This window comes from Erwinia sp. AK-PDG3-5 (assembly GCF_056821705.1).
Map to the genome: position 1 here is coordinate 115,343 of NZ_CM165967.1, position 57,671 is coordinate 173,013.

53 protein-coding genes, 1 tRNA gene and 2 pseudogenes (2 of these 56 running past the window's edge) are annotated in these 57,671 nt (G+C 53.8%); 39 read left to right on the forward strand and 17 right to left on the reverse strand.

Annotation, left to right across the window (positions count from 1 at the left end; translation table 11 throughout):
• The 16 genes and pseudogenes from AC1UKS_RS00505 to AC1UKS_RS00580 all read left to right on the forward strand — a co-directional run.
• Positions 1-368 carry the final stretch of a transporter substrate-binding domain-containing protein gene (locus AC1UKS_RS00505; protein WP_482435301.1) on the forward strand. The gene continues 517 nt to the left of window position 1, outside the view, so only the last 368 of its 885 coding nucleotides appear in the window; its start codon lies beyond the left edge, outside the window; its stop codon occupies positions 366-368.
• 87 nt (positions 369-455) lie between these two features.
• Positions 456-1,979 carry an amino acid ABC transporter permease/ATP-binding protein gene (locus tag AC1UKS_RS00510; protein WP_482435302.1) on the forward strand — a complete coding sequence of 508 codons (1,524 nt, stop codon included), beginning with the start codon at positions 456-458 and terminating at the stop codon, positions 1,977-1,979.
• The gene (locus AC1UKS_RS00515) at positions 1,972-3,036 is read left to right on the forward strand and encodes an alpha-hydroxy acid oxidase (protein WP_482435303.1); all 1,065 of its coding nucleotides are present in this window, start codon (positions 1,972-1,974) and stop codon (positions 3,034-3,036) included. Before AC1UKS_RS00510 ends, AC1UKS_RS00515 begins: the two co-directional genes overlap by 8 nt.
• Positions 3,036-3,974: an ABC transporter substrate-binding protein gene (locus AC1UKS_RS00520; protein ID WP_482435304.1), complete on the forward strand. Its 939-nt coding sequence runs from the start codon at positions 3,036-3,038 to the stop codon at positions 3,972-3,974. The genes AC1UKS_RS00515 and AC1UKS_RS00520 overlap by 1 nt, the downstream gene beginning before the upstream one ends.
• Before the next feature lie 13 nt (positions 3,975-3,987).
• A complete protein-coding gene (locus AC1UKS_RS00525; RefSeq protein ID WP_482435305.1) occupies positions 3,988-5,364 on the forward strand; it encodes a dihydroorotase in 1,377 nt (458 codons plus the stop codon).
• A gap of 14 nt (positions 5,365-5,378) precedes the next feature.
• Positions 5,379-6,152 (forward strand): GntR family transcriptional regulator, encoded by a 774-nt coding sequence (locus AC1UKS_RS00530; RefSeq protein WP_206404556.1) that lies wholly within the window; start codon positions 5,379-5,381, stop codon positions 6,150-6,152.
• Between the two features lie 43 nt (positions 6,153-6,195).
• Positions 6,196-7,311 carry a mandelate racemase/muconate lactonizing enzyme family protein gene (locus AC1UKS_RS00535; protein ID WP_482435306.1) on the forward strand — a complete coding sequence of 372 codons (1,116 nt, stop codon included), beginning with the start codon at positions 6,196-6,198 and terminating at the stop codon, positions 7,309-7,311.
• Between the two features lie 396 nt (positions 7,312-7,707).
• On the forward strand, positions 7,708-8,550 hold the full coding sequence (locus tag AC1UKS_RS00540) for a DUF3289 family protein (RefSeq protein WP_482435307.1): 843 nt from the start codon (positions 7,708-7,710) through the stop codon (positions 8,548-8,550).
• Positions 8,550-9,002 carry a DUF943 family protein gene (locus AC1UKS_RS00545; protein WP_482435309.1) on the forward strand — a complete coding sequence of 151 codons (453 nt, stop codon included), beginning with the start codon at positions 8,550-8,552 and terminating at the stop codon, positions 9,000-9,002. The genes AC1UKS_RS00540 and AC1UKS_RS00545 overlap by 1 nt, the downstream gene beginning before the upstream one ends.
• A gap of 6 nt (positions 9,003-9,008) precedes the next feature.
• A pseudogene (locus AC1UKS_RS00550) lies at positions 9,009-9,146 on the forward strand (DUF3289 family protein); the annotation flags it as partial.
• Positions 9,143-9,604 carry a DUF943 family protein gene (locus tag AC1UKS_RS00555; RefSeq protein WP_482435310.1) on the forward strand — a complete coding sequence of 154 codons (462 nt, stop codon included), beginning with the start codon at positions 9,143-9,145 and terminating at the stop codon, positions 9,602-9,604. The pseudogene AC1UKS_RS00550 and the gene AC1UKS_RS00555, both read left to right, overlap by 4 nt.
• Before the next feature lie 20 nt (positions 9,605-9,624).
• A complete protein-coding gene (locus tag AC1UKS_RS00560; protein ID WP_482435311.1) occupies positions 9,625-10,080 on the forward strand; it encodes an Hcp family type VI secretion system effector in 456 nt (151 codons plus the stop codon).
• A 507-nt stretch (positions 10,081-10,587) separates the two neighbouring features.
• Positions 10,588-11,088: an Abi family protein gene (locus tag AC1UKS_RS00565; RefSeq protein WP_482435313.1), complete on the forward strand. Its 501-nt coding sequence runs from the start codon at positions 10,588-10,590 to the stop codon at positions 11,086-11,088.
• A gap of 162 nt (positions 11,089-11,250) precedes the next feature.
• A complete protein-coding gene (locus AC1UKS_RS00570) occupies positions 11,251-11,613 on the forward strand; it encodes a hypothetical protein (protein WP_482435314.1) in 363 nt (120 codons plus the stop codon).
• Positions 11,614-11,874: 261 nt separating this feature from the next.
• Positions 11,875-12,759, forward strand: coding sequence for an RES family NAD+ phosphorylase (locus AC1UKS_RS00575; RefSeq protein WP_482435315.1), 885 nt, complete (start codon positions 11,875-11,877; stop codon positions 12,757-12,759).
• Positions 12,760-13,197: 438 nt separating this feature from the next.
• Complete coding sequence (locus tag AC1UKS_RS00580; protein ID WP_482436852.1) at positions 13,198-14,193, forward strand: acyltransferase; 996 nt, start codon at positions 13,198-13,200, stop codon at positions 14,191-14,193.
• Here AC1UKS_RS00580 and malT read toward each other — a convergent pair.
• Entirely contained in the window at positions 14,190-16,913 is a 2,724-nt protein-coding gene (gene malT, locus AC1UKS_RS00585; RefSeq protein ID WP_482435316.1) for an HTH-type transcriptional regulator MalT, read from the reverse strand. The two genes, AC1UKS_RS00580 and malT, sit on opposite strands and share 4 nt — an antisense overlap.
• Before the next feature lie 362 nt (positions 16,914-17,275).
• On the opposite strand from malT, the gene malP reads away from it, so the two are divergent.
• Positions 17,276-19,678: a maltodextrin phosphorylase gene (gene malP / locus AC1UKS_RS00590; protein ID WP_482435317.1), complete on the forward strand. Its 2,403-nt coding sequence runs from the start codon at positions 17,276-17,278 to the stop codon at positions 19,676-19,678.
• A gap of 9 nt (positions 19,679-19,687) precedes the next feature.
• Entirely contained in the window at positions 19,688-21,769 is a 2,082-nt protein-coding gene (malQ, locus tag AC1UKS_RS00595; RefSeq protein WP_482435318.1) for a 4-alpha-glucanotransferase, read from the forward strand.
• An 86-nt stretch (positions 21,770-21,855) separates the two neighbouring features.
• Here the strand turns inward: malQ and malG are convergent, their stop codons facing one another.
• From malG to malE, 3 genes are read right to left on the reverse strand one after another with little or no spacing between them, the layout of a single operon-like run.
• A complete protein-coding gene (malG, locus tag AC1UKS_RS00600) occupies positions 21,856-22,746 on the reverse strand; it encodes a maltose ABC transporter permease MalG (protein WP_013204471.1) in 891 nt (296 codons plus the stop codon).
• 9 nt (positions 22,747-22,755) lie between these two features.
• Positions 22,756-24,321 carry a maltose ABC transporter permease MalF gene (malF, locus tag AC1UKS_RS00605; protein ID WP_482435319.1) on the reverse strand — a complete coding sequence of 522 codons (1,566 nt, stop codon included), beginning with the start codon at positions 24,319-24,321 and terminating at the stop codon, positions 22,756-22,758.
• Positions 24,322-24,381: 60 nt separating this feature from the next.
• Positions 24,382-25,581 carry a maltose/maltodextrin ABC transporter substrate-binding protein MalE gene (malE, locus tag AC1UKS_RS00610; RefSeq protein WP_013204469.1) on the reverse strand — a complete coding sequence of 400 codons (1,200 nt, stop codon included), beginning with the start codon at positions 25,579-25,581 and terminating at the stop codon, positions 24,382-24,384.
• 355 nt (positions 25,582-25,936) lie between these two features.
• On the opposite strand from malE, the gene malK reads away from it, so the two are divergent.
• The 4 genes from malK (at position 25,937) to AC1UKS_RS00630 (ending at position 30,877) form a co-directional block, all read left to right on the forward strand.
• Positions 25,937-27,046 (forward strand): maltose/maltodextrin ABC transporter ATP-binding protein MalK, encoded by a 1,110-nt coding sequence (malK, locus tag AC1UKS_RS00615; protein ID WP_265909135.1) that lies wholly within the window; start codon positions 25,937-25,939, stop codon positions 27,044-27,046.
• Between the two features lie 26 nt (positions 27,047-27,072).
• Entirely contained in the window at positions 27,073-28,371 is a 1,299-nt protein-coding gene (locus tag AC1UKS_RS00620; RefSeq protein WP_173363020.1) for a maltoporin, read from the forward strand.
• Between the two features lie 301 nt (positions 28,372-28,672).
• Positions 28,673-29,569 (forward strand): maltose operon protein MalM, encoded by an 897-nt coding sequence (malM, locus tag AC1UKS_RS00625; protein ID WP_265909136.1) that lies wholly within the window; start codon positions 28,673-28,675, stop codon positions 29,567-29,569.
• Between the two features lie 147 nt (positions 29,570-29,716).
• Positions 29,717-30,877, forward strand: coding sequence for an epoxide hydrolase family protein (locus AC1UKS_RS00630; RefSeq protein ID WP_482435321.1), 1,161 nt, complete (start codon positions 29,717-29,719; stop codon positions 30,875-30,877).
• A gap of 3 nt (positions 30,878-30,880) precedes the next feature.
• Here AC1UKS_RS00630 and AC1UKS_RS00635 read toward each other — a convergent pair whose 3' ends face one another.
• The gene (locus tag AC1UKS_RS00635; RefSeq protein ID WP_482435322.1) at positions 30,881-31,801 is read right to left on the reverse strand and encodes a GlxA family transcriptional regulator; all 921 of its coding nucleotides are present in this window, start codon (positions 31,799-31,801) and stop codon (positions 30,881-30,883) included.
• A gap of 1 nt (position 31,802) precedes the next feature.
• Entirely contained in the window at positions 31,803-32,345 is a 543-nt protein-coding gene (locus AC1UKS_RS00640; protein WP_482435323.1) for an isochorismatase family protein, read from the reverse strand.
• Between the two features lie 178 nt (positions 32,346-32,523).
• Between AC1UKS_RS00640 and AC1UKS_RS00645 the strand changes: the two genes are divergently transcribed.
• From AC1UKS_RS00645 to AC1UKS_RS00665, 5 genes are all read left to right on the forward strand, one after another.
• The gene (locus AC1UKS_RS00645) at positions 32,524-32,847 is read left to right on the forward strand and encodes an antibiotic biosynthesis monooxygenase family protein (RefSeq protein ID WP_482435324.1); all 324 of its coding nucleotides are present in this window, start codon (positions 32,524-32,526) and stop codon (positions 32,845-32,847) included.
• Positions 32,840-33,232, forward strand: coding sequence for an amino acid-binding protein (locus tag AC1UKS_RS00650; protein ID WP_482435325.1), 393 nt, complete (start codon positions 32,840-32,842; stop codon positions 33,230-33,232). Before AC1UKS_RS00645 ends, AC1UKS_RS00650 begins: the two co-directional genes overlap by 8 nt.
• Positions 33,229-33,942: an ArsR/SmtB family transcription factor gene (locus tag AC1UKS_RS00655; protein ID WP_482436854.1), complete on the forward strand. Its 714-nt coding sequence runs from the start codon at positions 33,229-33,231 to the stop codon at positions 33,940-33,942. The genes AC1UKS_RS00650 and AC1UKS_RS00655 overlap by 4 nt, the downstream gene beginning before the upstream one ends.
• A gap of 111 nt (positions 33,943-34,053) precedes the next feature.
• Positions 34,054-34,148 (forward strand) — tRNA-Sec (locus tag AC1UKS_RS00660).
• Positions 34,149-34,445: 297 nt separating this feature from the next.
• A complete protein-coding gene (locus AC1UKS_RS00665; RefSeq protein WP_482435326.1) occupies positions 34,446-35,393 on the forward strand; it encodes an apurinic/apyrimidinic endonuclease family protein in 948 nt (315 codons plus the stop codon).
• Between the two features lie 161 nt (positions 35,394-35,554).
• On the opposite strand, the gene AC1UKS_RS00670 is transcribed toward AC1UKS_RS00665, so the two are convergent.
• The 3 genes from AC1UKS_RS00670 to AC1UKS_RS00680 form a co-directional block, all read right to left on the reverse strand.
• Positions 35,555-36,247: a DUF421 domain-containing protein gene (locus AC1UKS_RS00670; protein ID WP_265909140.1), complete on the reverse strand. Its 693-nt coding sequence runs from the start codon at positions 36,245-36,247 to the stop codon at positions 35,555-35,557.
• A 1,006-nt stretch (positions 36,248-37,253) separates the two neighbouring features.
• Positions 37,254-37,778: a phenolic acid decarboxylase gene (locus AC1UKS_RS00675; RefSeq protein ID WP_471720811.1), complete on the reverse strand. Its 525-nt coding sequence runs from the start codon at positions 37,776-37,778 to the stop codon at positions 37,254-37,256.
• Positions 37,779-38,042: 264 nt separating this feature from the next.
• Positions 38,043-38,921: a LysR family transcriptional regulator gene (locus AC1UKS_RS00680; protein ID WP_482435327.1), complete on the reverse strand. Its 879-nt coding sequence runs from the start codon at positions 38,919-38,921 to the stop codon at positions 38,043-38,045.
• Between the two features lie 106 nt (positions 38,922-39,027).
• Between AC1UKS_RS00680 and AC1UKS_RS00685 the strand changes: the two genes are divergently transcribed.
• The 4 genes from AC1UKS_RS00685 (at position 39,028) to AC1UKS_RS00700 (ending at position 43,993) form a co-directional block, all read left to right on the forward strand.
• Positions 39,028-40,002 carry a quinone oxidoreductase family protein gene (locus tag AC1UKS_RS00685; RefSeq protein WP_482435328.1) on the forward strand — a complete coding sequence of 325 codons (975 nt, stop codon included), beginning with the start codon at positions 39,028-39,030 and terminating at the stop codon, positions 40,000-40,002.
• 369 nt (positions 40,003-40,371) lie between these two features.
• Positions 40,372-40,584, forward strand: coding sequence for a transcription antiterminator/RNA stability regulator CspE (cspE, locus tag AC1UKS_RS00690; protein ID WP_265909144.1), 213 nt, complete (start codon positions 40,372-40,374; stop codon positions 40,582-40,584).
• A gap of 280 nt (positions 40,585-40,864) precedes the next feature.
• A complete protein-coding gene (locus tag AC1UKS_RS00695) occupies positions 40,865-41,356 on the forward strand; it encodes an Hsp20 family protein (RefSeq protein WP_482435329.1) in 492 nt (163 codons plus the stop codon).
• 864 nt (positions 41,357-42,220) lie between these two features.
• Positions 42,221-43,993 (forward strand): methyl-accepting chemotaxis protein, encoded by a 1,773-nt coding sequence (locus AC1UKS_RS00700; RefSeq protein ID WP_482435330.1) that lies wholly within the window; start codon positions 42,221-42,223, stop codon positions 43,991-43,993.
• Between the two features lie 84 nt (positions 43,994-44,077).
• Here the strand turns inward: AC1UKS_RS00700 and AC1UKS_RS00705 are convergent, their stop codons facing one another.
• From AC1UKS_RS00705 to AC1UKS_RS00715, 3 genes are read right to left on the reverse strand one after another with little or no spacing between them, the layout of a single operon-like run.
• A complete protein-coding gene (locus AC1UKS_RS00705; RefSeq protein WP_482435331.1) occupies positions 44,078-45,388 on the reverse strand; it encodes a c-type cytochrome in 1,311 nt (436 codons plus the stop codon).
• A gap of 1 nt (position 45,389) precedes the next feature.
• Entirely contained in the window at positions 45,390-47,162 is a 1,773-nt protein-coding gene (locus tag AC1UKS_RS00710; protein WP_265909148.1) for a GMC family oxidoreductase, read from the reverse strand.
• 37 nt (positions 47,163-47,199) lie between these two features.
• Positions 47,200-47,916 carry a gluconate 2-dehydrogenase subunit 3 family protein gene (locus AC1UKS_RS00715; protein WP_482435332.1) on the reverse strand — a complete coding sequence of 239 codons (717 nt, stop codon included), beginning with the start codon at positions 47,914-47,916 and terminating at the stop codon, positions 47,200-47,202.
• A gap of 388 nt (positions 47,917-48,304) precedes the next feature.
• Between AC1UKS_RS00715 and AC1UKS_RS00720 the strand changes: the two genes are divergently transcribed.
• The 3 genes from AC1UKS_RS00720 (at position 48,305) to AC1UKS_RS00730 (ending at position 50,439) form a co-directional block, all read left to right on the forward strand.
• Positions 48,305-49,324 carry a LacI family DNA-binding transcriptional regulator gene (locus AC1UKS_RS00720; RefSeq protein WP_013204437.1) on the forward strand — a complete coding sequence of 340 codons (1,020 nt, stop codon included), beginning with the start codon at positions 48,305-48,307 and terminating at the stop codon, positions 49,322-49,324.
• 216 nt (positions 49,325-49,540) lie between these two features.
• Complete coding sequence (locus AC1UKS_RS00725; protein ID WP_482435334.1) at positions 49,541-50,248, forward strand: hypothetical protein; 708 nt, start codon at positions 49,541-49,543, stop codon at positions 50,246-50,248.
• Positions 50,245-50,439 (forward strand): hypothetical protein, encoded by a 195-nt coding sequence (locus AC1UKS_RS00730; RefSeq protein ID WP_482435335.1) that lies wholly within the window; start codon positions 50,245-50,247, stop codon positions 50,437-50,439. The genes AC1UKS_RS00725 and AC1UKS_RS00730 overlap by 4 nt, the downstream gene beginning before the upstream one ends.
• Before the next feature lie 40 nt (positions 50,440-50,479).
• On the opposite strand, the gene AC1UKS_RS00735 is transcribed toward AC1UKS_RS00730, so the two are convergent.
• From AC1UKS_RS00735 to AC1UKS_RS00745, 3 genes are all read right to left on the reverse strand, one after another.
• Positions 50,480-50,932 (reverse strand): Hcp family type VI secretion system effector, encoded by a 453-nt coding sequence (locus AC1UKS_RS00735; RefSeq protein WP_482435336.1) that lies wholly within the window; start codon positions 50,930-50,932, stop codon positions 50,480-50,482.
• Positions 50,933-51,105: 173 nt separating this feature from the next.
• Complete coding sequence (locus AC1UKS_RS00740; protein ID WP_482435337.1) at positions 51,106-51,417, reverse strand: hypothetical protein; 312 nt, start codon at positions 51,415-51,417, stop codon at positions 51,106-51,108.
• Positions 51,418-51,432: 15 nt separating this feature from the next.
• A complete protein-coding gene (locus AC1UKS_RS00745; protein WP_482435338.1) occupies positions 51,433-51,921 on the reverse strand; it encodes a DinB family protein in 489 nt (162 codons plus the stop codon).
• A gap of 247 nt (positions 51,922-52,168) precedes the next feature.
• Between AC1UKS_RS00745 and AC1UKS_RS00750 the strand changes: the two are divergent.
• Positions 52,169-52,807 (forward strand): annotated as a pseudogene (locus tag AC1UKS_RS00750) (glutathione S-transferase family protein).
• A gap of 316 nt (positions 52,808-53,123) precedes the next feature.
• On the opposite strand, the gene AC1UKS_RS00755 reads toward AC1UKS_RS00750, so the two are convergent.
• A complete protein-coding gene (locus tag AC1UKS_RS00755; protein ID WP_482435339.1) occupies positions 53,124-53,732 on the reverse strand; it encodes a TetR/AcrR family transcriptional regulator in 609 nt (202 codons plus the stop codon).
• A 269-nt stretch (positions 53,733-54,001) separates the two neighbouring features.
• On the opposite strand from AC1UKS_RS00755, the gene AC1UKS_RS00760 reads away from it, so the two are divergent.
• From AC1UKS_RS00760 to AC1UKS_RS00775, 4 genes are all read left to right on the forward strand, one after another.
• The gene (locus tag AC1UKS_RS00760) at positions 54,002-54,403 is read left to right on the forward strand and encodes a VOC family protein (protein WP_482435340.1); all 402 of its coding nucleotides are present in this window, start codon (positions 54,002-54,004) and stop codon (positions 54,401-54,403) included.
• Between the two features lie 171 nt (positions 54,404-54,574).
• Positions 54,575-55,732, forward strand: coding sequence for an Abi family protein (locus AC1UKS_RS00765; RefSeq protein WP_482435341.1), 1,158 nt, complete (start codon positions 54,575-54,577; stop codon positions 55,730-55,732).
• 592 nt (positions 55,733-56,324) lie between these two features.
• Positions 56,325-56,669 carry a hypothetical protein gene (locus AC1UKS_RS00770; protein ID WP_265909161.1) on the forward strand — a complete coding sequence of 115 codons (345 nt, stop codon included), beginning with the start codon at positions 56,325-56,327 and terminating at the stop codon, positions 56,667-56,669.
• A 248-nt stretch (positions 56,670-56,917) separates the two neighbouring features.
• Complete coding sequence (locus AC1UKS_RS00775) at positions 56,918-57,439, forward strand: RcnB family protein (RefSeq protein WP_482435342.1); 522 nt, start codon at positions 56,918-56,920, stop codon at positions 57,437-57,439.
• A gap of 94 nt (positions 57,440-57,533) precedes the next feature.
• Here the strand turns inward: AC1UKS_RS00775 and AC1UKS_RS00780 are convergent, their stop codons facing one another.
• On the reverse strand, positions 57,534-57,671 hold the final stretch of the coding sequence (locus tag AC1UKS_RS00780) for a nucleoside deaminase (RefSeq protein WP_265909163.1). The gene runs 339 nt beyond the window's last position; the window shows 138 of its 477 coding nt (coding positions 340-477); its start codon lies beyond the right edge, outside the window — the gene reads right to left on this strand; its stop codon occupies positions 57,534-57,536.

The window sequence follows — 57,671 nt, forward strand, 5'->3', positions numbered from 1 at the left end:
AAGCCACCAAACTGGTGCCTGAGCAGACGGCAAAATGCACAGCGGCCGGTAAGCCGGAAGTGGGCATGCTGATGGTGCAAAACACCGATAACAGCATCCAGGCGATCAAAAGCGGTCGTGCGGATATCTATCTGACCGAAGCGGGCTCCGCGCGTGAAATCGCCAAGGCTGACCCAAGCTTCGACACCGCCTTCACCGTCGATCTGCCGATCATGGTCGGTTTCCCCATCGCCAAAGACAACACCGTGATGCGTCATGCGGTGCTGGATGCGATGAAAGTGATCCAGGAGAGCGGCGCGCAGAAAAAACTGCTGGATTACTGGGGCCAGGGCGCCAGCGCTCAGCGTATCGCCGTCGATAAAGGGTAAGCCGTCAGGTCAGTGAACGACCGGCCCTGCGGCGAATGCTGCTGTAGGGCCGGGGTAAGGTAAGCGTCCGACAGCGGGAGAAAGCGCGTGGATGATTTTCTGAAGTATTTAACCCTGCCGTATCTGTGGCAGGGTGCCGTTATCGCGCTGGAATTGCTGGTGGGTGCGCTGGCAGGTGGGGTGATTATTGGGTTCTTTCTGGCGCTGGCCAGCACCTCCCGCCACTGGATTATCCGTTTTCCTGTGCAGGTCTATATCTATATTCTGCGTGGCACGCCGGTCCTGTTACAGCTGATCCTGCTGTACAACGTGTTACCGCAGTTTGGCCTGCGCTTCAGTCCTTTCCTCAGTGCCTTACTGGCATTGATGATCAACGAAACCGCCTTCTGCGCGGAAATTATCCGTGGTGGCATTCTTGCCACCGATCGCAATCAGCGCACCGCCGCGCAGGCGTTTGGCTATTCGCGGACCAAAGAGATGATCCATGTGGTTATCCCGCAGGCGCTGCGAGCCATTCTGCCGACCATGGGCAACGAAGCGGTGGGCCTGTTGAAATCGACGTCACTGGCCTCGGTGGTCGGCGTGAACGAACTGACCATGCGTGGGCAGACCATCGTTTCACAAAACTTCCTGTTTATTCCGGTGCTGGTGGCGTCAGGCGGTATCTATATGATCCTCTCCTCGCTGCTGGCCGGTGGCCAGTGGTGGCTTGAACGTCACTACAATCTTGAAGACCGCGCCCGCCGTGCCCGTCTGCGTCTGGAGAAGTTGCCGATGCCGGTGGAGGCCGAGGTGGTCGCGCTGCCGAAACAGCGCTGGGACACCAACAAAGCCGCCACGGTGCTGGAAATCGATAACCTGTGCGTCGAGTACGGCAGCAAGCCGGTGCTGAAGGATCTGTCGCTGCATATTCGCCGTGGCGAAGTGGTGGTGCTGCTGGGCCGCTCCGGTTCCGGTAAAAGTACGCTGCTGAAATCGATCCTGGCGCTGACGCCACGCTCCAGCGGCAAAATTGCCACCGAAGGCCACATCATGGGCTACGACGAAAGCGGCCGCGCGCTGCCAGAGCGCCTGCTGCCGATGAACCGCGCCCGTTCCGGTATCGGCATTGTCTTCCAGCATTTTGCCCTGTTCGACCACCTGACCGCGCTGGATAACGCCATGAGCATTCCGCTGCGGGTGCAGGGCGTGCAGGAAGAGCTGGCGCGCGCTAAGGGCTTACGTGCCCTGCGGGCGGTAGGTCTGGGCGACTTCGTTGCCAACCTGCCGCACGAACTGTCCGGTGGCCAGCAGCAGCGCGTCGGCATCGCCCGCGCACTCGCCGCCGAGCCACGCATCCTGCTGTTTGATGAGCCAACCTCGGCACTGGATCCGGAGCTGGTGCGGGAAGTTAACCAGACCATCCGTAATCTGGCGCAAACCGGTATCACCATGATTATCAGCACCCATGACGTGGCCTTCGCCGCCAGCGTGGCGGATCGGGTGGTATTCCTGCAGGGCGGCCAGCTGATTGAGCAGGGGCCGCCATCAATCCTCAAGCAGCCGGAAACCGAGGCATTTGCCACCTTCCTTAAACATGAACAGGAACATCAGGAGAGTCACCATGCCTGAGTCAGCCAATGGGTTGCCCTTCCAGCTGGAGACCCGCCAGCGTTTAGGCGAGCCACTGTACCGCTATATGATGGGCCAACCGGCGGATGCGCTGCTGGACGCTTGTGACGTCAACAGTCAGGACCTGCAACGCTATCGCCTGCTGCCCCGCGTGATGCGCGCCAACAAAGGCATTGATACCCAGATGGCGTTTGCCGGACAGCGTTGGGCGGCCCCGCTTGGCGTCGGCGCGTTTGCCGGTGACGCGATTTTCCACCCGGAAGGCCTGCTGCCGATTGCCCGTGCCTGCAAGCGTCTGCAGCTGCCGCTGGCCATCTCGGAAGAGACGGTCACGCCGCTGAACGCCATTTGTGCGGTGTATGACGGCTGCTGGCTGCAACTGCGTGCGGCGGGCGATCTCTCCCGCATTGAGCGGTTGATCGCCCATGCCGCCGAATGCGGCGCAAAGGGCATTATTCTGACGCTGCTGGCACCGGTTCATCCGGTTCCGGGTCTGCAACCTGGCGGGTTTTCCATTGGGGAGGCGCTGCTGCAGCGCGGCATGAAAACCATCGGTTCCACCGGGCCTGGCGTGCAGGCATTACCGGCTTTCCCGTGCTGGGGCTGGGACGAACTGCGTCAGGCCGGTGAAATGGCGGCGAAGCATCAGCTGCCGCTGCTGGTGAAGGGCATTCTGCATCCTGACGATGCCGTTGCGGCACAGAATGTCGGCTGTCAGGGCATCATCGCCTCCAATATCGGCCTGCGCCAGAGTTCGCGCTGGGCCACGCCGGTGCAACAGCTTGGCGCATTACGCCAGCAGTATCAGGGCGATCTGGCGCTGGATGGCGGCGTGCGCAGCGGCACCGATGCGGTGGTTGCCGCCTGTCTGGGCGCCTCGTTATCGCTGGTGGTCCGTCCGGTGATCAGCGCGCTGGTGGCCGGGGGCGAAGAGGCGGTATTTGGCCTGCTGTCGGGCTGGGTGAATGAAATCACCGCCCTCAGCCACTGGTGCGGCGTCAGCGAAATCAGCGAGCTGAACCCGTCGTTTCTTACCTCTGCCGGAGAACCCGTCTGATGACCCTGCTTTTAACGCTTAACCAGGGCGACCGCAGCGAATCCCGCATTTATTACTGCGCGCAGTATCTGGCCGACAGCCTCGGCCTGTTTGCAAAGCATGGCCTTCGCGTCAACTTCACCACCGCAGAATCCGGCGGTCACACCGTGCAGGGTGGCCAGGTACCGGCGGTGATCGCGGGCGAGGCCGATCTGACGATTGGCGGTCCGATGGTGATGATGAAAAATCATCAGGAAAATGGCCCGGAACTGCTGTGCTTTGGCGCGGCGGTCTCAGCCAACCCGTGGTTCCTGGCAGCCGGTACAGCGCACTGCCGGTTTAGCCTGCAAAGCCTGCGCGGTAAGCGCGTCATTGATGTCGGCAACGTCGGCACGGCGACTTTGAGTTTCACCTGGCTGCTGCGTCAGCACCAGCTTGAAAACGAGGTTGAGCTGATTGCCGGCAGCGGCGACGAAGCGGCCGACATGGCTGCCGTCAGCCGGGGCGAAGCCGATTACGCATTGCATTCGATGCACGCGCTGGCACCTTATATTGCGCGTGGCGAGCTGCACAGCATCGCCAGCCTGGCACCGCTGTGCGGCGATATTCCGTGGAGCGCCTATATTGCCCGGCGTGACGTGCTGGCCGGCAAACATGCGGCATTCGTTGCTTTTACGGCGGCGATGAACGCCGCGCAGCAGTGGTTGCAGCAGCATAGCGCGCAGGCGCTGGCGGCGCAGGTTCAGCCCTGGTATCCCGATTACCCTGAAGCGGCGCTGGTCACCGGACTGGATGCCTATCTGCAGGCGAAGGTCTTTGCGGCGTCTCCGCTGATGATACAGGACGATTTCGACCGCTTTGCGCGGCTGCTGACCGACGCCGGCTGGCTGAGCCCGTCAATCCCGGTTCCTTTTGCCGCGCTGGTGGACGTGTCCCTCGCCGCCCGCGTGAAACCTTAACAGGAGAAACGGCATGAAGACGTTGATTATTAATGGCCTGGCGGTACTGGAAAGCGGCGAAGTGCAGGCCGATCTGCTGATTGAGCAGGGCAAGATTGCCGGTATCCTGGCGCGCGGCACCGCGTTGCCGCAGGCCGACGAGATTATTGATGCGACCGGGCTGGTGATCCTGCCGGGCGCGATTGATGTGCACACCCATTTCACCGGCTCGCACGACTTTCCTGAGCAGGAACTGCGGGAAGGGACGCGCGGTGCCGCCGCACACGGCGTGACCACCATTGTCGAAATGCCGCACTCGCTGCCGCCCGCCACCACAACCAAAAACTTTATTTCCAAGCGCGAGATGCTGGCCCGCAGCTGCTCGGTGGATTTCGCCATGTGGGCCGGGCTGGACGGCAACAACGTCAGCCAGCTGGCGGAGCTGGACGCGCTGGGTGCGGTCGCCTTTAAGGCCTTCCTGTGCAGCGGCGCGGTGAACGGTGAAGCGACGGATGAGAAAGGGCTGCCCCGTCTGAACGACGATGGCCTGCTGCGCGCGATGCGCGAACTGAAAACCTTTGATGGCCTGATTGGCGTCCATGCTGAGAACCACGACATTCTGATCGGCGCAGGCAGCGAACTGCGCCAGGCCGGACGCAAAGATACCCGCGCCCACGCGCTGGCCGGCCCGGAAATCGCCGAGATTGAAGCGGTTGGCCGCGTGTTGCAGATAGCGAGAGAAACCGGTGCCAGGGCGCATATCGTGCACGTCAGTTCGGCCAGGGCCGCGCAGCTGATAGCCGATGCCCGCCCGGCCGTCCGCGCCACCTTCGAAACCTGTCCCCACTATTTAATGCTGGATGAAGAAGATCTGGTGCGCATCGGTCCCAACGCCCGCTGCGGGCCGCCCATCCGCCCGCGTCCGGTGGTGGATGCGCTGTGGCAGGTGCTGCAAAGCGGCGAAATCGACGTGCTGGCCTCCGATCACTGTCCGTACACCCCGGAACAGAAGCAGGCCGGTCTGGAAACCATCTGGGACGCAGGCATGGGCCTGACCGGCGTGGAAACGCTGGGCCCGATGTTCTTTAGCGAAGGGCACATAAAACGCGGCGTGTCGTTGCAGGATATCGCCCGCATGACCGCCACCGGCCCGGCAAAAGCCTTCCATCTTTATCCGCAGAAGGGCGCTATCGCGCTGGGCTTTGACGCTGACCTGGCCTTTTACGATCCGGCTTCAAGCTGGACGGTGGCAGGGGCGAACTTCCAGGGGCTTGGCAAGTGGAGCGCGTTTGAAGGCATGACCTGTCAGGGCAAAGTGGTCCGCACGTTAATCCGTGGCGTGACGGTCTTCAGCGAGGGCGAAATGCAGGTGGAACCGGGCTTCGGCCAGTTCCAGACCCGTACCCATTAATTCAGGACAGTGCTATGGCCGCTAAATCCGCGACCCCCGCGCGTAAAACGGGAAAACAGGTCAACGCGCCTTTGCTCGACGAAGAGAATATTGACGACAGCTGGGCACCCGCCAGGCCACGTACCTTAGTGGATCACGCGGTGGATGCCATTCTTTCGGCCGCCTCGCGGGGATTATTACTGCCGGGCGACCGGGTGTCCGAGCCGGACCTGGTGACCCGTCTGGGCATGAGCCGGGTGCCGATCCGCGAGGCGCTGCGCATTCTGGAAAGCCAGGGGATTGTCTCCAGCGAGCCGTATAAAGGCATCCGCCTGATGGAGATTTCGCATCAGCGGCTGGAGCAGATTATCGACGTGCGCATTCCGCTGGAAACGCTGGCCTGCCGCCGGGCGATTGAAGCAGGGCGCAACGGCCCACGCGAGATCCGCATTCTGAATCAGAGCGTGGAAGAGCTGGTGCTGATGCAGCAGCGCGAGGACGTGTACGGCTTTGCCTCCGCCGATACCGCTTTTCACCGCACGCTGTGCAGCTTTGCGATGAACCCGGTGCTGAGCAATTTGTGGGAGTCCATCGCCCGTCAGCTGACGGTGATTTTCGGCCTGTCGACCATGGGTAAATCAATGGCGGCGATTATCGAGGAGCATCAGCGTCTGGTGGATGTGTTTGCCGAAGGCGATATCCGCAAAATGGCGGACGAAATTGAACAACATATTCGCGTGCAGTCGCTGGACGTGGATTACGAAAAAATAATCGCGGAACGCCGCAAATTGCTTTCTCAGGCAGAGTAACGCCGCCTTTGCTTCACTATTTTGCCACCAGGAAACCGACTTGATGAAAATTACCGACGTAGAAGCCTTTTACTTACGGCTGCCGAACATTGAAAAGCGCACCGACAGTTCGCAGGATGCGCTGCTGATCAAAATCTCCACCGATGCCGGTTATGTCGGCTGGGGTGAAGTGGACGGCAGCCCGTACGTGACCAAAGCGATTATTGATGCGCCGTATTCCCACACCATGGTCACCGGCCTGAAGTCGCTGCTGATTGGCGAGAACCCGCTGGACACCAAACGTCTGTGGACCAAAATGCACAAGGCGACCATCTATTACGGCCGCAATGGCGCGGTGATCCAGGCGATGGCGGGCATTGATATCGCGCTGTGGGATATCAAAGGCAAGGCGCTGGATAAACCGATTGTCGATCTGCTGGGCGGGGCGATGCGCGACAAAATGCGCGTCTACTCCTCCAATATGTTCCAGTACAGCATTGATGACACCGTGGCCCGCGCCCGTCATGCGGTGGATACCGGCCACACCGGCGTGAAGTTTGGCTGGGAACCCTTTGGCGAGAATGAAGCGCTGGATATGCGCTATCTCGACGCACTTCGCCATGCAATTGGCGGCGACGTCGACCTGATGCTCGACGTCGGCCACGCGTGGGATGCCAAAACCACCATTCGTCGTGCCGAACGTTTCGATCCGTTCAACCTGTTTTGGATTGAAGAGCCGCTGCATCCGGATAACTTTGCCGGTTACGGCCAGGTTTCCGCCGCCTGTACGCAGCATATTGCGGCCGGCGAGCAGGAGTGTTCGGTCAGCGGCTTCCAGCGTCTGATTGATGAAGGCGGCATTGATATCGTGCAGATCGACCTGACCCGCACCGGCTTTACCCAGGCGATTGAGATCGCCAACTATGCCCACAGCCGGGGCCGCAAGGTGTGCAACCATAACTTCACCACCGACATCAACACCGCCGCCTCGCTGCACTTCCTTTGCGCCATCGAGAATGCGCTGGTGATGGAATATTGCGTTGAGCCCGGTGAAATCAGCCGCTCGCTGGCGAAGAACCCGGTGCGTATTGAAGACGGTTACGCCTGGCTGTCGTCGGAGCCTGGCCTGGGCGTCGAGCCGCGCGAAGACATTATCGAGAAGTTTTTGGTGCGGGATTAACTCCGGGCCTGACGCCACCGGGCGGGGTTACTTGCAGGCAATTGGGCACGACCTTTTTTACCTCAAGCCGCTTGATCGCGGCTTTTTTATTTAAATAAAAACAAAATAAAGATTTAATAACAAAGACTATCCCGATGCTGGTTAATCGGATCGGTAATGGAGAGTGGTAACAGGGAGTCCACGGAAAACCGGAGTAACTTGATGATGAAGGGAATAACTTAAAAAAAGATTAGCGAATCTATTAACGCCTTCTGTCAACAGCCTAAAATAAAATTCCTGTTTTGTAGGTTTATCACTTTTCTGCATGATTAATCTGACGTAAAGTTTCGTTATTCTCCCCTGATAAAAAGCCTGTCTGAATAAAATAGGGATTTCCCGTTACAAGGAGTAACGCAGATGACGATGGCCCGTTTCCCGCAGACTATCTTCTCCACGCAGCGCCCGTTCGACGATTACGGCACCGATGATATGCGTTGCGGCGACATCACCGAATCACGGCTGAAAGACGAGTTTGCCCTCAGCACCATTTCTAATGTCGTTGACCCTTACACGCTGACACGACTGACGGCCTTCAATAACCCGCAATCGCGCTTTGCCGGCGTCTATGGCGATAAAAGGGCGGGGAAAGTCAGTGTCGAGGAGTGTGCCAGGCTGTTGTTTGATGAACTTCAGATCACATCGCTGCCTTTTTCCGTTTATGGCCCCTATAGAAATCTGATCAATCAAATGTTCAGCCATATGCAAACGGCGAACGGCGCACCGTTCCGAGATTTGCAGCTGGACAGGGGATATCGCGAGCAGATCCTTAATGATGATTCCGATGACAGTACCCGATTAGAAATAACAGCCGTAATAAACAAATATGTGAATTATGTTGATAAAGGATTCCCGCAGTCAAAGATAGCTTATCTCTCTGATCAGGTAGGCAAGAAGATATTACCTAAATTCAACTCATTGGTAATGGATAAAATTAATGGGTTAAGTATTACTGTGCATGATATCCATGCGACACGAATTGATATAAAAAGCCTCAAGGTCAACCGTGGTGAGTGGCGAGCACAACTCATCTATACTGCTCAGGACCATTTTGGTCTTGACGTTGAAGACATTCATAAACAGAAATTTCATCAATTCCATTTCTTCAGGATCTGGTTCGTTTTACAGAGATTTAACCGGTTTGGATTCAGTCCATTTATGACAAATATGGAAGCCACTATCGAAATACAAGGGAACAGGTAATGAAAAGACTGTTAATCATATTGGCCGTGTTGGTGTTTATGGCATCAGGAGTCTATTTTTATTTAAATAGCCGGGAAGTCAAGGTCATTGATGTCCATCTTACACCGTATTCGGCGGTGATAATTGTAAATCATCTACCCATATCCACTTCGACCAGTATTGAATGGTGGTTGAAAAATAAATCCGCTATTTACTCAAAGTATAAAATACTCCCCAGCAATGCCGGTGGGCCAGAATCTATAACATTCTTTGCTTTTGGTGAGGGGTATCAGGAATTAGGCCGAGAGGACCGGCTATGTTTCGCTGATATGGAGCCACCTAAAAACTGCATCGATAAAGGCATTCTCATGCAGGTCAGTCGCACCCGAGATGGCGACACGCAGTTCAGACGCCACGGAAATACTTATCTTATGACGCAAGATGGAAAAATCACCGAAGTCAGCAAGGATTAGCTTTTGGACATCAGTAAGCCAAAATTTCATCAGTTGCAGTTTTTGAGGATCGGGTTTGTCCTGCAACGTTTTAATCCATTTGGCTTTCGTCCTTTTCTTACAAACATGGAAGCGATAATAGATATTGAGGGGGGGAGGAAATGAAAAAATTACTGATTATATTCGTTTTAGTGTCTTTCATTACTGGTGGGTCATATTTGTATCTTAACTTTCGGGGCGTTAAGGTTATAGATGCACATCATGATCAATACACCGCACAAATTCTGGTTAATCATTTACCTTTATCAACATCAACCAGTATTGATTGGTGGGTGAAAAATCAAGCAGAAATATTATCAAAATATAAAATTTTGCCAAAAGACTCCGGAGGGCCTGCCTTTTTATCAGTTTTTTCTTTTGGTAAGGGTTATCAGGATGATGGCTACAAAGACAGGGAAGACAGGTTATGCTTCGCTGATATGAAACCCCCTAAAAACTGCATCGATAAAGATATTTTGATGCTTATTAATCGCACCCGATATGGCGACACGCAGTTCAGACGCCACGGGAATGCGTATCTTATGACGCAGGATGGAAAAATCATCGAAGTCAGCAAGGATTAGCTCAGAAGAGGGTTCAGGGAATGAGTAATTTGTTTATCAAGGTCGACAACATAAATGGCGAATCTCAGGACGCTGACCACAAGGGCTGGACCGATATCCACTCTTACAGCTGGGGCGTAAACCGGGTTCAGGCCGGTAAGGGAGGCGCCAACCATCTCAATCTGATTGCCCAGGCCTCAATGGATAAATCCACCCCGGCGATGTTTTTGCACGCCTCGAATGGCCATAAAATTAGCAAAGTACAGCTCTCGGCCTGCAAGGCTGGCGGTACCGCACTGGAATATTATCGCATCACGCTGGAGAACGTTTTTATTGCCGGCGTTTCATTCAGTGACGGCGGCGACGACGCCCGAATGCAATATGCTTTTCAGGCCGAGACGGTAAAAGTGCAGTACTGGGAACAGAGTGCCTCCGGCGGTAAAGGCGCCGAAGCCAGGTCGGGCTGGGATATCAAAAATAATACCTCGGCTTTCTGAACAAGAGGAGAAACCTTCCCGGCAGACGTGATGGAGGCCATGGCCAGTTCTCCACTCTTCGATCTGTTCCCAGACGGAGGGTGGGCAGTTGTGTTTGATGGCTACGTAAGAGGTGTTTATTGATGCGCAGGGGCCTTCAACGATGAAGGTCCGCTATGAGCGAGGAGCGGACATAGCCAGACTTAGTATCTGATAAACCCTCGCAACCTTTTTTACGAAAGTTAGTTAGATTCTGGTTAACTCCAAGTTTGCAGCCAATTATTATTTAAGCGAAGCGGTAGTGATCTAAATGGGGGGAGGTGGATGTGCGCTATCTATACGTATAAAGTTTGGAGAAGGGAGCAAAAGGCTAGATGCACAGAGGGCCACTCTATGTGAGTGGCCCTCTGTACTCTGAAATTATTCAGAAAATATGGCTCCATCTAGCCCCATAGACCCGCCGATTGTCGGATAAGTGAGTTAATGCTAGTGTGCTTACAGGGATAAGAATAAGGAAATGTGCATAGAATGCAAGTTATAAATTTACCTTCATACTTGGAGTGCCTTTCTGAAGCACGTATGCAGTCATACAGAGCGTTCTTTTTTACAGCGGGTTCGCCTCCCGCCGATGATCAGCTCGTGGCGCTGTATCACTGGAACAGTGAGCTAGCAGAGATGCTATGGAAACTGATCTCACTGATTGAAATAGCACTCAGAAACAAGGTTCATACTGTGCTGAGTAATGAACACTTTCAGACCGCCAAAAACATGGTGGCCAATGGTTCTGATAAGAAGCAGTTTACTACGAATAAAGTTTCGACGCAGACACATGGGAAAAAACAATCTTGCAACTGGTATCACGCAGTTAATTTTAGCGGAGAGCCACTATCGCTGATCACTTCAATCACGCATAAAAACATGCGCGGAAAATACGTCGCGCGCAAGCATCCAAAAAGCCCTGATGACGTAGTTTCTGGGTTAACATTTGGTTTCTGGCGGTATATTTTCTCAAATCTGGATAAGGCGTGAGAAGATCATAAGAATATCATTACAAAATCCTTTCCTTACGCCCCTTTCAGCAACACAGCGGTTACAACTCGGATTGAATTTAAACTGGATTGTCGACTTGATATGATCCACTCAATACGTAACCGGATATCTCATCATGAACCGTTATGGAAAATGGGGCATATGCTGGAGGAAGTCATTTCTCCACGCTCCGGATTTCCTAAAAACAGAAACATAGTAAAGACAAAGCCTAAAAACATAAAAGAATGCTGTGACCATCTTAAAGAATATCATAACCAAATGATTGATTTTTTATCATGGATTGATCGAGATTTGGCCGCAAGCTATAAATCGTCATGGTGGCATGACCGGATGGTATTCATCTGTTCGATGCAGGACGTAGGCAGCGTTATAAACTCATCTCCTGTAGCAACTGAGGTTTCATATAAAATGTTAAAGAGAAATATCCGCGCAATCGCCTTCCGGGATAAATCAAAAATTATCTCTAAAGGAAGCAAGCGTTCTCTTATTATACCGCTTAGATAATTTACCTGGAAATTAATAGTGATGTCAGATAATAAAACATGCGTGGCCTGTATAAAGAACATGGGGCTAAAGTGGATAGCCGAAGGGTTAGCCTCAGACCGTGAGCATAATTTTGAAGCATGTGGACATACAAGTAAATATCTGAATGCTAAAGGTGTGGAGGAGTTGGCTTATGCATTCTTTGTGGTAGGATCTATTCCCCCTTCCCTAGGTGGTAGGGCTCCTATATATAACATAAAAACAAATTGAATCAACGAGTTAATGTTTGAGTCAGAACTGGATTCAGACATAGTATTGCTGAGTCAGTATAAGCCCTTACGTCTTTATCATTACGGACCTCCATTACATAAAATCGGCGCAACTACACATTATCAAGATTTAGTATTTAATAATGTCACAGGTTCAGAACGTCAAAAAATATGGGCTGATGTAATCAGCGCCTGCGAAACGATATTTCTGGATGTCAATACACGGATTTTTAGAGCCAGAAATGGTGAGGAACTCCCGCCAGCACTGACAAAAGAGTTTGACTCAAATCCGATGCCAAAAGAAGGTCGATATAATCGGAATGGTGAGCATATCTTTTATGGATCGTTTGAGGTTGAAACGTGTCTGCATGAAGTACGTGTCAAACTCAGTGACTGGATTGCAGTGGCCACTTTCAAGGTAGGCATAGAGCTGAAACTACTCGACCTTACCCGTGTAACTGACCCGCCGGGAACAGAATTCGAAAGTATAAGTATCTTCATTAACAAGCTAGTTTTCAGCGATAAAAATGAATACCCCTTATGTCAGGAACTTTCTGATGAGATCCGGTCGCGAGGATATGATGGTTTCATCATTTCGAGCTATTTTAAGCAAGCTCATAAAAAAGACCTGAAAAATGTTGTTCTTTTTGATAAACCCGCGGAGGCCGGTAAGCTATACCTCGAATCAACTAATAAAGTTAACCTTGAGAGCATTGCATATGATTATTCATTCGGCCCTATGAAGGATAATAAACGGGTGGATATGGACGCTCTACGTCTATGGTCTGAGGAATTTAAGAGTCAGTGGAAGCTTCTTGAGGAAAACCAACTGGATTTTGATCAGTTTGGTAAGTTCATTGAAAATCACTGGAAAGGATTAGGTGACGTTCTTAAGTGAACAGGGCTGAAATAAACCGTATTTCATTGCCTGTTCATCCCGGAGAAACAGTGCCCTCTGTAACCGATCGGTCAGCAGGTTATTACAAATTTTTTCTGCGCCCTGCTGCGTGGCCGCCTTCTCTTTGATGCAGCGCAATCATAGATCCACATGGCCTTTGAGGATACTTTTAACCCGCTATATCCATTCCGGTATCTGTAGCTAAGCTGATCTACTCCTTGTTATTTCTCACAAAACACTTTTCAGCAATGTCTGCTTTTGGCACTTAGCTGCCATTCCCCTCAATAACTTTTCCGCCCACTCACGCTTTCCCCACCCACAAGCTGGCTCCATCCGGTCAGCGTCCTCCGATTTCTCACCGCAAAGGTTGTTGAACAATCGCCGTCCGGCTACCCTCTGGTACGCACTAACGCTGGAACTGAGGACGGCATGACGGACATGAAGGAAAAGATTGGCTGGATAGATAATTTGCGCGCGGTGGCCTGTCTGATGGTGATTATGATCCATACCACCACCTGGTATGTGACCAACAGTACGGCCATCGGCGAGCACACCTGGGATGTTTCCAACCTGCTGAATTCCGCCTCGCGCGTGTGCGTGCCGCTTTTCTTTATGATTTCGGGTTATCTGTTCTTCGGTGAACGCAGCGCACAGGGGCGGCATTTCCTGCGCATCGTGCTCTGTCTGGCCTTTTACAGCCTGGTGGCGCTGGCCTATATCACCTGGCTGACGCCAATCAATCAGGGGATTTCCATCAAGCACCTGCTGCAAAAGCCGGTGTTCTACCATCTGTGGTTCTTCTTCGCGATTATCCCGATCTACCTGCTTTCCCCGCTGATCCAGGTGAAAGCCGTGCGCGCGGGTTATCTGGCGATTGTGACGCTGGTGCTGGCGGTGCTGGCCAACCCGAATACCGTCGATCAGTCGGTCGGACCGTTCCACTGGCTGCCGCTCAATCTGTATCTCAGCGGGGACAGTTTTTACTACGTGCTGTACGCGCTGTTTGGCCGGGCGATTGGCATGATGGACACCAACCGACGCGGCGTCAGCTGGCTGGCGGGTGTGGTGTTTATTGCCAGCGTGGCAGGGATTGCGATGGGGACCAAAAAGCAGATGGCGATCAACGGTGCCTTTGCCGACACCTGGTATCTCTACTGCGGGCCGGTGGTGTTTATTGCGGCGGTGAGCCTGCTGGTGCTGTTTAAAAACTGCCTCAATCAGCGACCGCTGCCGTTTCTGGCGCTGATCTCGCGCCATTCACTGCCGATTTATGGCTTCCACGCGCTGTTTATCCATTTTATGCGCACCCATCATCTGGATCACACCAACCACCCCTTTATCGATATCCCGCTGGTGTTTAGCCTTACGCTGGTAGGCAGTTTGCTGCTGGCGATGGGCCTGCGACGTATCGATAAGACCCATCTGGTGAGTTAGTGGTAGCCCATCACTGACAGCAGATGCTGGGCCTGTTGCACCGCATCCTGACGATGCGCAATGCCCATTTTCTGGTACAGATTGCGGATATGGGTTTTGATGGTGGTGGCCGCCACCGCCAGTTCTCCGGCGATTTGCTCGTTGCTGTAGCCGGAGTAAATCAGCCCCAGCACCTGCCATTCGCGTTGGGTTAACGGGCTGGTGCGGATCAATTCCGGCACCTGCGGATGGGTCAGCAGCTTGTTAACGAAGCTTTCATCGAAGTGGGCGAACTTGTGACGATGGTGCTGATTCAGCTCGCGCAGAATTTGCTGCGCCCGCCGCTGTTCCAGTTCCGGCAGCAGGTTCAGCTGCAGCAGCTGCCTTAACTGTTGCGCCATCATCTCGCCTTCAATCACAAAGTGGCTGATAAAGCCGGTGCGGTTCGCCAGCCCCAATGCTTCAATCAGCACCCGCTGCGCTTCGCTTTTACGCCCGGTGTGCCAGTACAGCAGGTTACTTAACAGCAGGTTGCGGTTCAGATCGCTGAGCAGGCGCAGCTGGCGGGCGTTGCTGTTCAGCTCGTCCAGCACCACTTCAGCCTCGTTAAACTGTTCCAGCATAATCTGCACGCGGGCGATGGTGCGCCACTGGCCCTGCTGGAAATGGTTATCCGCCACGCCGGGTTTACGCGTCTGTTGCAACCACTGCCGCGCCGCCGGTTTATTGGCGGTGATCTGCCAGTAAATTACGCGGATTTTATCGGTGTTGGTCAGCCAGTCGATATGGTATTTGCCGTTTTTCAACAGGGTTTCGCAGCGTTGCAGATAGTGGTGGGCATTATCCAGCTGGCCGCGCGCCAGCGCGCATTTCGCCAGCATCGCCAGACACTGCAACTGCTGTTGCGGCTGGAAGTTGGTCAGCACCGTCAGCCCCTGACGGGCAGCGGCTTCGGCATCATCCACTCGCGACCACGACCACAGCACCTGGGAACGCAGGCGCAGCAGGAATTCGTGCATCGGCAGCTGCTCAAGATGCTGTTCGCGCACCAGCTCAAACGCGCGGTCCTGCATCTCAAAAGCGGCCTGCAAAAAGCCCTGTGCAATCAGGATTTCACTCTGTTGCAGCAGCGCCCACAGCGCGTAATGGTAGACCTGATAACGTCGGGCAATCTGCTCGGTCTGCTGCATCAGCGGCAGGGCGCGGGCCAGATCGCCTTTGCAGTGCTGAATTTCGCCGGTGACCGAGGTGGCGACAATCCGGCTGTAATAGCTGTCGTGCGGTAAAAAGCGCAGGGCTTCGGTCGCCAGCTGTCCGGCTTCTTCCTGACGACCGTCGTTAATCGCCACCTGCGCCCGCAGGGCATCGAATTCCGCAGTTAAATCGGGCGCCATCGCGATATCGCGCAGCTGCATTTCCCTTTCCGCGCGGGACAGCAGCGCCTCGACTTCCGCATAGCGGTGCTGGCTCTGGGCCAGCCAGGCCTGTAGCAGCACCAGCTTCGGATTGAGGATCATCTGGTCATACGGCAGCGCGTTCAGACACTCTTCCAGCAACGCCAGCTCGCTTTGATTAAACAGCGCCCAGGCATGTTGCAGCATGATATCGCGCAGCATGGTGGTGTCCTGCGCGCCCAGCGCGTGGTGGATAGCTTCGGCCGGGAAGCCCAGCGCCAGCCAGCCTTCCGCAGCGGCACGGTGGATGGCCGGGATCGCCGACGCCAGCTCCCACTGACAGCGCTGACGCAGAAAAGTGGCGAACAGCGGATGGAAGTTAAACCACTCGCCGGTGTCATCCATACGGTGAATAAACAGTCCCTGGCTTTCCAGCGCTTCCAGCCGTTGCTGACCGTTTTCTCCGCCCATCAGACGGACGATCAGCGCATCGTTCATCGACCGCAGCAACGAGCAGCGCAGCAGGAAATCGCGGGTCGGCGCATCGACGCGATCCAGCACTTCCTCCACCAGATAGTGCGACAGGTGGCTGGCGTTAACCCCGGCGAGTTTACGGGCCGATTGCTGCGTCGACTGCTGCGCCGGGGTGGTTGACTGGCGGGCAGACAGGGCGATCAGCTGCAACGCCGTGGCCCAGCCAGCAACGTCATCACACAGGCGGTTACTGTCGGCCTGCTCAATCGGTTCTTTCAGGCGGCAGTCGAAAAACTGCTGCGTTTCAGGATGGGTAAACGCCAGCTGGGTGGAATTGAGTTCCAGCAGCTGATCGCGCACGCGCAGGTTGGCAATGCCTAACGGCGGCAGGGTGCGTGAGAGGATCAGCAGCGAGACATTTTCCGGCTGATGGCGCAGGAAAAAGCGCATGCCTTCGTGGATCGCCGTGTTGGAAATCAGATGGTAGTCATCAATCACCAGCATCAGCGGCTGATCCCAGTCGGAAAGCTCGACAAACAGCTGCGCAAACAGCGCCGGCAGGCTGGCGTACTGATGCTTCTGGCTTAACGCTTCGCTCTTGGCGCAGTGGCCGCCCGTCGCATGTTGAATGGCGGCGATCAGGTAACTGACAAAGCGTTCAGGCTGATTATCGCTTTCATCCAGCGAGTACCAGCCGAGGGTATTTTTGCCGGACGCCCAGTGCGCCATCAGCGTGGTTTTGCCGTAACCCGCCGGGCTGGTCACCAGCGTCAGGCGGTAATTTTGTGCAGCGGAAAGTCTCGTCAATAAACGCTCGCGCACCACCGTATTTTGCAACCGCACCGGGCGGCTCAGTTTCGAAGGGATAAGCATAATGAGTATCTTTTGCCGGAGGTCAGAGGACAGTTTCCCCTTCTCTAACTGCGACAAAGCCGTGTTTGGGGGCTTCAGCGTAAGTTTTGTGGGGGGATTTAATTATTTTAGTGTGCGTAATTAATCAGTTTTCCTTAAGGTCTGCCTGGAACGTATTGATTGCAAGAACGTTACTGATTTTTGTTTCGTTTAGTCGCACTTCGTCACATTTTTAAAAATCAGATTTTCCACGCGCATCTCCTTGGCTGACTCCCGGCCGACTACGCCCCTTTTCTCCTCCCTCGCTAATCCCTGTCGGGAGGATGTTGTGCGGTGGGTGAACCTTCAGCATGGGAAAAATTTACCCGATGTGAGGAAAGGTGATGCAGGTTCAGTTTGATAAATCGGTGTTTCAGGCGGCGTTAACACGTCAGTGGCAGCGCTTTGGTTTACATCAGGCGCAGGAAATGACGCCCCACCAGTGGTGGCAGGCAACCAGCGCGGCGCTGTCGGAACAGCTGAATGCCAGCCCGCTGCCCCCGGCCACTAAACAGCCGCAGCGGCACGTGAACTATATCTCGATGGAGTTTCTGATTGGCCGCCTGACCGCCAACAACCTGATTAACCTCGGCTGGATGGAGGCGGTGCAGGAAGTGCTTAAAGAACAGGGCGTTGAGCTGGCGGACGTGCTGGAGCAGGAGGTCGATCCGGCGTTGGGCAACGGCGGTTTGGGGCGGCTGGCAGCCTGTTTCCTCGACTCGATGGCCAGCGTGGGCCAGCCTGCTACCGGCTACGGGCTGAACTACCAGTATGGCCTGTTTCGTCAGTCGTTCCGCGACGGCGAACAGCAGGAAGCGCCGGATAACTGGCACCGCGAAAGCTATCCGTGGTTCTGCCACAACAGCGCGCTGTCGGTGGATGTTGGCTTTGGCGGCATGCTGCTGAAACAGGATGACGGACGCGAACACTGGATGCCGGAATTCTCCCTGCGTGGGGAAGCCTGGGACCTGCCGGTGGTGGGTTATCAGAATGGCGTCACCCAGCCGTTGCGCCTGTGGCAAGCGGGTGCGGTGCAGCCTTTTGATCTGGGCCGGTTTAACGACGGGGAATTCCTCAAGGCAGAAAAACAGGGCGTTGAGGCAGAAAAGCTGACCAAAGTGCTGTATCCGAACGATCACCATCAGGCCGGTAAACGTCTGCGCCTGATGCAGCAATATTTCCAGTGCGCCTGTTCGGTGGCCGATATTCTGCGCCGCCACCATTTCCTCGGTCGCAAAATTGAGGATTTACCGCGCTTTGAGGTGATCCAGCTTAACGACACCCATCCGACCATCGCCATTCCGGAACTGCTGCGCATTCTGCTGGACGAGCACCAGCTTGAGTGGGACGCCGCGTGGACCATTGTCAGCCAGACGTTTGCCTATACCAACCATACGCTGATGCCGGAAGCGCTGGAGTGCTGGGATGAGAAGCTGGTCCGCAGCCTGCTGCCGCGCCACTTCTCGCTGATTAAGCAGATCAATGCCCGTTTTAAAAAGGTGGTAGAGCAGCACTGGCCGGGCGACAAACACGTGTGGGAAAAGCTCTCCATCCACCAGAACAAGCAGGTGCGCATGGCGAACCTGTGTGTGGTCAGCGGCTTTGCGGTCAACGGCGTCGCCGCGCTGCATTCCGATTTGGTGGTCAAGGATCTGTTCCCGGAATATCACCAGCTGTGGCCGCAGAAATTCCATAACGTCACCAACGGCATCACGCCGCGCCGCTGGCTGAAGCAGTGTAATCCGGCGCTGGCCGCGCTGATCGACAGCAAGCTGAACGTCGAATGGCTGACCGATCTCGATGCGCTGAAGGGGCTGGAAGCCTTTGCCGATGACCGCGCGTTCCAGCAGGCCTATCAGAACATTAAGCAGGAAAACAAACGCCGTCTTGCCCACTATGTTCAGCACACGATGGGCATCACCCTCAATCCGGAGGCGATTTTCGATGTGCAGATCAAACGTCTGCACGAGTACAAACGCCAGCACCTTAACCTGCTGCATATTCTGTCGCTGTATCGCCAGCTGCGGGATAACCCGGAAAGGGACTGCGTGCCGCGCGTGTTCCTGTTTGGCGCCAAGGCCGCGCCGGGCTATTACCTGGCGAAAAATATCATCCACGCCATCAATAAGGTGGCGGAAAAAATCAATAACGACCCGCTGGTTCGCGACCGTCTGAAGGTGGTGTTTATCCCGGACTACAAGGTGTCGGTGGCGGAATTGATGATCCCGGCGGCGGATGTCTCAGAGCAGATTTCGACCGCGGGTAAAGAGGCCTCCGGCACCGGCAATATGAAGCTGGCGCTGAACGGCGCGCTGACCGTTGGCACCCTCGACGGCGCCAACGTGGAGATTGCTGAACAGGTCGGCGATGAGCATATCTTTATCTTCGGCAAGACGGTTGATGAGGTGAAAGCGCTGCTGAGCGCGGGTTACGATCCGCTGAAGCTGCGTAGGCAGGATAAGCACCTGAACAGCCTGCTGAAAGAGCTGGAAAACGGCTTCTTTAGCGGCGGTGATAAAACCGCGTTTAAACCGCTGCTGGACAGCCTGCTGTCGGGCGGCGACCCGTACCTGGTGCTGGCGGACTTTGCCGATTACTGCGCCGCCCAGCAACGGGTGGAGGTGCTGTACCGCGACGCCACACAGTGGACGCGCAGTGCCATTCTGAACACCGCCCGCGTCGGGATGTTCAGTTCCGACCGATCGATCCGCGACTATCAACAGCGGATCTGGCAGGCGAAGCGCTGAGGAGCCCCGATGGAAAATAATGCACTTGAGCAGGCGGCCAGAGAGGCGGGCATTGCCTCCGGCTTTATTAACGCCCATGGCAAGCCTCAGGCGATTGCGGCTGAAACTAAACGCGACCTGCTGCAGGCGATGGGCTGGAACAACGATCGGCGGCCGCCGGCCAGGCCGGTGCCCACCGTCAGGGTGTTTACCGGAGGCGAGCGGTTTGCCCTGCCGGTTAACGGCGACGGCGATTTTAGCTGGCACTTCCGTCAGGAGAGCGGCAGCGAGCAGCAGGGCAGGGTTAACGGGCGCATGACGCTGGCGCTGCCGGAGCCGATCGCGGCGGGCTATCACCGCTTGACGCTCACCCAGGGCACGCAGAGCTGGGAGTGCCGGGTGATTGTCGCCCCGAAACGCTGCTTCGAACCGGAGCCGCTGCTGGCGGGGAAAAAGCTGTGGGGCGCCTGCGTGCAGCTGTATACGCTACGCTCGGAGAGCAACTGGGGCATCGGCGATTTTGGCGATCTTGGGACGCTGTTAAGTCAGGTCGCCTCACGCGGCGGTGCGTTTGTCGGCCTCAACCCGATCCACGCGCTCTGTCCCGGCGATCCGGAAGCGGCCAGCCCGTACAGTCCTTCGTCCCGCCGCTGGCTGAATATTATTTATATCGACGTCGCCGCGGTGCCCGATTTTCAGCACAGCGAGGCCGCGCAGCAGTGGTGGCAGGCGGCGGATACCCAGCATGCGCTGCAGGCGGTGCGCGCCACCGACTGGGTGGATTACAGCGCGGTGATGGCGCTTAAGCTGAAGGGGCTGCGTCTGGCCTACCCGCAATTTATGGCGCGCAGGGCGGATGATGCGCAGCGCCAGGCGTTTGCCCGCTTTGTGAAGCAGGGGGGCGAAAGCCTGTGGTTACAGGCGGCCTATGACGCGCTGTATGTCCATCTGGAGAAAGAAACCGGCAGGGCACAGGGCTGGAACGCCTGGCCGGACGCTTACCGCAACGCGCGCGGTCCGGTGGTGCGGGCGTTTTGCGAGCAGCAGGCGCCGGAGGTGGAGTTTTACCTGTGGCTACAGTGGCTGGCCGAAACGCAGATTGAACGCTGTTATCAGCTCAGCCAGCAGGCCGCGATGCCGATTGGCTTATACCGCGATCTGGCGGTAGGCGTGGTGGAAGGCGGCGCGGAAACCTGGGGCGACGGCGAGCTGTACTGCCTGAAAGCCTCGGTCGGCGCGCCGCCGGATATCCTCGGTCCGCAGGGGCAAAACTGGGATTTGCGGCCGATGGATCCCTGGGCGATGGTCAACCGGGGCTATCAGCCGTTTATCGATCTGCTGCGATCCAATATGATCCACTGTGGCGCGCTGCGGATCGATCATGTGATGGCGCTGCTGCGTTTGTGGTGGATCCCGGCGGGTGAAACCGCCGATAAGGGGGCCTACGTGCAGTACCCGGTTGACGATCTGCTGGCGATTCTGGCACTGGAAAGCCAGCGCCACCGCTGCATGGTGATTGGCGAAGACCTGGGCACGGTGCCGGTGGAGATTGTCAGCAAGCTGCGTGAAGGCGGCGTTTATTCCTATAAAGTGCTCTACTTTGAGCGTGATGCGGAGAACAGCTTCCGCGCGCCGCAGTCCTATCCGGTGCAGGCGATGGCGACGCTGACCACCCACGATTTACCGACGCTGCGCAGCTACTGGCAGGCGGACGACTTAACGCTGGGCAAAACGCTGGGGTTGTACACCGATGACGCGGTGCTGGAGACGCTGTACGCCGACCGGGCGAAGGCCCGTCAGGGCCTGCTGGATGGCCTGCATCACTATGGCTGCGTGCCGGTGAAAACCGCGCAGCGGGCCGCCCAGCTAACGCCCGCCATCCGCCGTGGCCTGCAACGCTATGTGGCAGACAGCGCCAGCGCGCTGTTGGGGCTGCAACCGGAAGACTGGCTGGATATGGCCGCGCCGGTTAACGTGCCGGGCACCAGCGATCAGTATCCGAACTGGCGACGTAAGCTGTCGCATACGCTGGAGGCGATGTTTGCCGATGCCGACGTGAACAGCCTGATTCAGGATCTGGATAAACGCCGCAGGAAAGTGTCGGTCATCTGACCGGCAACAGGCATAAAAAAGGGTGGCCTTGAAGGCCACCCAGGACACAGGACTAGCTGTAATAACCGTATTACAGGTAAAAAATCTTATCCCTTCACCCCTCCCGCCGTCAGCCCACCCACCAACCAGCGTTGCGCGATCAGGAACACCGCAGTGATCGGGATGGCCGATAAGATGGCCGCCGCTGCGAAATCACCCCACAGGTAGTTTTGCGGGTTCAGGTACTGCTGCATGCCCACCGCCAGCGTGTAGCTGTTGACGTCACGCAGCAGCAGCGACGCCACCGGCACTTCGGTAATGGCGGCAATAAACGACAGAATAAACACCACCGCCAGAATCGGCACCGACAGCGGCAGCAGCACCAGGCGGAACGCCTGCCACGGCGAGGCGCCGTCCAGCGACGCCGCTTCTTCCAGCGAGTTATCGATGGTTTCGAAGTAGCCTTTGATGGTCCAGACGTGTAGCGCGATGCCGCCCATATAGGCAAAAATCACCCCGCCGTGGGTGTTCAGCCCGAGGAAGGGCACGTACACGCCTAAGCGGTCAAACAAGGCGTACAGGGCGACCAGCGACAGCACCGCCGGGAACATCTGGAAAATCAGCATCCCCTTCAGCAGCGAACTTTTGCCGCGAAACTTCATGCGGGCAAAGGCGTAGGCGCAGGTGGTGGATAGCGTCACAATACCGGCGGCGGTGATCACCGCAATCTTGATCGAATTCCATAACCACAGCATCACCGGGAACGGCGGCGGGGTGACGCTGCCGTCGCTGTTGGTGACGGCGATCCCCAGCGCCAGCTTCCAGTGATCCCAGGAAACGGTCTCCGGGATCAGGCTGCCGGTAGCAAAGTTGCCGGGCCGCAGCGAGATGGCAAACACCATCAGCAGCGGAAACAGGATCAGCGCAACAAAGCTCAGTAATAACAGGTGCGTCACCAGCAGCCTGAGCCGCTGAGACTTTGGTTTAACCATGGCCATAACCGCTCCTTAATCGAATTTCATGCGTGATGCTTTCAGGTTGATGGCCGCCAGGCCGCCAACCAGCAGGAAGATCAGCGTGGCGATTGCCGCCGCCAGGCCAAAGTCCTGGCCGCCGCCGCCTTCAAAGGCGATGCGCCAGGTGTAGCTGACCAGCAGGTCGGTATGCCCGGCAGGTGTGGTGGTGCCCAGCCGGTCCGGGCCGCCGTTGGTCAGCAGCTGGATCAGCACAAAGTTATTAAAGTTAAAGGCAAAGCTGGCAATCATCAGCGGCGTCAGCGGCTTAATCAGCAGCGGCAGGGTGATGCGGAAGAAGTTTTGCACCGGGGTGGCGCCATCCATCGCCGAGGCCTCATACAGGTCGTCGGGAATGGCTTTCAGCAGGCCCATACACAGGATCATCATGTAGGGATAGCCGAGCCAGGTATTGACGATAATCAGCATGGTTTTGGCGGTCAGCGGGTCGCTAAACCACGCCGGTTTGATGCCGAACAGGGTGCTGAGCACCAGGTTGATCTCGCCGAAGCTCTGGTTGAATAATCCTTTGAAAATCAGGATGGAAATAAACGCCGGCACCGCATACGGCAGGATCAGCAGCAGGCGATAGGCCGCCTTGCCTTTCAGCTCATCCCACTGCACCACGCAAGCCAGCACCATGCCGACCGCCGTGGTCAGGACCACCGTCAGCAGCGAGAACACCACCGTCCAGACAAAAATCGACAGAAACGGCTTCTGGATGCCGTCATCCTGCACCACGCGCAGGAAGTTTTTCCAGCCGATGCCGACGGTAAAACCGGGGCTCAGCACCTCGGTTTCCCAGCCGCCTTTGGCATCAATCGCCTGATAAAAACCGGTCTCCATATTGGGACGGTAAACCTTGCCGCTCTGGCTGTCGGTCAGCAGGTTATCGGTCTTGCTGAGCTGATACAGCGGCTGGGTACCGGAGAATTGACGCAGCGAACTCATGCGCAGCTGGGTGCCGTCAGCCAGTCTGGCGGAGAGCTGGCTTAATGCCTGACGATTCTGGGTGATCACCCGCAGCCCGGCTTTCTCCGTCTCCGGCAGGGTTTGCGCCGCCATCTCCAGCGTTTGTGGCGTGGTGGCGTTAAAGGCGAACGGTTTGGAGACCATCACCGCGCCGTTTTCCGGCGAGTTCAGGGCCAGCTGCCACCGATCGCCATCCGGATACAGCGCGAAGTTCCACGCATTATCGGCGCTGAACTGGCGGTCCATCAGCACGCTCTGCGCCCGCTCGAAGGTCAGCTGGTGGACGCTGCTGTAGTTGGTAAAGGCGATGGCGATGGTGCACACCAGCGGGAACAGCACGAACAGGGCCATGCCCGCCAGGCCGGGATAGACGTAGCGCCAGGCGTACGCGCGGCGGTTGCCATAAATAAACAGGCCGAGGCTTGAGAGAAGGAGCGTCAGAATGGCGAACAGGTACTCTCCCTGCGCATACATCAGCACAATCAAATAACCGGCCAGCAGGGCAAAAAGCACGATCAGCGCCCTGGCGACCGCGGTTTTCAGCGGTCGTTTGGCAGGCGTTGTCAGGCTGGTCTGAGCGAAAGGCATAGCAGCAATCCTTGTGGAATCAGGGCTGCAAGCAGCCCTTTATTTCAGCTAACGCTACGGTTATTTCGTGACGCGGGTTTCAACATCTTTCAACGCCTGTGGCACGGTCTGACGGCCATTGACCGCGTTGATGATCGCGCTGCGCTCGGCGTACCAGAAGGCACTCATTTGCGGGATGTTCGGCATGATTTCGCCATTTTTGGAGTTGGCCATGGTGGCGGCAATGCGCGGGTCGCTTTCCAGCTTCTGCTGGTACGATTTCAGCGCCACTGCACCCAGCGGCTTATCCTTGTTGACGGCGGCCAGGCCCGCATCGGTGATCAGGTAGTTTTCGATAAACTCCTTCGCCAGTTCCTTATTCGGGCTGGCGGCGTTGATGCCGGCGGTCAGCACGCCAACGAACGGTTTTGACGGCTTGCCGTGGAAGGTTGGCAGCAGCGCGACGCCGTAGTTGATTTTGCTCTTATCGAGGTTTGACCAGGCCCACGGACCGTCGATGGTCAGCGCGGTTTGCCCTTTGTTAAAGGCGGCTTCGGAAATCGAGTAGTCGGTGTCGGCGCTGATATGCTTGTTTTTCACCAGATCGACGATGAACTGTAATCCGGCTTTCGAGCCTTCATTGTTGACGCCGGTGTTTTTGATGTCGTATTTGCCGTCAACATATTTGAAGGCATAGCCGCCATCGGCCGCGATAATCGGCCAGGTGAAGTAGGGTTCCTGCAGGTTCCACATGATGGCGCTTTTGCCCTGCGCCTTCAGCGTCTTGTCCAGCGCCGGGATCTCTTCCCAGGTTTTCGGCGGGGTTTTGACCAGGTCTTTGTTGTAAATCAGCGACAGCGACTCCACCGCCACCGGATAGCCAATCAGCTTGCCGTTAAAGGTGACCGCATCCCAGGTAAACGGGAACAGCTTGTCCTTAAAGGCTTTATCCGGGCTGACTTCGGCCACCAGGCCCGACTGGGCATAGCCACCAAAACGGTCATGGGCCCAGAAGATGATGTCCGGGCCGTCGCCGGTGGCCGCCACCTGCGGATACTTCTCTTCCAGTTTGTCAGGGTGTTCGACCGTGACCTTAATGCCGGTGTCCTTTTCAAACTGCTTACCGACCTCGGCCAGGCCGTTATAGCCTTTATCGCCGTTAATCCAGATCACCAGCTTGCCTTCTTCGATTTTGGCGAAGGCGGACGACGAGAGCACCAGCGTAGCCAGCGCGGAAACTGCAACAGTGTGTTTGATAACGTTCTTGATGCTGAGGGCCATAATCCAGTCCTTTCATTGCTGTGGGGCTTGGCCCCAGGTGGAGAAGCGAGGGTACGACGCCAGTGTGGCGTTAACCCCCTGGGGCTTCATCATCCCCCCGCCTACGCCCCCACCTCTCAGAGTGTGACGCCGCTAGCAATGCCTTCAGTAATCCCGCCTGCGCGCCGTTATTCGCCATCGTTTTTTGCAGCGCAGATCACGAAACGCGCTTTTGCCCTGCAGGTTCCGGCCTGCGCCGCGACTTCACATCCTCCCTGCTCCTCCCCCACAAAAATCCGGCCGCCGGAGGATTACGCCCGCCGGGGATGTCGTCATGCTGCGTGGCATTCAGTCGTCCACATTCACAGGAGTCCAGATGGCGAGCGTTTCCCTCAGCGGCGTATATAAAGCCTTCGGTGAGACCGTGATTTCCAGCGACATCAATCTGGAGATAGAAGAAGGCGAGTTCGTGGTCTTCGTCGGGCCATCGGGCTGCGGAAAATCCACCCTGCTGCGGATGATCGCCGGGCTGGAGGAGATCACCGCCGGTGAGCTGAAGATTGGCAATCAGCGCATGAATGAGGTGCCGCCTGCCGGCCGTGGGATCGGCATGGTGTTTCAGTCTTACGCCCTCTATCCGCACCTGTCGGTGGCCGAGAACATGTCGTTTGGCCTCAAGCTGTCGCGCACCAAAAAAGCCGAAATTGATCGGCGGGTGAATCAGGTCTCCGAAGTGTTGCAGCTGGCGCACCTGCTCGACCGTCGGCCGAAAGCGCTGTCCGGCGGACAACGTCAGCGCGTGGCGATTGGCCGCACGCTGGTGGCGGAACCGACGGTATTTTTGCTGGATGAACCGCTCTCTAACCTCGATGCGGCGCTGCGGGTGCAGATGCGCATTGAGATCTCCCGACTGCATAAGCGCCTGCAGCGCACCATGATTTACGTCACCCACGATCAGGTTGAAGCGATGACGCTGGCCGACAAAATCGTGGTGCTGAACGCCGGCAAGATCGCCCAGATTGGCAAGCCGCTAGAGCTTTACCACTATCCCGCCAACCGCTTTGTCGCCGGCTTTATTGGCTCGCCGAAAATGAACTTCCTGCCGGTAAAAGTGGTGGCCGCCGAGCCTGATCGCGTGCAGGTCGAGCTGCCCGATCGCCAGTGGGTCTGGCTGTCGGTATCCGGCAGTGAGGTGATTGTCGGCAGCAACCTTTCGCTGGGCATTCGCCCTGAACACCTGCTGCCCGGCGACCGCGCTGAAATTGCGCTGTCCGGCGAGGTGCAGGTGGTCGAGCAGCTTGGCAACGAAACACAGATCCACATCCAGATTCCGGCAATTCGTCAAAACCTGGTTTACCGCCAGAACGACGTGGTGCTGGTAGAAGAAGGTGCAACATTCGCTATCGGCCTGCCGCCACACCGCTGTCATCTGTTCCGTGAAGACGGGACGGCCTGTCGCCGGTTACACCCGGAGCCGGGCGTTTAAATGCACATGTCCCCCTACAGGAGAAGATGATGATAACAATACGTAATTCCTCTCTGGCGCTGGCAGTGGCTGCAGGCGTCCTTTCCACACAGGCAATGGCGGTGGATTTCACCGGTTATGCGCGTTCCGGTATTGGCTGGTCTGGCAGCGGCGGCGAGCAGCAATGTTTCAAGGCGACCGGGGCGGAGAGTAAATACCGTCTGGGTAACGAGTGCGAAACCTATGCCGAATTACGCCTGGGCCAGGAAATCTGGAAACAGGGCGATAAAAGCTTCTATTTCAACAGTAACGTGGCGTACTCCGTTTCACAGCAGAATGACTGGGAAGCAACCGATCCGGCTTTCCGTGAAGCCAACGTGTTAGGTAAGAACCTGATCGAATGGTTACCCGGCTCCACCCTCTGGGCAGGTAAGCGCTTCTACCAGCGTCATGACGTGCATATGATCGACTTCTACTACTGGGACATTTCCGGTCCCGGTGCCGGTCTGGAAGATGTGGATGTTGGCTTTGGTAAGCTGTCTATCGCCGCCACGCGTAACACCGAAAGCGGCGGCTCCTTTGGCTATATCGCCGACCAGCGTAACGAACTGCCAACCTCTAACGACGTGTTCGACGTCCGCCTGGCCGGGATTGAAACCAACCCGGGCGGCGTGCTGGAACTGGGTGTGGACTATGGTCGCGCCAACGCGCGTGACGGCTATACGCTGGATGACAATGCCACCAAAGATGGCTGGTTGCTGACCGCAGAACACACCCAGAGCATCTATAACGGCTACAACAAATTCGTCGTGCAGTACGCGGCGGACTCGATGACCGATCCGAACACCGGTTCGTCCAACGGTCACTCCAACGGTGGTGCGATCAACAATAACGGCAACATGCTGCGCGTGCTGGACCACGGTGCCATCGACTTTAACGATACCTGGGGCCTGATGTACGTGGCGATGTATCAGGACACCGATCGTGATAACAACAACGGCACCACCTGGTACACCGTCGGCGTGCGCCCGATGTACAAATGGACGCCGATCATGAGCACCTTGCTGGAAGCGGGTTACGACAACGTGAAGTCCCAGCGTACCGGCGACCGCAACGGCCAGTACAAATTGACCCTGGCGCAGCAGTGGCAGGCGGGCGACAGCATCTGGTCCCGTCCGGCAATCCGTCTGTTCGCCACCTATGCCAAGTGGGATGAGAAGTGGGGTTATGACACCGATGCGGGCGTGGATAACGGCCTGGCGATGAACGACACCAGTGCGCGGACGTTCAGCCGGGGTAATGATGATGAGGTGACGTTTGGCGCCCAGATGGAAGTCTGGTGGTAAACCTCTTCGTCCTTTGAGCCGCAGATGCGTTGGCTGCCCTCGCTCACCCCGGTCACATACTTATGTATGCTCCCGGGGATGAGCTCGGTTGCCGCCTTCCTGCAACTCAAATGACTATGAGGTTCTGGGGCTGGGTTATAAAAAATTTACCGCCTTCTGATTTTGCACTGAAGTGGGCCTGAGCCACTCAATGATGGTGAGGTTTTGTGGCAGGGGTTGAGTAGAAAAAACATGACGTGCTGGCGGGTGGGTTATCCGTAAATAACCGCCAGCCTTCAGGGTGATTTCAAAGGAAACTATGATGAAAAAGAATCTGCTGTCACTGTGTCTGTCGTTGAGCCTGCTGGCTGCTGCACCTGCGGTGGTGAATGCGGCGCAAAATGATGCGAATACCGCTCCGGCGATTGCAAGCCAGACATTACGCAACCTGTCGTGGACGCCGCTGGTGCCGCCAGTGACGCAGGATGTGACGCTCGGGATGTCCAGCGCACAGATTAATCAGGGGCAAATTCAGGGCGCGGTCGCGGCATTCGCCTTGCCTGCCGACCGGGGTTCGCTGGAGATTACCCTGACCAGTATCGCCACCGGCAAAACCGTGTATGCGCCAAATGTTCTGGTGCTGGATGAGCAGATGCGTCCGGCGGCCTTTTATCCTTCCAGCTACTTCCCCTACGAGAAGCCGGGCATTGTGTCCAGCGACCGGCTGGAAGGGACGCTGAAGCTGACCCCGGCGTTGGGGCAGAAACAAATTTACCTGCTGGTGTACACCACCCGCAACGATCTGGATGCCACCACGCAAATGGTTAACCCGGCAAAAGCCTATGCCGCTGGCGTGGGCAACGCGGTGCCGGATATCCCGGATCCTGTGGCGCGCCATACGCCAACCGGCACCTTGAGCCTGAAGGTCACCGCCGAGCAGAAAGCCGGTAACGTGATGATTGGTCAGATCTTCCCGTCATCCGCACCGGCCGAAGCGGCACCGGTGGTGGTTGGCAGCACGCAGGCACCTGCGGCTGCGCCAGCACCGGCCAAACCGTCAGAGCCGATGCTGGACGATTCGGATGCCTGGTTTAACGAGTCGATTAAGAAGGCGGTCAAAGCGGGAGATGTTGATAAAGCGCTGAAACTGCTGGATGAAGCGGAGCGTCTGGGCTCGAAAACCGCCCGTAAAACCTTTATTGAGAGCGTGAAGAAGTAGATTTTCAAATCTGAGTAACAGAAGGGCGGGCAGAGAAATCTGGCCGCCCTTTTTTGATGCGGATGAAAGCGGCTGACCGCAGGATGGCCTGAGAGTAGACTCCGGCAGAGGGTTACTTCAGCCAATGAGCGCATCACGGGAGACGTTATGGAATCCACCCCTTTTCATCTGAATATCGCTGAGGCGGAACTCGCCGACTTGCGGCAGAGACTGCACCAGACGCGCTGGCTGAAAGTAACTGCAGGCGTTGGCGACAGCGAAGGCATCGATCTGCGCTTTCTGAAAATGCTGGTGGAGTACTGGCTGGACGAATTTGACTGGCGCGCACAGGAAGCGCGAATTAACCGCTTCGATCACTTCCACGCGCAGGTAGGCGGTCAGCGTATCCACTATATTCACCAGCGTGGCAGCGGCCCTGCGCCGATGCCGCTGATCCTCACCCACGGCTGGCCTGGCTCGTTTGTTGAAATGCTCGATATCATTCCGTTGTTAACCGATCCCGCCGCGCACGGTGGCGATGCGCGCGATACCTTTGATGTGGTGGTGCCTTCACTGCCCGGCTACGGCTTTTCCGCCGCGCCTGAGCAAACCGGGACCGGAACCTATGAGATCGCCGCACTGTGGGCGGCGCTGATGAGCGGGTTGGGATACGACAAATTTGGCGCGCAGGGCGGGGATTTGGGCGCGGGCGTTTCGACCTGGCTGGCGTGGCGTTTTCCTGAACGCCTCACCGGCCTGCATCTGAATTACATCCCCGGTTCCTATTCGCCGCCGCTGGGCGATGGGCAGCCGGCGGTGACGGCGGAAGAGCAGCAGTATCTCGATCATGTGCAGGCCTGGAGCCAGCAACATGCTGCCTATGGTCGCGTGCAAAGCACCCGACCACAGAGCCTGGCGGTGGGCTTAAACGACTCTCCGGCGGGACTGGCGGCGTGGATTGCGGAAAAATTCCAGGCCTGGACTGACCATAACGGCCCGCTGGAACAGGCGGTAACCTACGATGCCCTGCTAACCAACATTTCGCTGTACTGGTTTACGCAAACCATCGGTTCGTCATTCCGGCTGTATGTTGAGGGCAGCAAGCGCCCGGCGGCCTTTGCTGCCGGGGATCGTATCCTGCCGCCGCTTGGCGTGGCGCTATTCCCGGCGGAACTGCCGATGCCGCCGATGTCCTGGGTTGCCCGCTGCTATAACGTGCAGCGTTGGCAGACCATGGCGGAAGGTGGGCACTTCGCGGCGATGGAAAAACCTCAGGCGCTGGCTGAGGAAATCAGGGCCTTTTTCCGGCCACTGCGCGGGAAGGCGTAAGGGTTACGCCTCCCATCGCTGCAATGCCCGGCGCAGCTGGCGCGATGACGAGAATCCGGCGGACAACGCGGCTTTTTCGGCCCCTTCACCCTGTTGCAGGCGCTGGCGGGCGATGGCGATACGCAGCTGCTCATGGTAATCACGCACGCTGATGCCCAGATGTTGCCTGAACAGCCGCGTTAAGTGGCGCGGACTGATATGCACCTTTCCGGCAATTTCATCCAGCTGCCACTCGCGCTCGGGTTCAACAACCAGCAAATCCTGGGTGCGGTGAATGGCCGGATGCATATGGTTGCGATAGCGCAGCCAGGGCGACAGCTGCGGATCCTCGCCGGAACGGCGGAAGTAGACCACCATTTCTCGCGCAACGTTAAGCGCAGTCTGCGAGCCGCACAGCTGGTGGATCAAGTGCAGCGACAGATCGATGCCGGCGGTGATCCCGGCGCTGGTCCAGATGCCACGATCTTCGACAAAGATGCGGTTTTCCTTGACGATCGCTGTGGGATCGGCACTTTTTAGCCGGGTGATCACTTCATGATGACTGGTGCACTGCACGCCGCTCAGCAGCCCGGCTTTTGCCGCCAGGATGGTGCCGGAACAGACGCACACCAGCGAAATCTTGCGGTCATGGATATCGGGCTGCTGGCGCATCAGCCAGTGACGCGCGGCCACACCTTGCGGCGTATCAAACCCGCGACTGGAATCCTGCACGCCAGGTACGATGAGCAGGCTCCCGGCGGGCAGGCGATCGGGCAACGGCTCGATGCGGCTGACGGTCATCTCGGTGGAGGTCATGATGCTCTCCTCCGGGCCGATATAGCGCAGCGAGAACGCGCCCGCTGCCAGCTTCAGCGTTTCCGCCGGGCCGGTCACATCCAGCGAGACAATGCCTGGCACCATCAAAAACCACACCGGGATAGTCATCTTATGGCAACTCCTGCAGACACTCCTCCACGGTACGGATGGAGGCGAATCGGTTGATCAGCACGGCTTCAGTATGATGACGCAGGTCAGCGATACTCAGCGTGATGCGGTTATGGCTAATCGGGAAGGTCAGCGTCGCTTCGGTCACGAACGTCACCTTATAGCCCAGATCGGACGCCACGCGGGCGGTGGTTTCGCAGCACTGTTCGGTGCGCAGACCGCAAATAATCACATGATCGATTTTCTGCTCGCGTAGCCACGGCTCCAGTCCGGATTCGGTCAAGGCGTTGTGCACCCGCTTCTGGACGGTTTTCGCCACCTTATGGTTAAGGAACGGCAGACGCTCAACCAGGCCGGAGGCCAGCGAAAACGGGCCATGATCTTCCACATGGAACACATCAACAATCGGAATGCCACGAACATGGCAGCCGCCAATCAGCGCGCTGATGCTGCGTTCAAACGCCGGCATCTCGACCGTATCCTGGTAACCACGATGATAGAAGGACTGCTGCGCGTCAATCACTAAAAGGACGGCATTGGACATTTACGGACTCCACTGGAAGAGGGTATAGGCCAATGATGGCGGGAAAGGGCAGGTCAAAGAAGGCCAAAAACGGACATGATCCTGTCCGGATGAGACGATCGACATTTCGTTGGGCACCGAAGCATCGTGTTGGCGGCTGAATACACTGGCAGACATCAACCACCGGCGGAGTTACCTGATGATTGCTGTACTTTTTGAAGCCGATGCCGTGCCTGAGCATCAGGCACGTTATTTTCAGCTTGCCGCAGAGCTTAAACCGGCGCTGGCCAACGTGGACGGGTTTATCTCAATCGAGCGTTTTCAGAGTCTGAGTACGCCCGGAAAAATCCTTTCGCTCTCCTGGTGGCGCGATGAAGCGTCGGTGTTGAGCTGGAAGAAAAATCAGCAACACAGGGCGGCACAGGAAGAGGGAAAAGCCTCCCTCTTTGCGTATTACCGTATCCGTATTGCCAGCGTGATCAGAGACTACTCTTCAGAATCAGGAAACCATGCAGATGTATGATATTCATGTTGTTTTGGCCAATATGCCAGGCTCACTGGCCTCAATGGGCATCACGTTAGGTAAACAGGGTGTCGGTCTGGAAGGCGGCGGCGTGTTCTCCGTCGGCAGTGAAAGTCATGCGCATTATCTGGTGGAGGATGGCGAGCGAGCCCGCGAGGTGCTGGTGGGTGCCGGTTTCACCGTACTTGCGGCCGTTAAACCGGTGATTAGAAAGCTCCGGCAGGAACGTCCAGGGGAGCTGGGCGAAATCATGGACGTGATTGCCCGCAACGGAATAAATCTGTTGGTCCAGTACAGCGATCACCAGAACCGGTTAATATTACTGACAGACAATAATGAAAGGGCCGCACAGGTCACTCAACCATGGGAAATCCCTTCTGCATGAGCCAGCCGGGTTTAGCCAACACGGATGACAGTGCCGTATCGCTGGAACACGCCATGTCGGCTATCGCCAGTGCCATTTCTGACCCGTCGAGGGTCAGAATACTCTGCGCTTTGATGGACGGCCGGGCATGGACAGCGACCGAACTGAGCGCCGTGGCCGATATCGCAACCTCCACCGCCAGCGGGCATTTGGCGAGGCTACTGCAAAGTGGTTTGACGGTGTGCCTTTCGCAGGGAAGGCATCGTTATTACCGGCTGGCAGGGAGCGATGTTGCCAGCCTGCTGGAAAACATCATGGGCGTGTCAGTTAAACATATCCGCACGCCAGAGACGCGCGCGCCACTGCAATTACGGCGTGCCCGTACCTGTTATGACCATCTGGCTGGCGAAATCGCGGTCGAACTTTATGCCTGTATGAAGGCCAACCACTGGATTGAAGCCGACGGCAGTGCGGTAACGCCGGCCGGGCGGCACCATTTTCAAAGCGTTGGAGCAACGCTAAACCCCAAACCTGAACGAAGACCGTGCTGCGATTGTCTGGACTGGAGCGAGCGGCGTTTCCATCTCGGAGGGGATGCCGGCGCAGCGTTATTTCTCGCTTTTGAGGCACAGGGGTGGCTGGTGCGCATCGAAGGTTACCGGGAAGTGAGGTTCACTGAAGCAGGCAAAAGGGCGTTACACAGGCATTACGGGGTGGTTTTCACGGACTGAGGGCGGCTGCCTTTGGTGATTGTGGGATGCGCTTAACGAAAGCCAGTATGCGACGCGGTTAGGGCTGAATTTCGTCTTTACACAATGCTATACTCTGCGCCTCTTCAAAGAGGAAGATCGTCGTCTCCGGTGAGGCGGCTGGATTTCAAATCCAGTTGGGGCCGCCAGCGGTCCCGGGCAGGTTCGACTCCTGTGATCTTCCGCCAATTAGCCTCTTCCAAACGTGTTCCATGCTCATCCAAAAAATCTTTAATGACAGGGTTAATGCGATTGTCCTTGGCTTATAAGATCTGCCTGAATATGCATTTTGAATAGGAATATATCGATAATGCGTTCAGCGTTCTGCTGAACGGGTCAGATGAATATAATAAAAATAGATTAATAATTCAGAGAATTTACATTCGAAAAAAAGTTAATGATTATTCAATTAATAAAAACATTTCTGACCGTGCAAAATTCAGGTTAGTTGATACAATTACCTGAAATTATAAAGAGGAACAGTGATGAAATTAGGGTTTGCCTGCAAGTACCTTAACGCGGATTTAAAGCAGCCATGGCCCTTTAAGTCACCCACCCGAAAGCGATTTCTCAACCTTGATGAGAAAAAGCAGGAGCAATTGCTGTTTGAGTGTGCCACACACAACCTTGCTCAGCTGTCGCACATTTTTGATGAGCTGGCGCAACTGCCTGAGGCATTAAGAATGATGAGAATAGGCAGCGATTTGCTCCCCCTGTTTACCGTTCCTGAAGCCGGCATCCATTATCAGCGGCTGTTACGCCAACTTAAACCGCTTTTCTCGGCGTGCGGTGAACGCGCGCGGACCAGCGGCATACGTCTGTCATTTCATCCCGGGCAATACACTGTGCTGGCATCCGAAACACCGGAGGTCGTTGACCGCTCGTTGGCAGACATCGAATACCATGTTTTATGCGCCAGGCTGCTCGGTTACGGGAAAAGTTTTCAGGATTTTAAAATTAATATCCATATGAACGGACGGGGAGGATTTGAAGGATTCAGCTCCGCTTTTCAGCGACTGAGCCCTGAAGCTAAGCTGATGCTGACCGTTGAAAACGATGAAGTTTCTTGCTCGTTAGATGATGTATTGCAGGCCAGAAAGTTGTGTCCGATTGTCCTGGATATTCACCATCACTGGGTAAAAGAAAACCAGTTCATAAAACCCGATGATGAGCGTATGGCTTTAATTAAAGAATCCTGGCGGGGAGTGAGACCCGTTTTACATTACTCAGTGTCACAGGAGGGGTTAATTCCTGAACGCGGATTTCCCGATCAGGAATCGCTGCAATTGTCCAAAATGAAACTGCGGGCACATTCAAACTATTATTTTAATGAGGATCTCAACGAGTGGGCTCTCTCATTTAAGGATTTCGATATTATGTGTGAAGTAAAAATGAAAAACATTGCGCGGGCAAGCCTCTTTAAATATCAGTAGGGGTGTGGAGCAGCAACCTCCCGGAACGCCCGGAACGCACGGAACGCTTAGATGCCTCAACGTTAATCCTGCGTTCCCTGATCTGGCGGCCCGATGAGGTCGGCATCCCCTCATTCCTGGCCAGATAATAAGATTCATACACGCACCCTTGCACATTGCTTTCAGCCAGTGCGCAGGGTATTCAGCGCTACAGACCATAAATCCTTGCCGCACCGGGAACAGAGGTGAATACCCTTCACATCCAGTTCTTCAACACTGCCGCAATGATTGCAGGCATAGGTGCCGGCAGCCTGAATTTCAGGGAAACTCCGGCGATGCTCAGGTGGCAGGACCGACAGGCCGGGTCTGACACATTCATTATCAAAACAATAGATGCTGAGCTGCCCGTCAACCTCCACAAGGGCCAGACGTATCTGGCCCAAATGCTCTATGTTTTTCAGACGCAGCTCCATCAAAAATTCGTTCGGAGAAATATTGAGCCGGTCCAGATTTTCCACCACGTAGCGCCCGTCAGACACCAGCGTAATGACCTCGCCTTCAACCAGGCGGGCCACAGCAGTGAAGCGGGACATGGACCATGTAGTGGCACGGTAAAGGATGAGAAGTACAATGAAGACCATAATCACAGGCAGCACGGGCACATCATCATAGAAGGTCACGTCACCTGAAGCCGATCCCAGCGTAAGAATAATGACCACTTCAAAGAGGGAGAGCTGCTGGACGCCACGCCGGCCAGATATTTTCAGAAAGATAAAAACCACCACATAAGCAATACACACGCGTAATGCCACTTCACCCAGGAACGTCAGGGGAAGATCGTTCAGGAAAAATTTCTGCCAGTCAGTGTGATTCATTCTATGTTCTCGGGAATATCAGCGTCTGAATATTATAATACTCAAATCATTATTAAGGTTCTGAGTGACCAGAGCTGTGGTTTTACCCCAGCACCTGAGCATGCCGGCCCGCCATGGCACTCTTGGCCGCTGCACGGAGCCTGACGGCCGAAGAGCCATCCGGGCGTGAACACCATCGGTGGTACAGCAGACCGTCTGCGAGCTGTTTTTTGCAGCATCAGGTGTGCGTCGGTTTCTGGTGCCAGGAGCGGGGGATGAATGAAAAACTGGCAGGCGGGAACAGACAGAATTATTTGATCCCAGTCACTATTATATTTATCAGCTGCTCAGATTTGTAAGGAAGTGAGCGCAAGATTAAATTAACTTAAAATAAAAATCACCCACAGAAATATATTGGTTTTATGTGAGCGAAAAAAACCTCTTCCCTACCGGAAGAGGTTTTTTATCATGCTGGTAAACTGTTAACACTCACTCATTAACTATTCATGCAGTCCTCACACAGACTAAATTCTGGCACCCGCTGCTGTGCGATTCCATTAGCCTGAAAATCCGTATAAATACTGCCAAGAAAGATTCTGAATCTTGCTGCAGTAACCTGCTCACAACCTTTTTTATGTAAAACCCAAGCGTTTAAACTACTTACTAAGTAGTAATATCTGGCTGTATTCATTAAAACCTCAATCAGTAAGTGATCAATAATCACACAATAAAAATTAAGGTTTATTGATATATGTCAATGAAAACGCAACTATTTTCACTATTAAGAATTTACCGGGTTGCAAACTCATAAAAAGCATAGGTATTTTTTTTGCAAAAATATGATGTTTATTTCCAGACCTGGCGGAATCTGGTAAAAATGGTCGGTCTCAACCGAACTGAGCAGGGACTTCGCTAATTGAAGAAGAAAAATAAGTCTGCATGGTGGCGGGATAAGCGCATTTCACACAGGGGGGATTGCCCCCCTGTTAATTCTCATCTCAATGTGTATTGCTATCGCCAATGAAAATTATTTCCCTTCGAAAAAGTCTGAAGGAAGTTGCCCTGGTGGCATGTTGATGACTTCATCGTTATCCGGTCCTTCATTTTTCATGTACGTCACCTTTGCAAACTCCGGTATGACGACATAAGGATAGGCAGGTCCCTCATCACGAAAACGGTGCATATCTTCAATAAATTCATTCTGATAACAAATGGTCTTCTCCGGATGCTGACCCTCACCAGCTATCCACTGTGGGAAGAAAATGGTGCCGTGGATAACCTTTCTTTTAATATCAAACAGCAGGCTAACGCAGGTTCCGGTAGGTTCGTGCCAGTCGACTTTATAAATGCCTGGGGCAAACTGCACCGCGTTCATCTTCTGATTTGTCACCCAGCGCCCACCAACCAGCCCCTGATGGATCCGGTAATCGCAGGTATTGTCATTACGCGCGTACCATTCATATTTCCAGCCATTATCATAGGTATATACAAAGTGCGTGCCGACGAATTCTGATAAATCGTTCGCAAAATCGTTTTCCATGATTGTTTCCATGACATCACCTTTTATCTTTGAGGAATATTAAAAATAAATTAGAAATTAAGATTTTTCCAGTTCGGGAAAGTTACAGTTTTAATAGCACCGGGTAAATGTGGGTCGGCTACTTTAAATAATTATTTTGTAATGCATTTTTTAATAAAATCACCCATCATTAACACTCACTTTTTCTGCAATAAGGCCTCATAACTCATCTTTTCCCAACATCACGACACGCAAATAATCCGAATGAAGGCCTACCTTCTCCGTTAAAGAAGTCACTTACATTCCTCTTTCAGGCGCATCGTCAGGCGGACATGCCTTTCCAACAACATCAGCCAGAAATTCCATCACCCTAACAGCGGAGGGATCGCGTCGGTACTCGGGATAGGCAACCAGCCACATACTTCTGCTTGGGGGCGGAGAATCTACAGTCAGTTTTATCAGAGAGCTGTCATTGTCCCCCATGAAACAGGGTAACGTCACCACGCCAAGCCCACTCCTGGCGGCCTGCTGCTGGGCCATCAGGTCGCTTGCCCTGAATATAATCCGCCGTCCGTTCAGCAGGGATCCCAGCCATTTCTGCTGCGTCACATAATCCAGCGACGTTTCATAACCAATGAATAACCAACTCTCAGGCGGCCTGTCCTGCCAGGAAGGGGAAGCATACAGGCCGAAACGCATCGTCCCGATCCGGCGTGTTAACAGGTCGGGATCCTCCGGTCTTGTCAGACGTACCGCAATATCTGCCTCGCCTTTGTTCAGTTGAACATGATGGGATGCTCCTGATAAGGAGAGCGAAATATTCGGATGACTTTGCGTAAAGTCGGCCACGGCCGGCGCAATCAATAGTGCAGCGACAGCCGGGGATGCGCTAACCCTGATAACAGCAGCGGGCGCGGCAGAGAGGGACGTAGCCTGTATTTTAACCCGGTCGGCCACCCGGGTCATTTCTTCAGCGACTGAGGCAATGACTTTGTCCTGTTCTGTCAGCGCGGTACGCCTGGGCAAACGTTCCGTCAGACGAAGTCCGAGCGACATTTCGAGGGCGGCGATGCGGCGGCTGACGGTGGCATGATCAACGTGAAGCTCTTTTGCCGCAGCGGACATGGAACCCCAGCGGGCCAGCGCAAGAAAGTAATGTAAATCCTGCCAGTCCATTCACCTTCTCCTTGTGCGTTTTTACACATAGATGGGTCTTTTATACCCGTATTTTCCTGAGATAAACGACTTTATAATTTTCTCACTCAAACAGTGAGGACAGCCTATGTCAGTAGCCATCGTAATCAGTCAGCCGGGCGGTCCCGACGTCCTCAAAGCAATTGAAATCGCCCTGAGTGAACCGGGCCCCGATGAAGTTCAGATCCAACATGAGGTAATTGGCATCAACTTTGTGGATATTTACTTCCGTTCAGGGCTGTACCCTCAGTCATCTTCTCCGGCCGTGCCCGGGTTTGAGGGCGGCGGGAGGGTGATCGCCGTCGGGGATAACGTTCGCGCATTTACCCGAGGCGACCGGGTTGCCTATACCGGCAACCCGATGGGGGCTTATACCGAGCGCAGAAATATTCCCGCCAGCCGGCTGATAAAAATACCCGAGGGGATAACTATTCGCACCGCCGGAAGCACAATGCTGAGAGGTCTCACCGCTCATATGTTGCTTCATAAGGTACGCAACGTTAAAGCAGGAGACTGGCTGCTGGTGCATTCCGCCGCGGGCGGTCTGGGGCAGATTGTCACCCGCTGGGCAACCCTGAAAGGTGCCCGGGTGATTGGTACAACGGGGTCAGTGGCAAAAATGAAAATTGCACAAGCGGCAGGTGCCGCTGAAGTGCTTCTTCACACCGATGCGGCATGGGCTGAAAGCGTACGCGAGATTGCGGATGGGCGCGGGGTGCATCTTGCCATTGATGGCATTGGAGGCGCTATGCTCGCGGCAACGCTCGGCGTGGTTCGCCCTTTTGGCACGGTGGCAAGTCTGGGGCAGGCGGCAGGCCCTGTACCACCGGTGCGTGTAGAGGAACTTGGCTTCGCCCGCTCTATCGCTCTGATGCGGCCAAGTTCAATGGCCTATGCTGATGACGCGGAACTTTACAGGCAGGGGGCCAGCGACCTGATGGCGGCTCTTCAGAATGGGCTGGAAAATCCAATCGGAGCGGAATACAGCCTGATGGAGGCGGCACAAGCCCACGCTGACCTCGAGGCCGGACGCACAACGGGAAGCGTGATACTGACGGTTTAGCCCCCTTTAATCTACAGAGACATAATGTAAATAAGTTATTGAATATTATGAATATAGAAGCCTGGGTTGTCACTGTCTGGGCTTTTACTCTTTGTCCGGCACTGAACTGGAAAAAAATGCCCATCAGCATGGCGACTGGAATTTTTATTTCATTAGCGCTTGCGTTTAGCACCCGGTGAAGCGTAGTATGCCTCTATCGGTTTGTTACACAGACCTTATGAAAGCAGTTTTAGTAAAGCAGTCCTCAGTTCAGGCGTTATCCCAAGATACCCTTCCTCGTGAGTCTCCTCCTAAATGCACCATAAGTTCATCTCTGCAAAACAGACCACGTTCGCCACTGATGTGGCCAAAAAAATAAAGGAAGTATCTATGTCTGATTCAATGACTGGTTTAGTAAAATGGTTTAACGCTGATAAAGGTTTTGGCTTTATTTCTCCACAGGATGGCAGCAAGGATGTATTCGTACACTTCTCCGCCATTCAGAGCAATGACTTCAAAACCCTGGATGAAGGTCAAACAGTGCAATTCTCCGTGGAGAATGGTGCCAAAGGCCCGTCAGCGGTAAATGTCGTACCGATGTAATTCGGTTCGTGACCGGAGTTTAAAACAGCGATGACGGCAACAGCCTGAGCAGTTAAGCTTCAGTTAACGTAGAAAAACCCGCCCTGTGCGGGTTTTTTTATGCCCGTTTCACGCCGGTCCCGCTCGTCTTGAGGGGGAAGCAATGACGTAACGACAGGGTCAAAAAAATTTTTTTTAAGGGTCTTGAAAATCCGACAGCAGATTATATAAATAGTCATGACCGGGGCTTGCCCCGCTTCGATGAACTTTTGGATGAACCCTTATTCAGAGGATTATCATTATGAATCTACGCAATTTTCCCGTTTCTCCTTTCTTCAGTGACGCGATCCTGTCTGACCGCTTTAACCGCATGGACAGACTGTTCAGCCAGCTGACCGGCGATGCCAGCGCAGCGTCTATTCCCGCCTATGATTTGCAGCAGCTCGACGGCGAGCACTATGCCCTGACCGTCAGCGTACCGGGCTGGACGCAATCTGAACTCGAGATTGAAGTGACAGGAGGCCAGCTGACGGTCGCCGGACGCAAAGCGGGTAACGACAAGGCTGACGCTGATGCTGAAAAAGAGGTTGGCCCATCCTGGCTTCACCGGGGAATACATCAGGCTGACTTCCGTCTGAGTTTTACCGTTCCTGAGCATGTGAAGGTGACGGGGGCAAGGCTTGAGAATGGCCTGTTGCGGGTGGCGCTTGAGCAAGAGGTACCGGAAAGTGCAAAACCCCGGCGTATCCCGATTGAACAGGGCGATACGCAACTTCTGTCCCATCAGGCGTAATTCCTTTACTCACGTTATCCTGGGGTGTTCTGCCCCAGGATAACGTGCAACTGGAATTTGCTGCGGGAAGGCTATCGTGAACCTGTTCACCAATCCATCAGGACCCAGCATTGAGCCGACCACATCCAGCGAAAGCATCCGGCGCTTCAGCACTGACAGGAGGACCATATGATCAACATGATCATAGTGAACACATCTTTCATTGCCACCATACTGGTAATGGCGTTTGAGCTGATGCGCAATATTCATAAATGAGGGTGTTTTCAGTCCTGAACGGCACGGTCATTTTCTTTAACGAATGCTTTCTTCTGCAGCGATGCATTAATTTCATCGCGCAATTGTTTTACTTTTTTCAGATAAATGCCAGAATGAAACAGAGACATAAGTAGCACGCTATTATAAAGTGCGCGATGTATCTGGGTGCAAAAGTTTCTTATTTGTTATGCCAACACCGGGGAATACCCACTACCGTTTCTACGTTCATATGTTGCAAGCCAAGAGGTCAGATGTTTTGTCATAACCGCCGGGCGGGATGCTGTTGAAAAATTCCCGCCCCGGCTTTGACAAACGCGCAATCTGCGTCAACACTCTTCTGCGTTACATCATCCAAAATCAGTGCCAGTTATAAGAATAAAACCCGTCATTAACCCCTGTCTTTCTCGCAAGCAACACCCCCTCACCACCCGCCACTAGTAAACTTGAGTAATTGTTGATTTTGTAACTATAAATAGTGAAATTAACTTTCTCCCTGCCGATAACCCTGTGGCCTTACTGGTAATTACATGGACAACACGACAGGGGAATTCGAGTTTTATGAAAAAATTACGCGTTTTTTTGGAAAATATCAGAGTCGGCAGGAAGCTCATGTTGGGATTTGGGCTGGTGCTGATCCTCAGCATTGCTGTAGCGGCCTGTGGTATTAAAAACCTGCGGGATATTGCGGAGCGTGCGGACAAACTCAGCCAGCTGAAGAACATTAACGATCAGTTCTCACAGGCCAAAGATGCCCGCCAGCAGTACGTCAAAACCCATGATGAAAAATTTATCGCGGCGAATGAAGAGCGGTTGCGCGCGGTAGAAACCAACATTGACCAACTCAAAACCCGGCACTGGAATGCCGAACAGAGTCAGTTGATTGCGTCACTTCCGGGCGCCATGAGCGTCTACCGTGAGCATCGTGCAGAGACGGTAAGCGAAGTGCATTCCCGTCAAATTATCCTGCAGGCGCTGAGGCTTAGCGGTGAAACCGCCGACGCTGAGGCGATGGCGCAAAAATACAGCGCCTCGCCGGACGGTACTGCCGCCGCGTTGAACGACGTTGCTAAACACCTTGCCGGTGTCAGCGTCCGCGTCCGGCTGATGGAGCTGGATAACAGCGCAGCAAATCGTCAGGCATTAACAGGCTTTTTAGCTGAAACGATTCAACTTATTGAGCAGGCCAGGCCCCGACTCAGCCCTGAGGACGGCAATGCCATAGAAAAACTGGCGGTGCTGCTGGCCGCCAGACGCGACAGCGTGCAGGAATATAACACCTCGGCGCTGGCGGAAGAGGAGGCGACCCGGCAGCTTGGCGCGGCGGGGGCGCAACTGACCACCACCAGTAATCAGCTGTTCAGCCAGCAACTGAGTGCCACCCATGAAGATATCGCCAGTGCCATTCTGTGGATGTTGATGATCCTTGCCGCTGCGGTCATCGCCAGCATTGTCATTGCGGTGATCATCTCCCGGCAGATCACCCGTCCGCTCGCCGCTACGCTGCAGATCGCACGACAGATTGCGCAGGGTGATTTGAGCGTGCGTCTGGAGACTTCGCGTCGGGATGAACTCGGCGAGCTGATGAAAGCGGTTGGCGGCATCAGCAACGATCTGCGCAGCATCATTGGCGATATTCGCAGCGGCGTTATCCAGGTCAGCCAGGCGTCCGCAGAGATTGCGACAGGGAACAACGATCTTTCGGCCCGAACGGAAGAGCAGGCGGCCGCGCTGGAGCAAACGGCGGCCAGCATGGAGCAGCTGACGGCCACCGTGAAGCAGAATGTGGAGAATATTCACCATTCAAGCGAGCTGGCACGCGCCACTTCCGAGACGGCAAACAAAGGTGGCGTGTTGGTTAAAAGCGTGGTGGACACCATGAATCAGATCAGCGCCAGTTCCAGTAAAATTGCCGAGATCACCACCGTGATCAACAGTATTGCCTTCCAGACCAACATCCTGGCGTTGAACGCGGCGGTGGAAGCTGCCCGCGCGGGCGAACAGGGCCGCGGCTTTGCGGTGGTCGCCAGCGAGGTGCGGAACCTTGCCCAGCGCAGTGCACAGGCGGCCAGGGAGATTGAAACCTTGATTGCTGAATCCGTCGCGCGCATTGGCAGTGGATCGCAACTGGTCGGCAAGGCAGGCGAAACGATGAATGAAATTGTGAACTCTGTCGGCAACGTCACCAGCATACTGGTCGAGATTGCTCAGGCGTCCGACGAGCAGAACCGCGGAATTTCTCAGGTTGGCGTGGCCATCGTGCAAATGGATAGCGTCACCCAGCAGAATGCGGCGCTGGTGCAGGAGTCGTCGGCGGCTGCCAGCGCGATGCGCGACCAGGCATCAATGCTGGAAGCGTCGATCTCACGATTCGTTGTGCAGTAAGGCGGCTTCGCGGGCAGGATGCTCAGTGCATTAACGTGAAAGTAAAAAAGGCCGGCAAGCCGGCCTTTATCGCAAATTAACCCCCTACTTTTCTGGCATCTGCGCGGGCATTTTTATCAACGCCCGGTTTTTCGCCACATCATCGGCGGTCACGGCCGGTGCGGCATTACCCCAGCTGTTCCGCAGATAGGTTGCGGCAGCCGCGACCTGTTCATCAGACAGTTTCCAGGCAAACGACGGCATCGCACCGCTGGTTGGGTTGGACTGCGTCACCGCACCCCGGCCACCCTGCAGGATAGTGGTAATAATCGACGACGCATCGTCCGCCATCAGCCCCGGATTGTTCGCCAGTCCGGCCGCAAGCTGCGGGATACCCTTGCCATCACTGTTATGACAAGCGCTGCAGTTGGCGGAATAGACGTTGGCTCCCATCTTCATCTGCGCCGAATCGGCCGCCAGCGGTTGTGGTGCTTTGGTCCCCGAGTCCGGCTGCGATTTCAGGTAGACCGCAATCGCGCGTAGATCCGCATCGGTCAGATGCTGGGTCGAATTGGTCACCGCTTCCGCCATCGGCCCGGACGCCACCGCCACATGGTTGCTGCCGGTTTTCAGGTAGTCGACAAGTTGCTGATCGCTCCAGCTGCCGACGCCGGTATAGCGGTTCGGGGTGATATCCGGCGCATGCCATTCCGCCAGGTTACTGCCCTGCAGATAGGCTCCGGTGTCGCCACCCAGCAGATTTTTCGGCGTATGGCAGGCGCTACAGTGCTCCAGACCTTCCACCAGATAGGCACCGCGATTCCATTCGGCGGATTTGGATGTGTCCGGCTCGTATCCGCTGTTTTTAAAGAACAACAGGTTCCAGCCCATCATCGCCAGACGGATATTGTACGGAAAGCCGAGGTGGGTCTCCGGGGCGTGATAATTCACCGGCTTCACCGAACGCATATACATCCACAGGTCGTGCATGTCCTTGTCGCTGGTTTTCACGTAGGCGTTATACGGCATCGCCGGATAGAGGTTTTCGCCGTCTTTGCCCTTGCCGTGACGCACCGCGCGATAGAAATCACGCTCGGTCCAGCTGCCAATCCCGGTTTCCGTATCCGGCGTAATATTGCTGGCAACGATGCCGCCAAACGGCGTGCTGATCGAATAGCCGCCGGCAAACGCATCTTTGCTCTCTGGCGCGGTATGGCAGGCCACACAGTCACCGGCGATAGCGATGTACTTCCCGCGCGCCACGGCGGCGGCATCCTCCGCTCCCGGCGGCTGGCTGGTGAGGAGGGTGTTATCCGCAACGTCATCCGCGCGGGTAGTGCCATTTTGCCACAGCAACCCCGCGGCCACGGCGACGGCAATCAGCGCCACGCCGCCCAAAATTTTGGTCTTTTTCATGTCACACCTTCACCAGTGGGCCGGGGTTTTTCACGTATTGCTCAATAATGGCTTTTGCCGTCCACAGGCTGAGTGCGCCGATGGTGCCGGTTGGGTTGTAGCCCGCATTATTGGGGAACGATGAAGCGCCAAGGACAAACAGGTTATGCATGTCCCAGCTTTGCTGATAGCGGTTGAGCACGCTGGTCTGTGGGTCGGTCCCCATCACGGCGCCGCCGATGGTATGGTCACTGGCAAAGTTATACGGCGAATAGTGGCCCGAGGCGGAGTTGGTGCCGTTGACGATTTTGGCGCCCATTGCCTTGCCGATTTCAACGCTTTTCTCTTCGATAAACTTCGCCGCAAGACGGTCGTTTTCGTTGTAATCGAAGGTCACGCGCAGCAGCGGATTGCCGTTGTCATCTTTGTATTCCGGGTCCAGGTCGAGGTAGTAATCCTCATGGGAATAGCTGGTGCCCTGGCCGAAGATAAAGGTGCCGTTCTGGAACGCATGGGTATAGGCTTTTTTCCACTCTTTGCCCCAGCGCGGCGTGCCTGGCGGCAGGGCGTCGGCATTGCCAATCGGACGCGCACCGCGCGCTACCACCAGAATACCGGCACCGCCGATAAAGCCCAGATTGCTGTGATCGAAGTTATCGCCGTTGAAGTCGTCAACCTGCTGCGAAAGCGCGCCCGCACCAATAAACTGGTTGAGGTTTTCGTCTTCAAAGAACAGGGTGGCACCTGCCACGGTCTGGAAGCTGTAGGCGCGGCCAACCACGCCTTTTTTGCTGACCGGATCGTAAGGCACACCGATTTTGGAAAGCAGCAGCAGACGCACGTTCTGCATCTGGAACGCCGAAAGGATCACGATATCCGCGGGCTGGAACCACGCTTTTTTATTGCGATCCAGGTAGGTCACGCCGGTGGCGGTCTTGCCGTCGTCGGCTTTGTTGACCTTCACCACGGCGGAATCGGTCAGCACCGTGAAGTTCTCACGCTGCATCAGCGCCGGGATCACGCAGGCGTTCGGACTGGATTTAGAGAAGTTACCGCAGCCGTAATACAGGCAGTAACCGCAGTAGGTGCACGGACCCATACGCACGCCAAGCGGGTTAACGTAGGCGCGGGACGCCTGGCCCGCCGGGACCATAAACGGGTGCTGACCCAGGGATTTTGCCGCATCGCGGAACAGATCGGTCAGACGCATGCCTTCCAGCGGCGGCAGCGGATATTCACTGCTGCGGTTGCCTTCAAACGGGTTACCGTCCGGGATCACTTCGCCGTTCAGCTTGCCCGCTTTACCTGAGACGCCGGCGATTTTTTCGAAGCGATCGTAAAACGGTTCCAGTTCGTCATAGGTGACGCCCCAGTCTTGCAGGATCAGCCCTTTGGCGATCATTTTTTTGCCGTAGCGCTCAACGGTCTGAGTGTAGGGCTGCAAATCGAACGGGGTAAAACGCCACGCCATCCCGGCCCAGTGCGTACCGGAGCCGCCGACGTTATAACCCAGCTCATTCAGGTTCCAGTCGCGGCTGGGTAGCGCCTGTTGGGTGATGTTATTGCGGAAAGTGGTGGTTTCCACTGCGGGCGGCAGCAACATACTGCGGCGGGTATCCCAGCGCAGTTCATCGGTATCAATCGACGGGGGAAAATCCGTGGCGGTTTCAAACCACGGACCGCGCTCAACGGCAACAACATTCAGGCCGGCACGGGTTAACTCTTCGGCAATCAAAGAGCCACACCACCCCAGGCCGACGATGACGACATCAGCTTTTGGACGCACGTTATTCATAAAACTTTGCTCTCTACAGAAATATAACAGCCAGTATTTACAGGGTGTTATCAATCAGACTGGTGGGGATGATGTTCAGCTTCTGCCCTTTTTTACTCAGCAGATCGCGGAAGTCATAACGTGCGCCAGGGAAGCCCAGCATTTTCCAGCTGGTCATCTCTTTATTGCCACCGTATATCGGGTCGGAGAGAAAACCTTCACGGACGTTTTGCAGCATCAGCTCGAAAAAGACTTTGGTATCCACGTCGGCACCTAAATCGAATTTTCCGGCTTCCATCGCATGCAGGATCTGCTCGCGGCGGGCTTCGTCCAGTTCGATAAACGTTTTGCCGTAGGCTTTGCGGGTGGCCTGATCCAGCGCGGTCAGGCCCTGGCGGTAACGCTCCGCAGGCGTCAGCAACGACTGCTGGCCCTGCTCAGGCGTGCCTTTCACAAAGCGTCCGAGGCGGTAGACGGCAACGGCTTTGCCATAATCGCCCGCCAGCTGACGGTCGATAAAGGTGGCACAGCCCGCGTCTTTGCCACTGAGGCTGGATTCATCCGCCGGGATAAAGTGCTCAGCAATGATGCCCACGGTGTCAGACTCATGCTGGGTCAGAAACTGTAAGCCGCCGGTGCGAGGCGGAGTGGGTGGGGTATTTACTTTTCCTGGTTGCCAGGGCTGGCCACCGGTAACGACTTCAGCCTGAGCGCCAGGCAATGACGTAGCCACACCCAATGCTGCCATTGAGGTGAGAAACTCTCTGCGTTTCATAGATTCCCTGTCGGTTAATTGATCACATTGCGGAATTATTATTTTAATTTTGAAATAGAAATTCGTGATATTTAGATAATTTTAAATATCAAATCAGAGATATTTACTTCACATGTAAATAAAGTGTTTAATAAAGCATTAACAAACTTGGGGGATAATAATTCGTAGCGTGATCGCGACCAAGATTTTCGTTGATGGTTTTACATCATTGCCTCCGGCCTGCTGATTTTTTGCGCCGGGCAAAAAGGTGTCCTGCCTGCAATCGCTCAAATTGTGACGCGTCGGCAAAGAATTTCATCCCAACCTATCGCCCTGTTTTTCGCTGTGATGCAGAAAGTGAACGCGGCATGTTTTCGTCAGGATTTTTACCGGGTTTCCGGGAGTAAAAATGAAAAAGTTAACCCTGCAAATGCTGGCGAAAATGGCCGGTGTGGGCGTGGCCACGGTAGACCGGGTACTCAACGATCGCGGCGGCGTGTCTCCCGAGACGGTGCGAAAAGTGCTGCACGCCGCGCGGGAAGCGGGGCTGAAGCGCTATCTGCCGGAGGAGCATAAGCAGCCGTGGCAGATCGAAGCGTTTTTAAGCAGCAATCCCTCGTCGTTTTTTCAGCGGCTGAATAACGATCTGAGTGCCGTCGCCAACCATTTGGGTTATCAGCGCTTAACACTGCACCGCACCTTTATCCCGGAATCGCAGCCAGAGATTCTGGCGCAACGCATTATCGCCAGCAGTGAAAAGCGCGACGGCCTGATTGTGTTTGGTCATGACTATCCCATGATCCACGACGCGCTGGCGCACTGTCATGCCAACGGCATTCCGGTTGTGACCTTTGTGACGGATATTCCGGATGCGCAACGGCTTTGCCACGTCGGCATTAATCAGTATCAGGCAGGCCGCACCGCAGGACTGCTGATGAGCAAAACGATCGATACCACTGGCGATGTGATTATGGTCAGCGGGCGCATCGATTATCGCGCCCATCGTCAGCGCATTGAAGGGTTCCGCGATGCGATGGCTGCCCATGCGCCGCAGGTGAAACTGCGGGAAGCGTTGGCCGGTCAGGATCAGCGAGACACCATCCGCTCGTTGCTGGATTCGACGCTTTCACTGTCGAATGACGTGGCGGGGGTCTACAACACCGGCGTGGGCAATACCGAAGTGCGGGATATCCTGCAAAAGCACCAGCGGCTGGGCGTGTGTGCCTTTATCACCCATGAGCTGTACAGCATCACCAAAGCCATGCTGCAGGAGGATGCGGTGGATTTCACCCTCGACCAGAATGCCCATCAGCATGCGCGCCTTTCGATCGAGCTGCTGTTGAGTCATCTGGAGACGGGTTATCAGCCTGCGCTGTATGAGGACGGGAAGGTCGATTTGAAGATTGTGACCTGTGAGAATTTGGGTTGAAGGTGGGGGGCTGACCATTTCCGGGTTTTAGTAGGGGGGACAGTCTGCTATGTGCAAGGAGCGGACGTGGCTAAAATCGGAATGTACTTATCTACGGGGGCAGGTCAATGGGCTTCATATGCAGATTAATATTGATTGCAGTCTCAATAACGTTCATGTACATCGGAAAAGAATGGATATATAATCATAAAGATTAATTATTAAGGATGATATTAAATGAATAACTCAGCTTACTTAAAGTTGAAGTTAGAATCTGATAAAAAAATTGCTGATTCTCTTCAGAAAGGAATTGCCTCAACACCTGGAGCTGTTCGGAAATCATTGAATGATATTTATTTAGGTATGGAGCGGGCCTCTTGGTATTCATCGTGTTTTTTTGATAAATATGAAGATGTATGTAAAGAGTTAAAAAGCGAAGATGTTCGCATGTTCATGTCAGTGATTGAATTATATAATCGCAGGGATGCATTACTTGATATATTCAAGATCTACGTGGATTATGTTTTAAAGGGTAAATTTAAAGATTCAGATAAATCATCACCGCAAGAATTGGCTCGAAAAGGTGCGGGGATTGCATCCGGTAAGGCGGTAGGAACAGCAACAAAAATTACCCTATCATACGCTTTAGCGAAAGGATTATCTGAGTCCATAGGTGTATCTAATGCTGTGCGAACTATGGTTAACGCCAGGGGTGCTACGGTTTTGACAATATTTCAGATTTATGGGAGCAGCCAAAAAGCTGCGCTGGCTGCCAAGCGTTTAAGGAGCTTAGATCCTGTCTTTTATTCCATTCTATATAAAAATAAAATAGAAATGTTATATATATACATTGAGCCGGTGCTTTCAAAAGTAATAAAGAACATAAAATCAATGTCCTCCCCTGACTACAATGAAATTGTTGGCATTATTGAGCGTGTTGAATGAAAACTATTATTAAGTTAATCGCTGTGATGTTTTTTGACTGGATTTTGTTGGCTGTATTTTTATTCTTTTCAACCCTATATTTTATTTTCATTCCGGAACACTGGGGGAAATTGGTATTAATTACCCTCATTTTTATTGTATGGTTTGGTGGCGGGGTTTTAGAAAGGTTGATGAGCCGAAAAAAAAAGTGAATGTAGTCTAAAAAATATTAAGGGGGAATTCCCCCTCAGTTCAATATTGCGAAACATTGTTTTTAATATTCCAGCCTGAACGGGTTTCTGCCCCCTTTCCGCCAGTCGGGCTTTGTTCCCAATACTGCATTTTTACTGAGTCAGCCTGAAATTCATATTCAACGTTTGCATCTCCAGAATCGCTAAGTAACACTTGGGCGACGATTACATTTTCCAGTGTAATGCGGTAATACTCGATTGCTGTTCCGCCAGCCTTGCAGCCGGATAGCTCTACTTTACGAATTTTGGCACCATTAGAAGCAAACAGTAGCATTGCAGGCGTCGCTTTATCGATAACGGTATGCACTGAGAGATTGTTATAACTTACTACTCCATTACCTGCAACGGCTCTCTGAGCACCCCAATTATAAGAGTTAATGTCAATCCAGCCCTTGTGGGCTGCATCCTGAGATTCGCCGGCAACGTTATCAGCCTTTAGAAATAGATTGTTCATTCCTTTGCCCTTTCCTTTGCATGGTTATATTGCCTGGTGATTATACCCTATAATTCAGGAAAATAACCCTGTAGTAAGGAATTACGTCTCAGTTGGCAAAAGGTTTTTTATAACCAATAAGCAACATACTTCATTGATTGAATCAGGCCGTATAACGTTCCCCAAAGTTGTACCTAAAGCGGTGAGATAGTCTCCACCTCATGCTGGAAAACATAGGGATCGGAAAGCAATTCAAACTCTTCGTCATCAGGGTATGTCACTGCCACATGATAATTTTCCCCTGCGAAGGCCCTTACTGCCTCAAGGTCCTGCCACCAGGTGGCAAGGAAAAAGTGCTCCCATCCGTTCTGTGTTTCCCTTTGAACGAATGCGCCTTTATTTCCCTCGACACTCCTTGAATGCTCCACACCTGTTTTATCGAGATGCTTAGCAAAGCCCTCTGCATATTTAAGCGGAACGCAACCGTGCCATGTCCTGACAATCATTAACTTTCTCCTTTATTAGTGATTATGATCCCGAAGAAAAACTGTCACCACGTCTTTGGGGGGAATGCCTCCGCACTCGGAAATGAGCCATCCAACAGCGCCGCGATGATAGGTCCCATGGAAAAGCACGTGGTTGATCATGTCGAGTGACTTCATTTGACCTTCACCGCCATCAACAAACTTGAATCTGATAACTTCAGCCAATTCGGCATCTTGCATGGCGCTCACGCGCTCGATATACCACTCGGTACATTCGCGCATCTTCACTCGCAATTCTTCAACTGATGGCGTTTCTGGCGTGTTGAGGGCGGTATATCCGTGTTGCTGGCCGGTCATGTTAGCCTGGAAAATTCTGTCTACTATGTAGATATGATTCATCAACCTCAGCATCAGGTGATGCTTCTCAGGATGGATTGAATCATCGGTTTCCTGTATCGACTGGAGGGTAGCTGTATCTGCCCACAGTTTACATTTTAGTAGCGTAACTAACGTGTCCTTATCCATTACCTTGCCCTTCATTTCCTGTGAAGCGATATCATGCCTTCATTGCGTCCCGCAGTGCAACACGACTAAACCAACACGGTTCTGCCTATATATCGTAATCATTGAGTCGCTAAAACTAATGCATATGAAATTGGGCTTGTTCTGTTCCAAGCCCAAACATTACCAAAGCCCTATATTAATAATTGTTCAATAGGCTCAAGGACCCTTGTGGTAACCTGGCATGAATGTCACGCCAAAAGGAGTCAAGATGCTAAAGGTATGGGGCCGCAAAACGTCTTCGAATGTTCAGGCTTTGATGTGGTGCATTGGAGAAATGGAATTGCCGTACGTCAGGCACGACATAGGGCATAAGTATAAAGGGACTGAGACTGATTTTTACTATTCACTAAATCCAAACAGGACTGTTCCGGTTCTGCAGGATGGTACCGCTCCACCCCTATGGGAGACGGGAGCCATTCTTCGCTATCTCGCTAATCGCTATGGAGCTGAAAGCTTCTGGCCTTCGGATGACATACAAAAAGCAAATATAGATAAATGGGCTGAATGGTCAAAAATTAATGTTGCGACGGCATTTAATCTCCCTGTGTTCTGGCGTGTTGTACGTACACCGCAGGAAAACTGAGACGAACATGCTATAGCTGAAGCGATGGTGAAGTTAGAAAATTACCTCTCAGTCGCAGAAGCGCAGCTTGAAAAACACCGCTTTCTGGCGGGATATGATTTTTCTCTGGCCGACATCCAGTTTGGTCACGTGTTATACCGTTATTACGATATAGATGTCGTCCGAATGCCTTTACCCAGATTACGTGCGTATTATGAAAATATCGCCTTGAGACCTGCTTTTCAGGAGCATGTCATGGTCTCATATGAAGAGTTGCGCGCTTAACATTAGTCGTTTGATGCAGCAAGTTGTGAGCTATAAACGGCCTGGTTTCATACTAGCGATTGTTCATTGCCGGGCAGTAACAGCTGTTCGGCTTTAAAGTTGTTATAAGGTCAGTTGTAAGATGTAGCTCAGCGCTTTCATGTAAAAGGCCAAAAATTTGACCAGGGCGCACACACCTTTAATTGAGTTACAGGAAACCGTCTTTTATAAAAACGGCCTTTGTCGATCCAGCCGCACAGGGCGATGCCATTCTCGTATTCAAGAACAACCATTATTAGTTTTCGTTTGTGACGCTGAACAATGGAGCCCACTTCTGTCATGTTGATGCCTTGCTTGCAAGCACTGACCTGACAATAAACTCGTTACTCCTTCTGAGGTCTTCAATTGCAGGCTGAATTTTTGCGTACACACGCATCCCTTCCAGCATCATAAAAATACTTACTGCCATTACTCTTGCATCTTCATCCTGCCGAAAGACCTGCTGTGCCTGGCCTTTGCTCAGTATGATCTCTAATTGATTAATTATCTTATTGAATTTATCAGACACCTTGTTTTTGACCTCTTCATCACCCGGCAAGAGTTCACTGGCGGCGGCTATGGTAAAGCAGCCTTTATCTCCTTCAGGAGCAGAAGAGAACAGGGCGACAAATTCGAGGGTTTCACGCAATGCATCTTCTGACGATAAATCCGCATCACGTTTCATGCCTCTGGACGTTCCTTCATCCATATAAAGCTGTAGTGCAGCAAGATAGATAGCCCGTTTATCCGGGTAAAGTTTGTAGATGCTGGCGCTTGCCAGGCCTGATGCCTTCATAAGGTCAGACATTGAGGTTGCCCGGTATCCTTTCTGCCAGAAGCATTCTAGCGCAATGTTAAGAAAGTCCTTTGGATCAAATTCTCTGGGTCTGCCAACCGATGCTTTCATGCGTTTCTCCTGTGGGGGAAAATTGATTGTAGATCGATCAATCTACAATTGGAAGCTTCTGTGAAATTCTTCATTCACGCATCCTCGCTGTTCGTTTTTCTTTAAGGGTGACAAGAGCAGTCTCATTGCTGGGCAGGAGAGTTTGCCTCCAGCAAGCTTCATCCCTAAGACGGATGAAGAGACTCTGAACAATCTAAACGCTGAATGAGGTTTGTTTATGATAAAAAGAACTCACTGGGCATGTATGCCTGAAATCTGATGGAGCAGAAATGAGAACTCAGAAACGATGTATGGGATATGTGGCCATCGTTGTTGATGACTACGATCGGGCAATAGAGTATTACACGGAAAAACTGGGCTTTACGCTCGTTGAGGATACACCGCAGCCGGGAAAACGCTGGGTAGTCGTTACACCAAACCCGGACAGCGACTGTAATCTTCTATTGGCTCGCGCATCCAACGAGAAGCAGGAAAACTTTATCGGCAACCAGTGTGGCGGACGGGTTTTCCTTTTTCTTCAAACTGATGACTTCTGGCGCGACTACACCGCCATGAAAGCTAAGGGGGTGGAATTCTGCCAGGAACCTCGCGAAGAGGATTACGGTACAGTCGTTGTATTTGAAGACCTGTATGACAACCGCTGGGATCTTTACCAGAATAATTTAAGCTGATGATTTTAAAGTAATTGAGATTTAAATAACCTCGTTGCCTACAGCTGGTTTCTTAATCAGAACGCGGCAAAGTTTTCAGTTTGACACACATACCAGAGTGCCTATAATGTCTCGCAACAGCGCTAAACCCCCTCCTGTTGCAGTTATTGCAGTGACGGTTTAGCCTTTTTTTTGCCTGTTATTTATAGGGTTGCTAGGGACAGCAAAACTCAGCCGACGACTGTCAATGCAGTAGTCCCAACGGTCAAAGCATTTCTCGAATACCCCGATTTGATGCAGCAATTGGTTAATCGCGGTATGCATGTCGCCGATTGCGAGCGTTGTGCGAGGAAGCTTGCCCAAGTGGGCTATTATCGCTTGTCTGGATACTGGCATTCTGCCAGAACCTATACCAGGTCCGCGCAAAGGCAGATTACCTATAATGACCAGTTCCAGGCTGGTACACACTTTGAAGCTGTCTTCGATTTCTACCTTTTTGATAAAGCGCTCCGTCAGGAGTTCATGAGTGCAATTGAACGCATAGAAATTTACTTTCGGACTATCATTGCCCATGAAATGGGTAGGATCAGCCCTCTCGCCTATGAGAATAAATCTTTATTTTCCGCAAATGCTTTTGATGCCTTTAAGAAAGGCCCAAACTTTGATGACTGGACGGCTCGCCATCAAAAGCTTTTAAAAGAATGTAATGAAGAGAGTATTACCTCTCATTTCGCCCATAATAAGCCAATACCCATTTGGGTCGCTGTGGAAGCATGGGATTTCGGACTGCTTTCAAGGTTTTATAGCATGTTGAAAGATGAGTGTCGCGACGTAATCTGTACACGAATTGGCGTTGATAAACGCGATGTGCTCGATAACTGGCTAATAAATATCAATGGACTGCGCAATCGCTGTGCACACCATGCGAGATTTTGCAATCGCCCGAATCCACGTGGTTTTAAATTGCTGCGAAACGGATATTTCAATCTTCTGAACATCAGTCAGAATGAGTCGGAGAAACTATTCGGTGCAATCGCGGTGATCTGGTTCCTGATAAAGAAAATTGGTCCCAGCAGTACCTGGCTTGACAGAATTGCCGATCTTATTGATACCAAACCGACAGTGCCTGGATTCCATTTCACCTCTATGGGAATTGACCGCACGTTGACCTCTTTCCCCAGAACCCGTTTCCAACATCAGTTTAAAATCAAACCAGCGACACAGAAATCTGTAACCTCCGAACAACTTGTCGAGGAGCTGGAGAAAATCTCTGGCATTACGCCTAATGATGCGGAGGCAAGTTTAGTCGACAGGCTAATTCAACTTGCGGGGCATTACGAAAACCTGTGATTCTTTCGGTGCCTTTAGGGTTAATGTTAGTGAGTTCGTTCTCGTATAACTGAATAACGCATTATTCTATAAATTGCGATCACCTCTCTGCTTCGAATAAAGATATTTCTTAAATTAAGGCTCACACTCTTAGGAATATATCAATTTGATGTGACAGGAATATTCCGATACTCACCAGATAATAGACTTAAATCCTGCAACACCCACCCGCAATACATTTTTTTGCGAGCCACTTCTAACCCTTCAAATTTGAGTGTTTTTCACTCAGTTTTCATTTGACTCACTATATATGCATACAGGAGACTACACCCTGTTACGCATTCCCTCGCGTAACAAATAGCAACGCCCCGAAAGCGCGAACACACTTTCGAGGCGTCTGACCAAAACGTTAAAGGAGCTAACGAATATGGCTACGGCATACAGTAACACATATGACGATTATGATTTCACATCTGAATCTTCAATTTTTGATCTGAGTATTCCAGCACTGTTGAAATTACCGGTAAATACCTCTCTGGACTTATTCCAGATACTGGATATTTGTCGTTGTTATGGCGATGCATTAATTGAGAATGACTTTGAGGAACAGCGCATGGCGCTTTGTGGCCGCCTGTTCGCCGGACTGGAAGTGCTGAAGGTGGTTTTAACCCATCCTTTACCTGACTATCTGATTGAACAGCTCACGGTCGATGAGGTGCAGTCTGGCGGCTATATCAGTCCGCTGACCAGCGACTCGGAAACGCTCTGTGGCTACTGTTCTGCGCTGGCGCTGGTGTTACTCAGCCAGCGGCAACCGCAGGAGCAGGCAGAGCAGATCACCGAATTGCTTTTCGATATGCTCTACGTGCTGACTGAAGATCTGAAAGCGCCGCGCTTTATCCGTACCAGCGAGGGGTTAGCCATGATTGAAGGCGAAACGCTGCTGCCGGTTCATTAAGTCACTGTCATTCAGCCCGAGCAATCGGGCTGTTCTGAGCCTTTGAAACAAAGGCTTCACAATAAAAGAACCCTTCTTTACAAAATTTCTGTGCCTTCCAGGCGCGAACGCTTTATCTTCTACAGCAAATTTGCGAGCGTGCGCGTTTCCACGGCCCTGACGTGCAAAAAGAGTAAAAACAGAACCGATTATTTTGTAGAATTTGATCAGTACGCCTCAGGGCTGACGGTGTTCAATCTGGAGAAATTATGAGTAAGTCGAAGATCGCGTTGTTATCCGCTGTATTGATGGGAGCCCTGCCGGTGATGTCCACTGCGTATGCAGAAGGCGAGCAGGCTCAGCAAGTTCAGACCGACCCGGCGGCTCAGGCACCGGCCACGCAGGATCCGGCCACCGCCGCTGACCCGTCAGATGCCGACACCGGCACGCCGTCCTCTCAGGATAATCAGGGCGTGACCACACCAGGGCAGACCCCGGACGTGCAAACGCCTGCGGAACACAATCAGGATGCCCCTGAGAAGCCCGATCCGGCGCACCCGTATGCAATTAAAACCTTCTTCGCGGACTTCCAGCGCTTCAATATCGGTAGCGTGATCCCAGACCGTTACCGCACCAAGAAGTATGAAGTGGTGGACTGGAAAACCCGTAATCTGCCAAAACCGGCAGAGGGCACGGCCTGGACCTATATGGGCGGCAACTATGTGCTGTTCACCAAAGTCGATGGCAAAATCGTGCAGGCTGAATCCGGCGACATCTTCTACCACCAGTAATAAAAAAAAACGGAAACCGCATGCGTCGGTTTCCGTTCTTGGTTGGTTCCCACCTTATCACCGCAGGATCCGTTTCTTCTGACGTCTCCACGCCTTAATCGGCAGGGCGGTTCAGCTCTTTCCAGCGCTTATACACGTCCAGTGCCTGAACGTCCGGCTGATGCTTCATCGGCAGGCGACGCTGCGCGATCGGCTTGGCAAATTCCTGATAGAAGTTCTCCAGCTCAAAGTA

Coding starts and splice junctions, on each gene's coding strand:
- AC1UKS_RS00515 (WP_482435303.1), top strand. CDS start 1,972: ATGCCTGAGTCAGCCAATGGGTTGCCCTTCCAGCTGGAGACCCGCCAG.
- AC1UKS_RS00520 (WP_482435304.1), top strand. CDS start 3,036: ATGACCCTGCTTTTAACGCTTAACCAGGGCGACCGCAGCGAATCCCGC.
- AC1UKS_RS00525 (WP_482435305.1), top strand. CDS start 3,988: ATGAAGACGTTGATTATTAATGGCCTGGCGGTACTGGAAAGCGGCGAA.
- AC1UKS_RS00530 (WP_206404556.1), top strand. CDS start 5,379: ATGGCCGCTAAATCCGCGACCCCCGCGCGTAAAACGGGAAAACAGGTC.
- AC1UKS_RS00535 (WP_482435306.1), top strand. CDS start 6,196: ATGAAAATTACCGACGTAGAAGCCTTTTACTTACGGCTGCCGAACATT.
- AC1UKS_RS00540 (WP_482435307.1), top strand. CDS start 7,708: ATGACGATGGCCCGTTTCCCGCAGACTATCTTCTCCACGCAGCGCCCG.
- AC1UKS_RS00545 (WP_482435309.1), top strand. CDS start 8,550: ATGAAAAGACTGTTAATCATATTGGCCGTGTTGGTGTTTATGGCATCA.
- AC1UKS_RS00555 (WP_482435310.1), top strand. CDS start 9,143: ATGAAAAAATTACTGATTATATTCGTTTTAGTGTCTTTCATTACTGGT.
- AC1UKS_RS00560 (WP_482435311.1), top strand. CDS start 9,625: ATGAGTAATTTGTTTATCAAGGTCGACAACATAAATGGCGAATCTCAG.
- AC1UKS_RS00565 (WP_482435313.1), top strand. CDS start 10,588: ATGCAAGTTATAAATTTACCTTCATACTTGGAGTGCCTTTCTGAAGCA.
- AC1UKS_RS00570 (WP_482435314.1), top strand. CDS start 11,251: ATGCTGGAGGAAGTCATTTCTCCACGCTCCGGATTTCCTAAAAACAGA.
- AC1UKS_RS00575 (WP_482435315.1), top strand. CDS start 11,875: ATGTTTGAGTCAGAACTGGATTCAGACATAGTATTGCTGAGTCAGTAT.
- AC1UKS_RS00580 (WP_482436852.1), top strand. CDS start 13,198: ATGAAGGAAAAGATTGGCTGGATAGATAATTTGCGCGCGGTGGCCTGT.
- malT (WP_482435316.1), bottom strand. CDS start 16,913: ATGCTTATCCCTTCGAAACTGAGCCGCCCGGTGCGGTTGCAAAATACG.
- malP (WP_482435317.1), top strand. CDS start 17,276: ATGCAGGTTCAGTTTGATAAATCGGTGTTTCAGGCGGCGTTAACACGT.
- malQ (WP_482435318.1), top strand. CDS start 19,688: ATGGAAAATAATGCACTTGAGCAGGCGGCCAGAGAGGCGGGCATTGCC.
- malG (WP_013204471.1), bottom strand. CDS start 22,746: ATGGCCATGGTTAAACCAAAGTCTCAGCGGCTCAGGCTGCTGGTGACG.
- malF (WP_482435319.1), bottom strand. CDS start 24,321: ATGCCTTTCGCTCAGACCAGCCTGACAACGCCTGCCAAACGACCGCTG.
- malE (WP_013204469.1), bottom strand. CDS start 25,581: ATGGCCCTCAGCATCAAGAACGTTATCAAACACACTGTTGCAGTTTCC.
- malK (WP_265909135.1), top strand. CDS start 25,937: ATGGCGAGCGTTTCCCTCAGCGGCGTATATAAAGCCTTCGGTGAGACC.
- AC1UKS_RS00620 (WP_173363020.1), top strand. CDS start 27,073: ATGATGATAACAATACGTAATTCCTCTCTGGCGCTGGCAGTGGCTGCA.
- malM (WP_265909136.1), top strand. CDS start 28,673: ATGAAAAAGAATCTGCTGTCACTGTGTCTGTCGTTGAGCCTGCTGGCT.
- AC1UKS_RS00630 (WP_482435321.1), top strand. CDS start 29,717: ATGGAATCCACCCCTTTTCATCTGAATATCGCTGAGGCGGAACTCGCC.
- AC1UKS_RS00635 (WP_482435322.1), bottom strand. CDS start 31,801: ATGACTATCCCGGTGTGGTTTTTGATGGTGCCAGGCATTGTCTCGCTG.
- AC1UKS_RS00640 (WP_482435323.1), bottom strand. CDS start 32,345: ATGTCCAATGCCGTCCTTTTAGTGATTGACGCGCAGCAGTCCTTCTAT.
- AC1UKS_RS00645 (WP_482435324.1), top strand. CDS start 32,524: ATGATTGCTGTACTTTTTGAAGCCGATGCCGTGCCTGAGCATCAGGCA.
- AC1UKS_RS00650 (WP_482435325.1), top strand. CDS start 32,840: ATGTATGATATTCATGTTGTTTTGGCCAATATGCCAGGCTCACTGGCC.
- AC1UKS_RS00655 (WP_482436854.1), top strand. CDS start 33,229: ATGAGCCAGCCGGGTTTAGCCAACACGGATGACAGTGCCGTATCGCTG.
- AC1UKS_RS00665 (WP_482435326.1), top strand. CDS start 34,446: ATGAAATTAGGGTTTGCCTGCAAGTACCTTAACGCGGATTTAAAGCAG.
- AC1UKS_RS00670 (WP_265909140.1), bottom strand. CDS start 36,247: ATGAATCACACTGACTGGCAGAAATTTTTCCTGAACGATCTTCCCCTG.
- AC1UKS_RS00675 (WP_471720811.1), bottom strand. CDS start 37,778: ATGGAAACAATCATGGAAAACGATTTTGCGAACGATTTATCAGAATTC.
- AC1UKS_RS00680 (WP_482435327.1), bottom strand. CDS start 38,921: ATGGACTGGCAGGATTTACATTACTTTCTTGCGCTGGCCCGCTGGGGT.
- AC1UKS_RS00685 (WP_482435328.1), top strand. CDS start 39,028: ATGTCAGTAGCCATCGTAATCAGTCAGCCGGGCGGTCCCGACGTCCTC.
- cspE (WP_265909144.1), top strand. CDS start 40,372: ATGTCTGATTCAATGACTGGTTTAGTAAAATGGTTTAACGCTGATAAA.
- AC1UKS_RS00695 (WP_482435329.1), top strand. CDS start 40,865: ATGAATCTACGCAATTTTCCCGTTTCTCCTTTCTTCAGTGACGCGATC.
- AC1UKS_RS00700 (WP_482435330.1), top strand. CDS start 42,221: ATGTTGGGATTTGGGCTGGTGCTGATCCTCAGCATTGCTGTAGCGGCC.
- AC1UKS_RS00705 (WP_482435331.1), bottom strand. CDS start 45,388: ATGAAAAAGACCAAAATTTTGGGCGGCGTGGCGCTGATTGCCGTCGCC.
- AC1UKS_RS00710 (WP_265909148.1), bottom strand. CDS start 47,162: ATGAATAACGTGCGTCCAAAAGCTGATGTCGTCATCGTCGGCCTGGGG.
- AC1UKS_RS00715 (WP_482435332.1), bottom strand. CDS start 47,916: ATGAAACGCAGAGAGTTTCTCACCTCAATGGCAGCATTGGGTGTGGCT.
- AC1UKS_RS00720 (WP_013204437.1), top strand. CDS start 48,305: ATGAAAAAGTTAACCCTGCAAATGCTGGCGAAAATGGCCGGTGTGGGC.
- AC1UKS_RS00725 (WP_482435334.1), top strand. CDS start 49,541: ATGAATAACTCAGCTTACTTAAAGTTGAAGTTAGAATCTGATAAAAAA.
- AC1UKS_RS00730 (WP_482435335.1), top strand. CDS start 50,245: ATGAAAACTATTATTAAGTTAATCGCTGTGATGTTTTTTGACTGGATT.
- AC1UKS_RS00735 (WP_482435336.1), bottom strand. CDS start 50,932: ATGAACAATCTATTTCTAAAGGCTGATAACGTTGCCGGCGAATCTCAG.
- AC1UKS_RS00740 (WP_482435337.1), bottom strand. CDS start 51,417: ATGATTGTCAGGACATGGCACGGTTGCGTTCCGCTTAAATATGCAGAG.
- AC1UKS_RS00745 (WP_482435338.1), bottom strand. CDS start 51,921: ATGGATAAGGACACGTTAGTTACGCTACTAAAATGTAAACTGTGGGCA.
- AC1UKS_RS00755 (WP_482435339.1), bottom strand. CDS start 53,732: ATGAAAGCATCGGTTGGCAGACCCAGAGAATTTGATCCAAAGGACTTT.
- AC1UKS_RS00760 (WP_482435340.1), top strand. CDS start 54,002: ATGAGAACTCAGAAACGATGTATGGGATATGTGGCCATCGTTGTTGAT.
- AC1UKS_RS00770 (WP_265909161.1), top strand. CDS start 56,325: ATGGCGCTTTGTGGCCGCCTGTTCGCCGGACTGGAAGTGCTGAAGGTG.
- AC1UKS_RS00775 (WP_482435342.1), top strand. CDS start 56,918: ATGAGTAAGTCGAAGATCGCGTTGTTATCCGCTGTATTGATGGGAGCC.